This window comes from Bartonella sp. AC62GZZY, assembly GCF_042196525.1.
Classification (GTDB): Bacteria; Pseudomonadota; Alphaproteobacteria; order Rhizobiales; family Rhizobiaceae; genus Bartonella.
On sequence record NZ_JBHIQN010000012.1, the window covers coordinates 1 to 42,050 of the forward strand.

The 42,050-nt window shown below is 40.3% G+C and carries 36 protein-coding genes, 1 tRNA gene and 4 pseudogenes; 6 read left to right on the plus strand and 35 right to left on the minus strand.

Going from position 1 to position 42,050, the window contains the following annotated elements; translation table 11 throughout:
* Positions 1-74: 74 nt before the first annotated feature.
* From ACFIML_RS07195 to ACFIML_RS07235, 9 genes and pseudogenes are all read right to left on the minus strand, one after another.
* Positions 75-2,411: a phage tail tape measure protein gene (locus tag ACFIML_RS07195; RefSeq protein ID WP_375687761.1), complete on the minus strand. Its 2,337-nt coding sequence runs from the start codon at positions 2,409-2,411 to the stop codon at positions 75-77.
* Positions 2,412-2,542: 131 nt separating this feature from the next.
* Positions 2,543-2,956: a hypothetical protein gene (locus ACFIML_RS07200; RefSeq protein ID WP_375687763.1), complete on the minus strand. Its 414-nt coding sequence runs from the start codon at positions 2,954-2,956 to the stop codon at positions 2,543-2,545.
* Between the two features lie 9 nt (positions 2,957-2,965).
* Positions 2,966-3,259 (minus strand): annotated as a pseudogene (locus ACFIML_RS07205) (phage tail protein); the annotation flags it as partial.
* A 201-nt stretch (positions 3,260-3,460) separates the two neighbouring features.
* Positions 3,461-3,706, minus strand: coding sequence for a DUF4170 domain-containing protein (locus tag ACFIML_RS07210; RefSeq protein WP_375614747.1), 246 nt, complete (start codon positions 3,704-3,706; stop codon positions 3,461-3,463).
* Positions 3,707-3,751: 45 nt separating this feature from the next.
* Positions 3,752-4,555: a 3'(2'),5'-bisphosphate nucleotidase CysQ gene (locus tag ACFIML_RS07215; protein ID WP_375607339.1), complete on the minus strand. Its 804-nt coding sequence runs from the start codon at positions 4,553-4,555 to the stop codon at positions 3,752-3,754.
* Entirely contained in the window at positions 4,542-5,873 is a 1,332-nt protein-coding gene (locus ACFIML_RS07220) for a TldD/PmbA family protein (protein WP_375607338.1), read from the minus strand. The genes ACFIML_RS07215 and ACFIML_RS07220 overlap by 14 nt, the downstream gene beginning before the upstream one ends.
* Positions 5,874-6,985: 1,112 nt before the next feature.
* A complete protein-coding gene (locus tag ACFIML_RS07225; protein ID WP_375607337.1) occupies positions 6,986-7,435 on the minus strand; it encodes a hypothetical protein in 450 nt (149 codons plus the stop codon).
* A gap of 544 nt (positions 7,436-7,979) precedes the next feature.
* On the minus strand, positions 7,980-8,546 hold the full coding sequence (gene rsmD / locus ACFIML_RS07230; RefSeq protein WP_375607336.1) for a 16S rRNA (guanine(966)-N(2))-methyltransferase RsmD: 567 nt from the start codon (positions 8,544-8,546) through the stop codon (positions 7,980-7,982).
* Positions 8,527-9,927, minus strand: coding sequence for a pseudouridine synthase (locus ACFIML_RS07235; protein ID WP_375687765.1), 1,401 nt, complete (start codon positions 9,925-9,927; stop codon positions 8,527-8,529). The genes rsmD and ACFIML_RS07235 overlap by 20 nt, the downstream gene beginning before the upstream one ends.
* A 269-nt stretch (positions 9,928-10,196) precedes the next feature.
* Here ACFIML_RS07235 and ACFIML_RS07240 point away from each other — a divergent pair, with 269 nt between their 5' ends.
* Positions 10,197-10,643, plus strand: coding sequence for a nucleoside deaminase (locus ACFIML_RS07240; RefSeq protein ID WP_375607334.1), 447 nt, complete (start codon positions 10,197-10,199; stop codon positions 10,641-10,643).
* Positions 10,644-11,309: 666 nt separating this feature from the next.
* On the opposite strand, the gene ACFIML_RS07245 is transcribed toward ACFIML_RS07240, so the two are convergent.
* The 3 genes from ACFIML_RS07245 to ACFIML_RS07255 all read right to left on the minus strand — a co-directional run bounded on the left by ACFIML_RS07245 (position 11,310) and on the right by ACFIML_RS07255 (position 17,021).
* Entirely contained in the window at positions 11,310-11,795 is a 486-nt protein-coding gene (locus ACFIML_RS07245) for a hypothetical protein (RefSeq protein WP_375608058.1), read from the minus strand.
* Between the two features lie 178 nt (positions 11,796-11,973).
* A complete protein-coding gene (gene ileS / locus ACFIML_RS07250) occupies positions 11,974-14,889 on the minus strand; it encodes an isoleucine--tRNA ligase (RefSeq protein ID WP_375615341.1) in 2,916 nt (971 codons plus the stop codon).
* A 248-nt stretch (positions 14,890-15,137) separates the two neighbouring features.
* Positions 15,138-17,021, minus strand: a complete 1,884-nt coding sequence (locus tag ACFIML_RS07255) for an outer membrane beta-barrel protein (protein ID WP_375687767.1) — start codon at positions 17,019-17,021, stop codon at positions 15,138-15,140.
* A gap of 488 nt (positions 17,022-17,509) precedes the next feature.
* Between ACFIML_RS07255 and ACFIML_RS07260 the strand changes: the two genes are divergently transcribed.
* The 3 genes and pseudogenes from ACFIML_RS07260 to ACFIML_RS07270 all read left to right on the plus strand — a co-directional run bounded on the left by ACFIML_RS07260 (position 17,510) and on the right by ACFIML_RS07270 (position 19,695).
* Positions 17,510-17,788 carry a hypothetical protein gene (locus ACFIML_RS07260; RefSeq protein ID WP_375687769.1) on the plus strand — a complete coding sequence of 93 codons (279 nt, stop codon included), beginning with the start codon at positions 17,510-17,512 and terminating at the stop codon, positions 17,786-17,788.
* 49 nt (positions 17,789-17,837) lie between these two features.
* Positions 17,838-18,660: pseudogene (locus ACFIML_RS07265) on the plus strand (tyrosine-type recombinase/integrase); the annotation flags it as partial.
* 945 nt (positions 18,661-19,605) lie between these two features.
* Positions 19,606-19,695: transfer RNA gene (locus ACFIML_RS07270), tRNA-Ser, on the plus strand.
* Between the two features lie 115 nt (positions 19,696-19,810).
* On the opposite strand, the pseudogene ACFIML_RS07275 reads toward ACFIML_RS07270, so the two are convergent.
* The 22 genes and pseudogenes from ACFIML_RS07275 to ACFIML_RS07380 form a co-directional block, all read right to left on the minus strand.
* A pseudogene (locus ACFIML_RS07275) lies at positions 19,811-20,164 on the minus strand (helix-turn-helix domain-containing protein); the annotation flags it as partial.
* Positions 20,165-20,228: 64 nt separating this feature from the next.
* Positions 20,229-21,014: a DNA adenine methylase gene (locus tag ACFIML_RS07280; RefSeq protein WP_375615397.1), complete on the minus strand. Its 786-nt coding sequence runs from the start codon at positions 21,012-21,014 to the stop codon at positions 20,229-20,231.
* 73 nt (positions 21,015-21,087) lie between these two features.
* Positions 21,088-21,306, minus strand: coding sequence for a hypothetical protein (locus ACFIML_RS07285; protein WP_375607328.1), 219 nt, complete (start codon positions 21,304-21,306; stop codon positions 21,088-21,090).
* Positions 21,287-21,505: a hypothetical protein gene (locus ACFIML_RS07290; protein WP_375607327.1), complete on the minus strand. Its 219-nt coding sequence runs from the start codon at positions 21,503-21,505 to the stop codon at positions 21,287-21,289. Before ACFIML_RS07290 ends, ACFIML_RS07285 begins: the two co-directional genes overlap by 20 nt.
* On the minus strand, positions 21,438-21,665 hold the full coding sequence (locus tag ACFIML_RS07295) for a hypothetical protein (RefSeq protein ID WP_375607326.1): 228 nt from the start codon (positions 21,663-21,665) through the stop codon (positions 21,438-21,440). The genes ACFIML_RS07290 and ACFIML_RS07295 overlap by 68 nt, the downstream gene beginning before the upstream one ends.
* On the minus strand, positions 21,662-22,327 hold the full coding sequence (locus ACFIML_RS07300; RefSeq protein ID WP_375607325.1) for a lysozyme: 666 nt from the start codon (positions 22,325-22,327) through the stop codon (positions 21,662-21,664). Before ACFIML_RS07300 ends, ACFIML_RS07295 begins: the two co-directional genes overlap by 4 nt.
* Before the next feature lie 13 nt (positions 22,328-22,340).
* Entirely contained in the window at positions 22,341-24,050 is a 1,710-nt protein-coding gene (locus ACFIML_RS07305; protein WP_375607324.1) for an alanine-zipper protein, read from the minus strand.
* Between the two features lie 13 nt (positions 24,051-24,063).
* Positions 24,064-24,318: a hypothetical protein gene (locus tag ACFIML_RS07310; protein WP_375607323.1), complete on the minus strand. Its 255-nt coding sequence runs from the start codon at positions 24,316-24,318 to the stop codon at positions 24,064-24,066.
* Positions 24,319-24,327: 9 nt separating this feature from the next.
* Entirely contained in the window at positions 24,328-25,308 is a 981-nt protein-coding gene (locus ACFIML_RS07315) for a tail fiber protein (RefSeq protein WP_375607322.1), read from the minus strand.
* Positions 25,301-26,293 (minus strand): transglycosylase SLT domain-containing protein, encoded by a 993-nt coding sequence (locus tag ACFIML_RS07320; RefSeq protein WP_375607321.1) that lies wholly within the window; start codon positions 26,291-26,293, stop codon positions 25,301-25,303. Before ACFIML_RS07320 ends, ACFIML_RS07315 begins: the two co-directional genes overlap by 8 nt.
* The gene (locus ACFIML_RS07325) at positions 26,293-28,539 is read right to left on the minus strand and encodes a hypothetical protein (protein WP_375607320.1); all 2,247 of its coding nucleotides are present in this window, start codon (positions 28,537-28,539) and stop codon (positions 26,293-26,295) included. The genes ACFIML_RS07320 and ACFIML_RS07325 overlap by 1 nt, the downstream gene beginning before the upstream one ends.
* Complete coding sequence (locus ACFIML_RS07330; protein WP_375615399.1) at positions 28,532-30,295, minus strand: hypothetical protein; 1,764 nt, start codon at positions 30,293-30,295, stop codon at positions 28,532-28,534. Before ACFIML_RS07330 ends, ACFIML_RS07325 begins: the two co-directional genes overlap by 8 nt.
* The gene (locus tag ACFIML_RS07335) at positions 30,295-31,350 is read right to left on the minus strand and encodes a tail fiber domain-containing protein (protein ID WP_375614738.1); all 1,056 of its coding nucleotides are present in this window, start codon (positions 31,348-31,350) and stop codon (positions 30,295-30,297) included. The genes ACFIML_RS07330 and ACFIML_RS07335 overlap by 1 nt, the downstream gene beginning before the upstream one ends.
* A gap of 1 nt (position 31,351) precedes the next feature.
* Entirely contained in the window at positions 31,352-31,735 is a 384-nt protein-coding gene (locus tag ACFIML_RS07340; protein WP_375614751.1) for a hypothetical protein, read from the minus strand.
* Positions 31,736-31,776: 41 nt separating this feature from the next.
* Positions 31,777-33,234, minus strand: coding sequence for a hypothetical protein (locus tag ACFIML_RS07345; RefSeq protein WP_375607318.1), 1,458 nt, complete (start codon positions 33,232-33,234; stop codon positions 31,777-31,779).
* Complete coding sequence (locus ACFIML_RS07350; RefSeq protein ID WP_375614737.1) at positions 33,234-33,932, minus strand: hypothetical protein; 699 nt, start codon at positions 33,930-33,932, stop codon at positions 33,234-33,236. The genes ACFIML_RS07345 and ACFIML_RS07350 overlap by 1 nt, the downstream gene beginning before the upstream one ends.
* Positions 33,933-34,004: 72 nt before the next feature.
* Positions 34,005-34,490, minus strand: coding sequence for a hypothetical protein (locus ACFIML_RS07355; protein ID WP_375615400.1), 486 nt, complete (start codon positions 34,488-34,490; stop codon positions 34,005-34,007).
* A 19-nt stretch (positions 34,491-34,509) separates the two neighbouring features.
* The gene (locus tag ACFIML_RS07360) at positions 34,510-35,655 is read right to left on the minus strand and encodes a N4-gp56 family major capsid protein (protein WP_375607315.1); all 1,146 of its coding nucleotides are present in this window, start codon (positions 35,653-35,655) and stop codon (positions 34,510-34,512) included.
* 97 nt (positions 35,656-35,752) lie between these two features.
* Positions 35,753-36,664, minus strand: coding sequence for a hypothetical protein (locus tag ACFIML_RS07365; RefSeq protein WP_375687774.1), 912 nt, complete (start codon positions 36,662-36,664; stop codon positions 35,753-35,755).
* Between the two features lie 11 nt (positions 36,665-36,675).
* Positions 36,676-38,730 (minus strand): portal protein, encoded by a 2,055-nt coding sequence (locus ACFIML_RS07370; protein ID WP_375687776.1) that lies wholly within the window; start codon positions 38,728-38,730, stop codon positions 36,676-36,678.
* Positions 38,715-40,040, minus strand: a complete 1,326-nt coding sequence (locus ACFIML_RS07375) for a PBSX family phage terminase large subunit (protein ID WP_375614732.1) — start codon at positions 40,038-40,040, stop codon at positions 38,715-38,717. Before ACFIML_RS07375 ends, ACFIML_RS07370 begins: the two co-directional genes overlap by 16 nt.
* Positions 40,021-40,335, minus strand: coding sequence for a hypothetical protein (locus ACFIML_RS07380; RefSeq protein ID WP_375607311.1), 315 nt, complete (start codon positions 40,333-40,335; stop codon positions 40,021-40,023). Before ACFIML_RS07380 ends, ACFIML_RS07375 begins: the two co-directional genes overlap by 20 nt.
* A gap of 297 nt (positions 40,336-40,632) precedes the next feature.
* Between ACFIML_RS07380 and ACFIML_RS07385 the strand changes: the two genes are divergently transcribed.
* Positions 40,633-41,091, plus strand: a complete 459-nt coding sequence (locus tag ACFIML_RS07385; protein ID WP_375614126.1) for a hypothetical protein — start codon at positions 40,633-40,635, stop codon at positions 41,089-41,091.
* Between the two features lie 59 nt (positions 41,092-41,150).
* The gene (locus ACFIML_RS07390) at positions 41,151-41,855 is read left to right on the plus strand and encodes a hypothetical protein (protein WP_375614127.1); all 705 of its coding nucleotides are present in this window, start codon (positions 41,151-41,153) and stop codon (positions 41,853-41,855) included.
* Positions 41,856-41,862: 7 nt separating this feature from the next.
* Here the strand turns inward: ACFIML_RS07390 and ACFIML_RS07395 are convergent.
* Positions 41,863-42,050 (minus strand): annotated as a pseudogene (locus ACFIML_RS07395) (hypothetical protein); the annotation flags it as partial.

Sequence of the window (42,050 nt, forward strand, 5' to 3'; positions counted from 1 at the left end):
AGTCCACATAAAAAAGATGTGGTCCTAACATCAGCAAAGGATCTCTCATAGACGCCCTCCCCTTGATTGTATCATTACTCTGTCCCGCCATGCAGCGCATTAGCGCGTGCCCGTTGCAAAGCATGGGCAACCGCACGACCAGTGGCCATGGGATCACGCACGCCATTGACGTGCACCGTGACATTTTGATTGTGTGTGATGGGGGAACGGTCTTTGTCTCTTTGCTCTCTCACAGATGAATTTACAGGAGAAGCTCCCGCAAATTGCACGATGGGTTGGATGGCTGTTTTACCCCCCAAAAAACTTGGCAAAAACTCTCTTACATCAATGGAACCAATCCACCCCTTCATGCGGCTAGGCAAAGATTTACAAAAATCCATCAATTGTGAGATAGATGACATAAAGCCATCGACAATCGAATTAGCCAGATCTTCGCCCGCTTGTTCCATACCAGCCTTGGCACTCTCCGAGAGCTTTTCCTGTGTAAAAAAACTCTTCAACCATTGCCAAAAGTTGGAAAAGCTTCGTTTAACGCCCTCCCACAAATTGCCAAACCACTCGACAACAGAGGAAAGTCCTTGTTTAAACTTTTGCCAATGGGAAGAGAAGTCGAAAGCAGCAGCAATGATGTTTTTCCATTTGGTTATGGTGGTAGTATCGGCACCAAAAAAGCGCATAACGGCTTCAAAGGCACGCCCCCAAGCCCGAGATACCCCCTGTGCAAAGCCTTTGACAAATGAAGAAAAACGATCCCAATATTTCCACAAAGCAAAACCAGCAGCAAGGATGACCGCCACAACAGCAGCAATGACCGCCCCGATCGGAGTAAAAATACCCCCCACAACAGAGGAAAGACTTGCCCCAACCACTTCGATCACTGTCCCCATCCAACCAAAAGAGGCAGCAAATGCACTTCCTGAGACAGCAATCCCCCGTAAAGCCCCCACAAGTAAAGTCATTGGGCGAAGAAGACGCAGTGCACTCCCACCAAGCCCTGCTGCCATTAAACCCAATGAGCGCCCTGCAGCCAATAGCCCTCGCCAGCTTGCAGAAAGACCACGACTAACAGCCCCCATCTTGATAAAAGAGCCTATCAATTGAAGAAGCCCAAGGCGTGTCCCGGCCATAGTAAAGCGCAACACACGCAGAGCAATATTAAAAGCCATAAGGGCAGCAATGGTTTTGATAATGGCGCTTGTTAAAGCAGGATGGGCATTCGCCCATGCCATCAAACCATTGACAAATCCCCCAACACTTTCCATCAAACTGTTGAGAGGAGGCAGAAGCACTTCACCAATGCTAATCCCCAAAGCCACAATGCGGTTTTGTAAGAGTTCAAATTGTCGCATAGCACCGGTTGCTTGTTTGTCGGCTTCTTGTTCTACCGAGCCTTTAAAGACTTGTGGATCTTTCACATAATCTAAAGCTTGCCCTAACAATTCAGGGTTACCCACCAATTTGGCAAAATCGCCGGTAAAATCGCGCCCCGCAATGGCAATCAGCGAACGCATCCCTTGTTCGGATTTGCCCAACACATTAAAAAAGCGCACCAAGGTACCGGTGGCATCTTTGTCGAGATCTTGCATGAACTTTTCGCGGGAAAGCCCAATATTAGCAAAAGCATCTTCAATATGTTTGCCCCCAGCTTGAATACGCGCACTCATCGCATTAAAACCACGCGCGGCACTCTCAGGAACAATCCCAGCAGAAATCATCGCTGTACCAAATGCCGCGGTTTCGCGGGCTGTCAACTTAAACATGGTTGCTGCACCGGTGGCACGATTGGTAAAATCAGACACCTCACTGGCCTTTGCCGCCATGTGGTTAGAGAGATGATTGATGGCATCGCCTAGATCTTCAATGCCTGCTTGATTAAGCTTAAAGACATTGCGCAACTTGGCAAAGCGCTCCCCAATCTGATCCCCCGTCATATCAAAAGCAACAGCCGCTTTGGCTGCATAAATGCTAAAAGCTTCTAAATCTTGTTCACCAATCCCTGCTTGGCTAGCACTGGTCATCAATTCTAAGACTTCACGAGCCGCTAACGGAATCTTGGTGGAAGTTTCAAGCGCAAAACGGCGCAATTCCTTTAAGCGATCAAGGGGGGCATCGAGAACCTTTTCTAATCCCTTCATCGATTGGTCAAATTGCATGGCTTTATAGAGCGGTGCAATTAAGGTTGCGGTTTGCGCAATGGCACCCACCATACGCCCGCGTGCATGATTGAAAGCATTTTCAGCATTCTTTGTCGCATCCTCAAGATGCTCAGGGTCAAACCAATTTTTAAAGTGTTGCCTTGTCTTGTTTTGGAAATGCGCAACATCTGAACTAAAGGCTGCAAGATCTCGCTTAGCAGAAGCGATCCCCTCTTGCAGATGATTGACAAAACGCACAACAAGAGAAACATCCATGATCGCATCTTATCCTAACTTATGGCTTTCATATTCTTGAGCTTTCAGGCGCGCGAGTTCTTCTCGATAAGCAATCACATCCAGCCAATCCATCTGGTTAATTTCTGAAGGCGCCCAGTGATAATAAAGGGCTAGCTCTGCTCCAAATTGTCTGGCAGAGAGGATTGGCGTTGCGGAAAAAAAGCAAAAAAAGCCTTCAATATTGCGACAATATCTATCACATCAACTCGATCAATCAATTCAATAGATTCATGTGACATATCAGCCAAAAGTGCTGTGATGCCTTCTGTTGCCTCACTTGTGAACAAAACTTGAGAAAGCTTCGTGATAAGCACATCATTGCCCAATGTTGTTTTTTGCTCTCCAAACTCAGGAAGCAGCAGCTCTGTCAATTGTGGTCCAATGAGCACCGCTAATTGCTTAGCATGCTTAAAAGTGGGGCGATAAAAGGTCAGTTTCTTGCAGAGAGATTCTTTGCCTCCTTTATCCTGATAAGGAAGCGGAACCTGCAACTCTACATCAATGCTGGTTTGTAAACTTGTCATGATCAATTCCTATAAATTAAGAATAGAGCGGCGACGAGAACCGATCTCTTGCCCATTGCGCACAAGCCAACCGCCCCGTTTAAAGGAAAAGCGATGCAAAACAGAACCATCCCAAAATTCCGTATAGTCCCAAATATTTTTGATCTCGCAATCATAGCCTGTCGCTTTTCCAGCCGTTAAGCCTTCGCTATCCACTTTGACCAACCGCCCTGTCACATCAATGGAATGTTCATGCTCACGCCCATCTTCTTCAGAGATCACATGTTTTTTGCCTGTGAATTTATGATGAAGACCAGGGGGACCACTTATTTGCCTTGCACGGACAACATTATGAAATGAGCTGAGAGCTTTGAAAGATATTTCCTTAAGAAAACATATAGGTTTTAAACAACATGAATATTCTTTGCTACGGCATCTTTTTTTACCCGAATAACAATGCCATGGAAGGGACGATCACAAAAGTATGAAGCAATCTACAGGCTATAATGACCAAATATTTAAGCTTTATTCTGCATTGCTTGATTCAGCATCAAGAAACTGATGCAAATCTACAATGTAATAACGTTGCAATGCATTATCTACACTGCTTTGTGCCTTTGCCTGCCATGCTTCTTGAGCGGATTGATAATCTGAAAAAATACCAACCACATCTAAATCATCAGGATTCTTAAATTGATTACTGTTAAGACTTTTTAATTCCCCACCAAATACAAGATGTAAATATTGTTTTTTTTCCTTTGTTTCAGTCATATGTGCCTCCATATCATTCAAATGATTTTAGCGCTTTTTATGTGATTAAACTAACTTTGCTTGACGAACAACATCTATCATATCCTGACAGCAATTATTTTTACCAGCAATTAAAAGCCCATATTGGTAAGGTTCAATTCCATAAGATAGTAAAGGAGTATCAAGTGATAAAAAACACCCTCCACACTCCTGCAAAATAAGATCAGCAGCGGCAATATCCCATTCATGACAATTTGGACGAACTAATACGATATCAATTTCATCTTGAGCAACAAGAACAATACGATAAGCAAGAGAAGGAAGATAATGGTAAAGACTGACTTGATTGAGAAAATCATCTGGTAATTTTTGTGCGAGCGATTTATCAAGTGAAATTTTATATTTTCGATGAACCTCAAAGGCTAAACGAGGAAGTTTTATTCCATTTAATGTTGCTCCTTCACCCGTTACAGCTGCATAAACATCCCCTTGAGCCGGACATTGTAAAACGCCCACAATAGGACGCCCATTCTCAATAATAGCAACAGAAATACACCAATAAGTACTGCCAGAAAGAAAACCACGTGTCCCATCAATAGGATCAACGACAAAGGAGCGCTTATAATCTTGTTGTTCTCGATTATCTTTTGTTTCTTCTGAAATCCATCCATAATTTGGACGTGCTCCAAGAAGCTTCTCTTTCAAGAAATGATCGACAGCAAAATCTGCCTCACTGACCGGGGAATTACCTTCTTTAATCCAGACATCCAACGTGCATCCAAAATACCGCATTGCTAAATCTCCTGCCTCTCGACAAACGTCACGCAAAAGATTTAAATCAGAAGAATGATGCATGTTATTTTCCTGCAAGTGTCATCCCCTCAATTAACAATGTTGGAGCTGCTGTACCATAACGCCGATCAATATCATTGGCAGGTGTTAAATGTGCTAACATATGAAGCAAATCAGAGCCTAGGGTTACTTCACTCACCGGATAAGCAATTTCACCATTTTCAATCCAAAAACCGGAAGCCCCACGACTATACTGACCAGTAATAAAATCAATGCCATGACCGAATAATTCGGTCACATAAAATCCATTTCGCAAATCTTTTATCATATCGCAAGGCGATACTAAACCCGGTTCAATAGCAAAATTTGTACTGGTCGGCTGCACTAATGATGCCGAACGCATACCGTGTCCATTTGTTTTAAGTCCCAATTCACGCGCTGTAGATGATGAAAGAAGCCAATTTTTTAAAATACCATTTTCAATAATATTGAGTGTTTTCCCCTCTACCCCTTCTCCATCAAAAGGATGAGAAGCATTTCCACGTAATCGCAAAGGTTGATCGGTTACATTAACATTAGGCTTCATCACTTCCTTGCCTAGGAAATTCTGTAAAAGACTCGTTTTTCGAGCCACAGAGGCTCCATTGACCATAGATGCGATATGCCCTGCAATTCCACGAGCTGTACGCGGATTAAAAATAACATCAACGCCCCCAGTCGCCGCACGAACTGCACCCAAACGTCGAACTGCACCAAGCCCTGCATTCTTTCCCACAGTTTCTGCTGCCTCTAAATCAGAAAAATGTAAGGCTGTTGTATAATCATAATCCCGCTCCATCTGTGTTCCTTCACCTGCAAGAGCACTACAAGAACGTGAAAAACAACTGGAACGATAGGCTCCACAAAAACCATCACTGGTCACAAGAATAAGTCCACTACGGCCATAAGCTGTTGCAGCGCCACCAGAATTGCTTACACCTTTAACATCAAGAGCTGCTGCCTCCGTTTTTAAAGCATCTTCTGTTAAAAAATGACTGCTGGGTATAAAATCATCAAAAAGATCAAGATCTTTAGGGTTCTTAACCAAACACTCTTTATCTGCCAAACCTTCAAATAAACTATCGGGAGAAGCTTTAGCCATTGCAATAGCACGTTCCGCAAGTTCTTGCGGATAAGATCCTAAATTAGCAGAAACACTTGCTACTTTTTTTCCAACAAAAACCCTTAGAGTAAAATCATTGCTCTCTGCAGATTCTGTCGATTCGACTTTCCCAAAACGAACAGATACACTGGTGGAATGTGCATGAACAATAACAGCATCAGCAGCGTCGGCCCCAGAACGCCTTGCTGCTTCAACCAATGAAACAGCTTTCTCAATCTGGTTCTTGTCAGTCATTATAGACTCCCTAAAATATTTTATTATTTACATTGATAAGCATTCTGACAAAAGATTATGCACATTTCATGCATTCTTTTTCTTTTAATGCATTAAATCATTTCCTTTTTCGCTTCTTTATGAAAAGATGCAATATGTCGTAAAATCTCTTTAGTTGCAAGATTGCTCATTGGACCTTATCATTTTAGAAGCCAAATCTCCACTGACAATCAAATCAACAGAACATTGACAATTAACAAAAGTCTTAGCAATAACACTTGAATTTAAGCCAAAATCCTCAAAAATTCGAAAAGCATAAAATGATCTAAATCACAGGTCTTCCTTCCTCTGGGTAGTAAAAAACCTACCTCATCTCTTTCCTATAGCATTCTTTAATTTCCAAGCAAGAATCAAGAAAATGCCTTATATTTGTATACACTCCTTTTCTTCTATAAACTCTCTCATAATGAGACGGCACTCTTGTAAATGAAACAAAACTTAAACAGAGTAAAAAATATTTCCTTCCATTATGGTTTCAACAAAATGAGCAGTCATAAACTTCTTTACCCTAATGGGCGTAATATCATAAAGAACTCATTTTTTATATTTAAAAGTAATCAAAGAAATTATATTGTAATCTTTCAATAAAATTAATATTTTGATTTATACTTATAATTTATTGTTTTGTAATTTGTATAAAAAAGCCTAATAGCATAAAATTCTCTTTGTTTCGAACCTATTCATGTTGAGTCAATCACAACTATTTGCGAGCATATCATGAATAAGGGGCATATGAATGAAAACTATTTAAGAAGAAAACAAAATGCCTCTTATGAAGGTTTTAAATGCAAAAGCTATCGCAACGTTAGAAACCAGCAAATATCATGACGATATTGGCCTACATCATAAGAGAAACAATGAGCTTCTGAAACTTTCTCATTTTCAATGAATTTCATAAGATTTTTAGCGCAAAATTAATCCCGTAAGATGATTTGAATCGATTTCAACAGCTAACTAAAAAATGCTCCGTAGCTCATTGGTTTGCCGTATACTCATAACTGATTCCGTTCTAATAATAAGTTACAATTTCTGCACCTTTTTTAAGGTGTTAACTTCTTTATAAACGCACACCCTTACAAGATGGTTTTGTTTTCAGTAAGAGCACGCCTGCTCATTTCAATCATTGCATCGCGAAGATGTAACTTAATTTTTGATCCAATAATCATTCCAAATAAAGGAGCAAGTAAGCCAGAAATAATTACAGTATGACGAATTTTGTTATTTGAAGAACCCGATTTTGTTGAACAAATATATTCATGATTAAAACTCATACGTGTAAAAGGAAGTTTAGCATAATCAGAAAAGCAAATATTTTTTATAACTTTATCAAGTGTAAAAGTTACTGTAGGTCCTTTTTTAGGTTTCATGCGTCCTATAGTGCCTTCTTTGAAAGGACCAGAAAGTTCTACCCACTCAAGTTCACTATCCCAGCAAGGCCATGATGCCACATCTTCCCATATAGCCCAAATTTTCTCAGCACTTGCTTCTGTACTAATTTCTTCACTATATATCCATTTAAACATGATAATCTCCCCTTTTTTATAAATTACTTATCTTTAGTGATAAAAAATAATATAAAAAAGTATCCTTAAAGCTGCACAACGATAAGATACTTAATACTCTCAGATCTACTTAATATGTAATGATTAAATCAACAAGCGATACTACTAAACTAAACACACAAATATTCAGGATAAATGAACAATATTTTCAATACTAAACAAAATATCTTTTTTAAGTTTAGACAATAACAAAAAATAAAAGTTACGCATCATTAAAATATAAATGCAGACTGCATAGCTTAAAGCTTTCAACTGCTGATGAAATGTAATGATTAAGGTATAGCAGAAAGAAATTAGACAAAAAAGATCATAACTATTATCGAGGATATATATATCCTATTGGAGAAAAAACATCCTTCTGTAGTAAAGCTAATAAAACTTCATCAATTCCTTTAACATTAGAATCTTTTATTTACTTTCTGCTTGACCTTTTAAAAACCATATAAAATGAAGAAAACTGTGAAAAAACATTTTTTTATCTTATCGGATAAAAACAAGAACTTTCTCAAGATGTAAGCAATCGTAATTTATAAAGACGTATTGCTGTCTCACCATAAAAACGCTCATCGTCTAGATAAAAAATATCTGGTAAATGAATAATCGTATCTTTCTTTTCTTCGAGCACGAAAAGTGTATCAGCTTTTGCCCAACCTCCTCGCAAAGCTTCTACAAAAGCACGTTCACCTAAACAACGGCTATAGGGAGGATCAGCGCAAATAACATCAAATGGAAGCATTGTTCCAATATTGCCAAGTTTGGTTGCATCACGACGCAAAATCCGTCCAATCCCTTGCAATTCAAAAGCTTCGATATTTTTTTGAAGTACTCCACGCCCCTCAACTGAATTTTCAACAAAAACAGCAGCCTTTGCTCCACGTGAAAGTGCTTCAATGCCTAAAGCCCCCGTACCAGCAAAAAGATCAAGAATGCGTTTATTGGTCCAAAATTGTTCTTCACGGCTAGAAAGAATATTAAAAAGGCTTTCACGTGTACGATCACTCGTTGGGCGAATCGACTGATTAACAGGCGAAAATAAAACACGACCAGCAAATTTACCGCCTATAATCCGCACGTGGACCTCCAAATCGCTTCGAAGTTTTTGCACCATCACTCTGTGATTTAGATTTTTTCATAGAACCACCAAATGTTTTTACTTTTTTCTTTCTCTCAAAAGAACGCTCATCATGACCACCTTTTATCATTTTCTCTTTATCCTTTAAAAAGCGATCTTTCTTACCAAAGGGATGCGTCTCGTCATAAGATATTTTGCCACGTTTTTGAACAAAACTTTCCCTCTTCTCTTTGTGTGACGAACTTTCTTTTAGTTTTTCCTTGCCTCGATGAAAGGACTTTCTACCATCCAAATCGCTCTTATAACCATGCGATTTCTCCTCACTATAGGAAGGCTTTCTACGTGCACTTTGCGGACGTGCACCAGGAGCCATCCAAACATTAGCACGGCGAGAACGCGGTAGAAAACGCTCTACTTTTCCTTCTTCACTTTTCTCCTTTTTTACATTTTCATGAGATTTTGTACTTAATCGTGCGCGACTATGTTCAACAAAACCATCTCTTGAGCGACGTCGTATCACCCTTTCACTTGAGAAAACCCAACCATCATTTGCAACAGAAAGATCTTTCTGGCTTTTCTTTTCTGCAACAACTGCAGAATTTGAAAATGGCTTAAGAATAGGAGCATCAAAATCTGCATTGGCTTGCATAATCAAACGCTCTCCCAACTGATCTCGTAACATCCGCCCTTTTAACTCTTGCACAGCTCCTTCTTCTAAATCAGAGAGATGAAATGGACCATAAGATACACGTATTAATCGATTAACTGATAATCCCAATGCCCCTAAAACATTCTTTATTTCACGATTTTTTCCTTCTCGCAAAGCAACAGAAAGCCATATATTCGACCCTTGTTCGCGTTCAATTGAAGCTTCAATTGAACCATAAAAAATACCATTAATCGCAATACCATTTTTAAGGTTATCCAGCGCACTCTGTTTTACTCTTCCATGAGCACGGACGCGATATTTGCGGACCCACCCCGTTACAGGAAGTTCTAATACACGCGCTAAGCCACCATCATTGGTTAAAAGCAAAAGCCCTTCCGTGTTAATGTCAAGCCTTCCTACAGAAAGAACACGCGGCATTCCTTTTGGTAAATTACTAAATACTGTAGGTCTTCCTTCAGGATCACGGTTCGTGGTGACAAGACCTGCTGGCTTATGGTAAAGCCATAAACGCGTTCGTTCTATAGGAGGTAAAGGTTTGCCATCAACTTTAATAACATCAGAGCGGCTAACATTAAAAGCTGGCGTTTTCACGACTTTACCATTCACAGAAATACGACCTGAAACAATCATCATTTCTGCATCTCGACGCGAAGCAACACCAGCACGCGCTAATCTTTTAGCAATTCGTTCACTCTCATTATTTTCATTCATTTGCGTTTCAAACCAATCTTTGCAAGTATGTTCAGAAAATTATTCACATGCACCATACCGCTTATCCTGAAAAATGAAGTAGCATAATCATTTATCATTTTCTATCCTTTAACGACAATAATGTATCTGTTGACTTGCAAGTTTGTTTTAAACTCTTAAAAAAATAGAGGTATTCTTTTCATTATAAAAGCGTAATAAATTATTCATTCCATAGCATTCCTTATCGAGATAACCTTTAGATTTTCTATACCTTCAGTAGGAAGAATATTATGACTTTGACGCCCATGGAAATAGCCCTTTTAGAAGCGCAAGAAGCTGCAAAAAAAGATGAAGTTCCCGTAGGTGCTATCATTACACGTGGAAAAGCTATCATTGCACGCGCTGGTAACTTTATAAAATCTGCATATGACCCTACAGGACACGCAGAAATACGCGCAATCCGTATGGCTTGCAAAACATTGCAAAGCGAAAGGCTTCCTGATTGCGATCTTTATGTAACACTTGAACCTTGTGCTATGTGTGCTGCTGCCATTTCATTTGCACGCATACGACGTCTCTATTACGCAATAAATGATCCCAAAGGAGGTGCTATAGAAAATGGTCCACGTTTTTATCAGCAACCAACCTGTCATCACAAACCTGAGATTTATTCTGGTTTTAAAGAAAAAGAAGCAGCTCAATTACTTAAAGATTTTTTTGTACAAAAGCGATACTAAAAACAATTCTTCTTCCATAACTTTTACTCTTTAGAAACTATCCTATTTCTTAAAAAAGATTATTCATCCTTCTGATATAGCGAAAGCTATTTTGAAATATTTTTTCTCTCACACTCTTTTAATATTGAATATTATTTCTATAATACAACATATTGATTTATAAAAATAATTCATTGCTTTTTATATAAAATATTTTTATATAAACTATAAAGCTCAAAATATCGTGGAATATTCTCATTTCAAATGACGTTGAATCAATAAAATCTCTTTCTTGGCACTCATAAGTGAGGTTACTGTCTAGATAAAAAACGATTTAGAAAAGACTAAAAATGTCTTTTATGAAAGCTCTCAAATGCAAAAATTGTCACAACATTGGAGTCTGGAAAATAAAATGATGGTATAAGTTCTCTCCTTCATAAGAATAAAGCTGCTAATTTTCAATGGCTTTCACGTTATACTATCCACACAAACAACGTTGTGAAATGGACTTAAAAGATATTTCTGTTAAAAAAGTGACGCCGAACCACTCTCTCGATGCTATAGCCATATTGCTATTTCATGGAAATAACAACCAGCTTGCAGCAGCATTATAACGCTGCATGAACGAGAACTTGGTGTCATAAGTAATGAGAAGAATACTTCGCATACTTTTATTTTGTCTTTTTCTTATCGACCAATAGGTGCAATTTTTGCCGGTTGGCGATAACTTAAAGGTGGTTCAGTGAGATAGCGACGGTATTTTGAACTTCCAACTTGTGCTCTCTGACGACGTAAATATTCTTGTCGTTGCTTCGCACTCAACTGTGAAGGATTTTCTGAACCAGCGCCATTAACTAATGATCGCTTGTGAGGAAAAGGAGTACTTTCCCGATGCTGCTTCGATGCTGCTATTTTATTGACAGATTTATCTTGTTGTGGCACCGGTAAAAACCTGCGTGAACTAGGACTTGGTATTATAAGCTTTGGATGGGGTTTCATAACAATCTGGCTGCTGTTATTTGTTGGTGTTAATGAAGTGATATTAGCAACATCTTCAAAAAACTGTATCGAAACTGGTTTATTGGTACCATAGGTAGGCGCATTACATCCCGTTAAAACAAAGCATATACCTAAAATTCCTATTGGAAATATTTTTACTTCACATTTTCTCACTGCTTATCCCATTTCCTAAGTATATGGCTGATTAATATTCCCGTTATTTATGAGAGAACGGTCCATATACAAATTTCCCCCCCCTGCAGATAAAACAACGGAATTTTTTCGTACCACAAAAAACTATATTCATCAATACGAGAAATATACTTGCATTTCTTTCCTTTGATCTAAAACTTTAAATCTTGCCAAGAATCCGCAATTCCCGCAAAGCAGCTGCATCACGAGCAGATACATCCGGATAAGCTGGATCACTTCCAACATCTTGTGTATAACGCCATGATCGAGCACATTTTTTTCCCAACGCTTTCTTTGGATATACACTAACACCTTCAACATCATCCAAAGTAAACGCATCGGAAGGCATTGTATCCTGCGTAATTGTGAGTGCGCTGGTAATACAGATCTCCGCCATATCCACATTTTCTAATGCCTCTCGTAAAACCAGATTGGAAATAAAAACAATAGGCGCAGCTTCCAAAGAGGATCCAATACGCTTATTAGCACGTTCAAGTTCTAAAGCACCTGTCACAACTTTACGGACCTGCCGAATTTTTTTCCAACGCTCAGCCAAAGATTGGTTTTGCCATTCTTCTGGTACAGAGCGAAATTGTTCCAAATGCACTGATTGGCTTTCTGGGTAACGCTCTAACCAAGCTTCCTCCATAGTAAAAGGCAACATTGGAGCAAGCCATGTTACCATACGCTCAAAAACCTCACGGACAACCTGCAAGGAGGCCTTGCGTTTTTTTGATGAAGGCGCATCACAATAAAGAGAATCCTTTCGGATATCAAAATAAAATGCCGATAACTCAATGATTGAAAAATCCAATAATGCACGCATAATCTTTTTAAAATCAAATTCATCGTAAGCGCGATTAATCAACTGATCAAGTTCAAAAAGCCTATGCAATATAAATTTTTCAAGATCCGGCAGTGCACCATAAGATATTTCTTCTCCATCATCATGTGCTAAAGTTCCAAGCATCCAACGAATTGCATTGCGTAGTTTACGATATGAATCCACATTTGTCTGAAGAATTTTCTTGCCTAAACGCTGATCTTCCCAATAATCTGTTGTCATCACCCAAAGACGAAAAATATCAGCTCCAGATGTTTTAATGATCTCTTGCGGAACAACCGTATTGCCTAAAGATTTAGACATTTTCTTACCATTCTCATCCAAAGTAAAACCGTGTGTGATCACTGCCTTATAAGGAGAGCAAGCACGCGTACCACAGCTTTCCAAAAGAGAAGATTGGAACCATCCACGATGTTGATCAGAGCCTTCAAAATAAACATCTGCAGGCCATTTTAAATCAGCCCGATCTTCTAATACAAAGCTATGGCTTGCTCCAGAATCAAACCAAACATCCAAAATATCATGAACCTGCATCCAAGGCTCATGCGCACGGTCACCTAAAAAACGTTCACGTGCTCCTTCAGCAAACCATGCATCTGCCCCTTCTACTTCAAAAGCCCGTAAAATACGTTCGTTCACGCTTTCATCTTTCAAAACAACACCATCCTCATTCGCAAAAATACAAATAGGAACTCCCCAAGAACGCTGACGAGAAAGAACCCAATCAGGACGATCTTCTATCATAGAGGCTAGGCGGTTTTGCCCAGAAGGTGGTATAAAACGCGTTTTTGAAACAGCATCCAAAGCCCGACTGCGTAAAGTTGAACCATCCCCAAGATCTTTATCCATTGAAATAAACCATTGCGGCGTATTACGAAAAATAACGGGTTTTTTCGAACGCCAACTATGGGGATAGGAATGTTTCAAACGACCGCGTGCAAATAATCGATCTGCTTTAATTAAAGCGTTAATGACCCCTTTATTGGCATCACCCATTTTCCCATTATCATCAATAACACGTGCTGCTCCCCCTTCACGATCCGGTCCCAAACCCGGAACATCTTTCGTATAGAAACCCGCATCATCGACAGGAAATGGTATAGATGAATCAATCCCTGCTTGCTCCAATAGAGGCTTATAAGCATTCCAAATTTCAAAGTCCTCACGCCCATGACTTGGTGCTGTATGGACAAAACCTGTACCAGCATTCTCTGTCACATGCGACCCCTCAAGCAATACTATCTTATAATTATACCCTCCCGCCAAACCTTTGAGTGGATGAGAAAGAGCAAGAGCTTTCAATTCATCAGCAGAAATAACACGCAAACGCTTCAAAACAAGTTTGGCTTTTTCTGCACAACTCATCGCTAGAGCATCTGCAAAGAGAAGCTTTTCTCCCACTTGAGGACCAAAATCATTTTCAGCACTTTCAACTTCGTAAATACCATAAGAAATCTGCGAAGAATAACTCACTGCACGATTGCTTGGGATTGTCCACGGTGTTGTTGTCCAAATGACGACATAAGCACCATATAAATCATCAGAATTTGCTTCAAAAACAGGAAACTTAACCCAAATCACCTCTGATTCATGATCATGATATTCAATCTCAGCCTCTGCCAAAGCCGTACGCTCCACAACAGACCACATCACTGGCTTGGAACCACGATAAATCTGATCTGACATAGCAAATTTTATCAATTCACTAGCAATGCGTGCTTCTGCATGAAAAGCCATTGTAGTGTAAGGCGTGTTAAAATCTCCCACAACACCAAGGCGTTTAAATTCTTCGCTTTGAACGGTTACCCAATGTTGTGCAAATTCACGGCATTCTTGACGAAACTCATTCAGAGGTACCTCGTCCTTATTTTTTCCCTGTGCTCGATATTTTTCTTCAATTTTCCATTCAATTGGAAGCCCATGGCAATCCCAACCAGGAACATAATTTGCATTAAAACCGCGCATTTGGAATGAACGAACAACCACATCCTTTAGAACTTTGTTTAAAGCATGCCCGATATGAATATGACCATTTGCATAAGGTGGACCATCATGAAGAATATAAAATGGACGATCTTTTGCTTGTTGGCGCAATTGCGCATAAAGCCCTATATTTTCCCAATGCGCCATCAATTCAAGCTCTTTTTGTGGAAGACCTGCACGCATGGGAAAATTTGTCTGTGGGAGATAAAGAGTTTTTGAATAATCTATTGTTTCATTTTTCACAGTCATTGTGAAATATTCCTGTCCACTTTTACGAGTTTACTTTTGCATAACTTCCCTGAACCCTGCAACTCTGGTTTTTATCTATAGGGAAAGCCGAGCTTATCATTCGTATTAAGCAGCGATCAGGAAAATATATCATCACACTCTATGGGCTTTATCATGAAATTCACAAGAAAAGAAACCAAAAAGTGATCTTTAAAAAAATAAAGGCTCCACTAACAGTGGAGCCTCTTAGAAATTTACTCTTTAAAAAATTAGAATTTATAAGCTACACCAACACGGAAATCATTGGTTTTGTAGTTAACTTCAAGTTTTTCCTTTGCAAATTTCTTTTTACCAAAATCAGAGTAACGATATTCTGCACGTACAATCACATTATCCAGAAGCGAGAAATCAACACCACCACCAAGTGTGTAACCAATCATGGTTTTTGTTTCATCAGCTAAGTTCTTAGAAGAAACGACTCTTCCATCCTCATCCTTAACGGATATTGATACAGTGTCTTGGAATTGCCCATAAGCAATACCACCAGCGAGATAAGGCATAAAGCGATCAGCAGCAAAACCAATACGGACCCGTGTAGCACCACCCCAATTTTGCTTGAAAGTATGATTTAAAGTTTCAGCTTCATCCTCTTGACCAAGACCAAGTTCAGAAGCCATCTTTTTTATTTGTTCTATACCATATACACTGGAATTGTTCTTATCCACCGCTTGTGTACTTTGTGCACCGTGTCCAGCCATATTCTGTCCACCATGAGAACGAGAAGCATGTGGATTAGCACCAGAGCCATGCCCACCTGCATGAGATGCACCATGCGAATTAGCATTTCCGCTACCATGGGCGCCATGATGACCTCCCTGTTGAGCTCCGCTTGTTCCATTGGAAGCTTTTGCTGTTTCAGAAGATGATCCTGATCTCGCGAGGACAAGTGATGAACTCGGTACTGTTTTTTCTGCTGCTGATGATTGTGATACAGATTGTACCGGTGTAGGTGCTTTTACTGCTGGCTGACTTGCTTCTGTTCCTGTTGATGATCTAGAAGATAGTGGTATTTTTTCAACCATTTTCGCAGACCTTCCTCCACTTGACTCTACTGCTGTTGATCCTGTTACTGTGCTGGAAGATGTCGGGTCAGATGCTGCTAATGATTCTGATCCATTTACTACCGTGCTCGCCAATGCCAATCCTTTATCTGACTTTAAAGACGATTGTGACTGCACTGATCTTGTCCCTGTGCTGGGAACTGTTACTTTAGATGCAGAAGTTAATTGTGCCGTGCCGTTTAACTCTGTTACTACCGTTGACGTCCCTCCTGTTTGTAACTTTGCCGATTGGCCGGAGGAAGTTTGCTGCGCCACTGATCCTGCAGGTTTTGACGGGCTTGATGGTAGTGCTGATACGCTTGGCGTTCTTACTTCTGTTTTAGGATTAACATCGCCACCACCACTAGTTCTTACTAATGACTCTGATCGCTGTGTTCCTGCTTGCAATTGTTGCGTTGGATTTTCTGAGGCAGGTTTTGTCGAAGCAGGTTTTGTCGAAGCAGGTTTTGATGAGCCGACTTGTGACGTTACTTGCTCCGTTTGTGTTGTTGCTGCTGATGTTAGTGTAGTTCCTGCATCTACTACTTTTGATGCAGATCGTCCTGAAGCAGCTGTTTGTATTGATGTTACTTCTTGTGTGCTTGGAAGTATTGGTGTTCCTGCGGATCTGCGGGATCTTACGACTGCATTTTCTACTGTAGTGTTATCAGCCACTCCTATAGTAATGGTCTTTGTGTGTTTTTTTCCAGATATCATTAAATCCGTATCGATGCCAAAAATAAAGTTATCACCGAGATCAATATTAGAACCTGCATAAAAACCACCTACAAAACCTGAAAGTTTAGGAGAGAACTCTTTATCTAGTGGTAAACTCTTTTCTTGACCAACAAGAGCCATATCAGCTTTGCTCGAAAAACCACCAGCTTGGACACCTAAATAAAGACCTGTCCATGAAAAAGTAGGCGCAACAATGGCAGAAGAAGAAGCAGTCGATGATGCTGGTTGATGAGGAATCATAACATCAGCAGCTAGTGCTGTAGACGCTGAAATTAAAGAAAAAATAGACGCTGTTATTAAACGTTTTGTATTCATAAAATCTCTCCAAATATCCAAAATGAAATGTATATAGAGCATCTTTTTTGAAATATCTGTAGCAAAAATGACACACTCACAAAAAAATAAAGAATTTTTGAAGATTATCAAAATACAACTCTCAAGAATAATTCTTGTGCAATAAACAAATTATATCAAATTTTTTTAAACAAAAAGCGCGTTGCAATCACCTGTTTTGAAGCCAATGTATGCATGTGTCATAGAGGACAACTAGCATTAGCTCCCACTCAATTGCCTAATTGGAAATATGAAATTAAGCACATCTAAAAAATAAATTTGCATATTTTTAAAAAATGGGAGTGCCCATATGTCATCCAGCACACCCCTACTCATTCCTAACAACTTTTAAGTAATGCATGATTCAGGCTACGGGTGGATTGTGCCAAATCAAGGAAATAAATCATGGGGAAAAAACTGATGAAACAATAGAGTTTGATGGATAAATTACGCTTTACCGTATCCATGAATTGAGAGACTTTAGAGATAAAAAGGCAGGTAATCTTGACAGCTTTATAGAGGATGAAGACAGTTTAAGTCATGAAAACGATTGTTGGATTTATAATGATGCCAAGGCGTATTCCTTTACCAATATTTACGATAGCGCTAAGGTTTTTGATAACGCACAAGTTGCTTATAATGCACAGATTTTTGAAAACGAAAAAATTTATGATAATTCAGAAGCTTGTAACAAAACTATGACCGCCCAGAACGGCGTCCCTTTAACAAAAGACGACATTCCTTTCTAACACCAAAAAACTAACCTTTTAACACCAGCGTGATTCACGCCATGGTAAAATTATATGGTATGTGCGTATTGGTCGTGGTCAACGCATTAGAGTACGTGGAACCTATGGAACGCAAGAGTTTGTTGACAACTACCAAAGTGCGCTTGCTAAATTACAAGGGCTTATACTTCCAAAATCCAAAACCGGTAAACTTATTGAAAGGTTATTTGCATGGCTACTTAAACAGTATTTTAACAGTATCAATTGGCATAGCTTCTCTAAAGTCATAAAAAGAACTCATCCTGATGAAGGTGTGGATTCTATAGGTCTCATTTCATAGCAAGCAATCGAAAAGAAACATATTATAGCCGGTGTTGAACATCGCAAATAAACACTTGGAATGGCTAGAGACTTTCTGAAAGGTCTAAACGGACTTTTTAAATGGGCCATTGAACAGGGTCTTTTTGAAAATAATCCAGCTTTAAGAATCAAAAGACCTCCTCTCAAAAACGAAGACGGATTTCCAGTCAAAATAGAAAAAAGTAAATTCCAAACAGATGTTTTTCTGCCAATTTTGTCTGAAATAGCCCAAACCCTTTAAATTGGTCCTATTGGAGAAGAAACATTCATTTGTGGTCAAGTTAATCAAAAACTCTCGAAAGAAAGCTTTGGCGATACATTTAGATAGACTTGTAATACTGTAGGCATTAAAAAATCAGCGCGCATGGTTTAAGAAAATTAGCAGCAACACGCGCTGCTAATTTCGGTGCAACAGTCTCGCAACTCAAAGCAGTTTTTGGCTAGACAGACGACACTATGGCATCTCTTTACACAAAGAGCGCAGACCGTAAAAACTTGCTCTTGAAGCCATAAAAAAGCTTCAAAAAGATGAGGAAAAGAGGACTATAAAACTCAATAGAATCAGGAACAACCTATTCTCTTATATTAGACATAAATATTTTATTTTACACATATTTGTGAATGAAACGGCTTTTAAAACCTTTTCTGTTAAAGTTTATGCTTTTTTCCTCTGCATAATTTAGCGTTTTTAAGTTCTATTCTTGAAAAACTATGCAATACTTTAACAAACTATTTATTGATCTAAGCGTTCAATAATCTTTTCTTCCATTCAAATTACCTTTTTGCTTATCCTAAAGAAAAAAGCATTATAAATATACCTAATTTTCAGTCATATCTGGAAAAGGTTTCAAACTGTCGATGCAAATCTTACACAACATTTTATTCAAATAGTGTAAATCAGCCCTTTCCTCCAAGATACCCTTTAGACGCATTAAATATCTGAATATTTTTATTTAAAAAATAAAAATCTTTTAAAGAGCTTTCTTATTGAATTGTACTTATTTAAACTCAATAAAAATTTTCCTTGAATATATATCCCATTCTTACAAATTTATCTCTCATAAACTGTCAAAGCAATAACATTTTCTTTTCGCAGATATGACCGATCTAAATAGAATAAATATCTGTAAAGGTAAAATAATTTAAAAATACACGACCGAAATTTAATATAATTTATCAAACATTTTCAACTGAACTTTTCTTATTATTACGAAAACGACCATTAGAACTTAAAAAATATTGCTTTGTGAAAAATTTTCAAACAGGAAAAAGAAATGATAAATATCATAATTACCTTTCATTTTTTCAGAAAAAACTATCATATTTAAAAATGAAACTCTTAGATAACACACTAAAAGAATTAACTTATGAAGAATTATTTTAATTGAAACTTAAATAGTTTTACAAAGAACGCTTTAAAATGCGTATTAAAATGATTGACCTTTTGCAAGAAATTTGTCAAAAAGCATATCTAGTTTGGAGGGGTGGCCGAGCGGTTTAAGGCACCGGTCTTGAAAACCGGCGTGCAGGAGACTGTACCGTGGGTTCGAATCCCACCCCCTCCGCCACAGCACTTTTATGGCGCTATAACTTTTTGATTTTATATGACTTTTTTAAAGGTTCGGGATAAATAAATAAAGGTTCGGGAATAGAATTTTTACACTTTCCTTTACAAAATGCATTCTTTTTGCCAGCTTTCTCTAATAATTTTTTTAATAGTTCTAAATCTTCTTGTGAAATAATGTTTATCAGTCTAGAAAACATACCAACAGTTTCACATCTGAAAGTATCAGAAGGCTTTATAATAAAACTTTTGCGACAAGAATCCGACTCTCTTCTCAAAATTTCTGCTACCTCTTGATCTAAAGCATAGAGTTCAATTATCTTTTCCTCCAATCCTACAGGAACAGATTTTTTGCCAATTTCTACAGATGATAAAAATGCTACAGATATATCTAATTTTTTAGCCATATCTAAAAGGCGTTCTGAATGATCAATGCGAAGTTTACGTAAAATTTTGCCAAAGGATGTAAGCATCTAGAAAGTCCTATTAGAGAAGAAATATTTCTTCTGATTCTAACAAATCTTTTTATGATTTTCTTCAATTATTACGAATCAAGAGTTCTTTTCGGGGTGGTTTTTTAGTAAATCCTGATGTCCAAAGAGTCTCAACTTCTAAAAAGTCAAAATCCCTAAAGATCTCTCGAACCGCATCACAATCATTCAGACTCAAGACAAATTTGCCTTGAATACTTTTGAGAACTTTTGCCATACTTACAAAATCATCTTCAACAAAATTCCCAGAGCTATAGCACTTCTTCTTTACAAGATAAGGAGGGTCTAGGTAAAATAAACTGTCGGGTGCATCAAATAGCTCGATAACCCGCTCCCACGACAAATTTAAAATCGTCGTATCAAGAAGCTTCTGTCTAACACGTTTCATCCTCGCTAAAAGCTTTTCGGGATTAAACTCTGCCAGTCTTTTTCTTCCAAAGCTAAAAGAGACATACTCTTTTTTCCCATACATCACACAACGCTGGAGAAATAAAAACCGTGCGGCTCTTTCAACTTTGGAGAGCTCTTCTGGGTCAATCGCAGCAAGATCAAAAAACAACTGTCTTGAACAAACAAACCACTCCAATCGTTTGGCTAAATCATCAAAATAGTTTTGAACGCATTGAAACAGATTCGTGATCTCTCCATTCAAATCATTAATCACAGAATATTTTGCTGGTCTTTTATTTAGAAAAATAACACCAGAGCCTAAAAATGGTTCAACATAGGTTTCATGGTCAATATTATTTAAAATCGGTATAATTTTCTTACGCAGATAGTGTTTACCACCCATCCACGCAAACAGCGTTTGTGTAAAACTTTCCTCTTTCATAAGCGAAGTTCATTCCCTCAAGCTTTTGCAAGCCTAATCATTTTTTCATATTTTAAGGATAAATTTAGTGAGACTAATTCTTTGAAAACCACTGCTTTAAATGTGCAATGACATTATCTAACGCATCCATGAGGCGTGCAAAATCAAGGATAAGCAAAAAAAGAAAAAATGCTATCCACTTCATCAAGCGAGACATCATTTTCACGCTTTGATAAGTGATGATCATTTCTTGAAGCATTTCTTTTTCCGATTCTGTAAGCTCTGTATGTTTTTCAGCTTTTTTTCTTACCATGTTGCCACCCACACAAGCGTTCTCCTTGCTTATTATGTTTTAAGATCTCTCTTGCTAAGCTCGAACTGATGGTGTCGACATCTTGCTGGCTTAAATAAATAGGTAACCAACCAACACAAGAAGAGATATATTTATTTGTCGTGCAACCAACGAGAGAGAGCAGCACGCACATCAGTATCACTTTTTTTGTTAATTTCATTTTCTACCTCAAGACGGGTTGTTGCTGCTTTTAAGGTTTTTTCTGTTTGCTTTTGCTGTTCAGCCTTTTTTCCAAGAGTGAAAGCTTTGGCTAAAACTATAAAAAAAGCGGCTAAAGCCGCACCTGTTACCATCAAGTTTCTTTTCATCCATAAGATCATAGGCGGTGCTCCTGAAAGCGTTTAGCAACAAAGAAAATGCCAGTACATGCGGCTAAAACCATAATGGCGGCTAAAGCCCATTGGATTGGTCCATTGCCCGCTAAAAACCCACCAAGACCTGAGAAAGAACCAATAATCGGTGCCAATGCTTCTGCTTTGAGAAACCCTGTTGGTTGTTTCGTTTCTACTGTTTGATAATTAGAAGAAACATAAGCCCCTTTCGCCCATAGCCCTGCCTCAGCTACACGCCGGTGTACGAGACCTTGTAAACGTTTGCCTCCCGCTTTGGTCCATTTCTGCAATTCGGTTGGTACCGCTTCATAATCCCCCCGATTAAGCCTTTTAAGCAATGTAGAGTTTTGGAAAGCTGCAATACCCACATTATAACAAAAGGAAACAAGAGCGCCGAACTGCTCGTCGCTTAAATTCACACAAACTGCTTTTTCTACCGCCCTCTCATATTGCCGCAAATCTGCTAAAAGCATGTTTTCAGCTTTTTTTTCTGTAATCACCATACCTTCAACAACTGTTGGTTGACCGGCTTTTTTCGTATGACCATAACCAATCGTCCATATGCCAGAAGCATCTTGATAAGCCTGCAAGCGCAAACCTTCCCACTTTTTTAAACAGTATAAACAGTCTTTACTTATTTTCCGTACCATTGTTCAATTCACCTTATAAATATACTTTTATGAGTACTGCTCCGTCACCACCGTCGCCGCCAATTTTGTCGCCTCCGGATTTCCCATCGAAATATCCCCCGCCGCCGCCGCCAGCTCCATTGCCGCCACGACCACCTCTACCACCTTTGTAACTCTCACCACCCTGCCCCATGATAGAACCCTTACATTTACCGCCACCGCCGCCGCCGCCGCCAAGAAAAGAACTTCCACCAGTACCAGCTCTCTTGCCGTCTATTCCACTCCCTCCACCATTACCACCAGAAAAAATAAAGCTTTCACCACTGCTGCCGTCCCTGTTTCCTCCTCCATCGCCACCTTTCCCTCCAAAGTTAACAAAAATCATGGAGACGGAATATCCTCCTTCTGCAGTAACAAGCCCTTTGATAATTGTTTTACCACCATTGCATAAAATGTTACTGTCATTGCCTTTACCACCACGACCAATGTAAGCTGTTTTTAATTTATCTAAATCAGAACCTTTCATTTTAACATGCACGCATTGACCGCCGCCTCCGCCGCCATCTTTAACACCACCACCTCCACCGCCCCAAGCCCATACTTCGATATCGGTGTCAGCAGTAATACCATCAGGCAATAGAATATCTCCGCTTTCTGTCATCAGAATTTCAACAGGTTTTCTAACCCCGCCATCATTGTTGCCGCCACTACCGCCGCTGCTATTGCTACTATTTGCTTTGATTGAAGCCATCAGTTTGGCTGGTGAAATAAGTGCATCCACTGTTTTTGTGCCATCAATCCAGTCTTGTTTGGCAAGAGGTTGAATGAGATCAACTTTTTTCTGTACACTATGTGCTGTATCTTGCGCTTTATCGGCTGCTGTTTGCGCAATATTTGCCTCAGCTTTTGCACTGTCTCCCGTTTTTTGTGCTGTCTCAGCCGTTTTTTTTGCATCTACTGCATAAGCTTTTGCATCATTTGCTGTTCTTAATGCACTATCTGCAACGTTCTTCGCTTCACTTGCAACATGAATCCCTTGTTGTGCAACATCTTCAACTTTATCAATTTTTGCAATCTGTGCACGTTCTGGAGGAGTTAAGATAAGATGCTTTTTCCCTTCCTTCATATTCTCCATATCAAAGGCATCTTTTTCTATTTTATCTGGATCATAGACTGATTTTGACATACCAAAAGACTTTGAGCCTACAAAATAACGAATGGTATTTTTGAGATCTACCGGAGATATGGGATAATAAACACCTTCATCCCCCATACGCCATTTTTCCATTGTTGGCTGCGTAGCACTCAACCATCGTAACTTTGATCTTTCCTCTGTGGTTAAGATCTTTTTTGTAGGACCCTCGTGCATATTTTCCATAGAAAATGCATTTGCCCCCACATTGTCGGGATCATATGTAGCAGCCTTCATATCGCCAATCCCTAAAGGCGATATTTTTACCCAACCAGCGCCTGATAAAATCGCATTCTCATGCGCTTCACCACTTGCTTCAATATCGTGAATTGTGACCTTATTTTTGTAAGCAAGGGCTCCAATATCTCTCTTTGCAACAGCATCATCAGCCTTTTTTCCTTGAGCAGCAGTTGCAAAATATTCTACCTCATAAGCTGCTGCACTCCCCACTGAAACTGGTGCAAGAGCCTTACTATTTAAAACACCTTCTTTGACTTCTTTCTTTGTTGCTGGTTCAAGCTTAAATATATGTGTGTGATAGGGTAATGGCATCGCGTTTCATTCCTTAATCAGTTCGTTGTCTTGTTGTGTGAAGAGAGGACTGCAATTCATCAATAAGTTGTTGCATGGTCTCGAGACGTTTATCTGTCGCTTCTTTATATTCTGCCAAAGCGCTTAAAAGATCATGCTGTATGTCGCTTTTGACAAGATCAAGCACCTTATTTAATGGTGCATGGACCATTCTATTGCTTGCATAAAAAAGGACGCGGATTTGCTCCGCGTCCGCAATATCATCAATAGCAGACGGATTATTGATCATTTGAAAAACTCACGATTTTATGGCATAAACAACCGGTACATTAACAGGGCGTGTTTCTGCCTCGCCCGTTGAAGAAAGTGTTATCTTGTGCGTATGCACTCCAGCAGGTTGTGTTGTTCCTCCAAGAACGGCATAGTGATAAGAGGGGTTTCTTCTACCAATATCATTGGCACTCCATCCCACTCCATTATACTGAAACTCGTGTGTATGCTGCCCCGCCGATTCAACACTACAAGCATGTGTGTGCGATTTAAGGCAATCTTGCTGTATATCAGCAAATTTTCTACTTCTGTCTAAACCGCGACCATTATCAAAGCCGCGCAAAAACATTCCTCTAAAGTCTGGAACTTTAAAGGTTGTATCGCTGTTTTTTCCCCATTTATCCCCTATCGCCTTGAATAATTGCGGATAATCCTTGCGTTCATAAGTAGCGCCATCACATAAAAGCCAACCGTTTGGCACTTCTTGCATAGCAAAGGTCGCAATAAAACCGCAAGGAAAGGTTTCGACCTTTGGTAGTGGAATGGGGGTAGGGTTTAAAAGATACCAGCCATCAAGACCTTTTGTTGATACGCCATCATTATAGACTATTTCATAAATACCGCCCGTTTGTAACTCACCACCTATCAATGGTACTATCCCCGTGCTGGTGGCTTTATAGAGTGGCTTTGCTCCTATATTATTCATGTTTATTGTTGTCGTACCAATATTTATACCACGCGCCTTAAAGCGGATAATGATATCGTTTTTATATTTCGCTATCGGCGACACCGTCGTCAACGTGATTGATGTTGTTTGTTCCTTTCCATTCACAATAAACTTTGAGTCAAGAGAACCACCATTATCGGCAAGATATTCACGTATACGCTGCATCATGACCCGCGCACTATCATTAACAGAACTAGGTGGCTGCCCTTCTGCCCAATTAATGATACTATCGGAATTGGCATTTTGATCAGCTGTGAGTGACCAGTCATAAATATCAGACATGATAAGCCCCCGTTCTTCTTAATAGCTCTTCGCGCAATTGCTCTTCTTTTTGCCGCCCATAGGAACCAACAGATTGCCGCCTAGAGGGATCAATGAGAGGTGTTAAATCTGTCGGTCCCCCAGTCGATTGTGAGAAACCCGCCATGACTGGTTGCTGTAACATTTGTTGCTGTACCATCTGTGCCTGCTGTTTTTGTCGTTCTCCATTCTCTCTCATTAAATGAAGCAAACCGGAAAAGCCCTTTTTAAGAGCACCTGCATCAATACCTTGTGCTTGTAATGGTGTAGTTTCCATAACCTGTCCTGTTAAATTGTCTCTGCTTTCAGGTGCCATCATTCTGTTTGGGAATGGCGTGTCATATGCCATCAATTGGTTGCCCCCTTGATCACCTTGCCCCACTTGATTACCTTGAATTGTCTTTTGAAGCCTCTCAAACCCACGCAAAGGCCCCATCTCGTTTGGTGCTGCTTGTCCATTGCTTTGGTTTTGCTGTATCGTTCTCTTCAAAGCATCTCCCGTTTTATTATAAAGCCCATAAATATGATTCATAAAATCCCCTGCTGTAGCTTCCATATTGCCACCGTTGAGTGTGACTGCCTGTCGACCTAAAAGCTGGCTTGCTGGAATATGTGGATTTTTGATAAGCTTTACTGCTCCTGCTGGTCCTTGTTGGTGTGCGAGGTAAAGCTCTGCCTCTGATGGCTCTCTGCCTAATGCTGTGACTAAATAACGCGTATTATCCTTCGTTAACCGTGCCATAGCATCGGTTGCTTGAAAGGGATCAAACTTGTCATTCAGTTGATAGTGTTTTGCTGTTGAATCTAAAAATTGATACAGCCCCCCTGCACTGCTGTTCTTATTTCTTGCATTTGGATTACCATTACTTTCTATCATAGCAACACGTTCAAGAAAGCTTTCTGGTAAACCATATTTTTGTGCTGCCTGTGAGATAGCACGCTTCACATTAGGATGAAAATTGATCATTAGTTTATAACCGTTCTATCAACGCTGCTATTCAAAATAATGCCAACAAAATTAATGAATTTCGTATAATTTTCTCGTGTTATTAAGCGTTTCTTTTCTGCTTCATGAAACGTCTTAATTAATTCAACAGCTTTTTCTCTTGCTAACCCAAAATCTCCTTTTTCCCGCGCTGTTATAAGCGCTGCAATATCTCTCTCAGTATCTTTATGGACGCTTGAGAATTTGCGTCCAAATTCTCTTGCGAAATTTTTTACAACTGCCTTGATGAAAGCAATCTTTCCTATACCCATAGTCTGTTGTTCCCCCCTCTCTTCCACTTCACCTATATGGTTTGGCAAGCGTGCAAAAAGCTTTGTTCTTTCCACTTCTGGTCGCAACACTTTCATAAGTTGCTTAGCTTTATCTTCACCAAAAATACGCTGTAATTTTTCTTGACCATTTTTTGTGTCAAACAAACTCAAAAGATTGTGGTCAAAATTCTGTGCATTGCCTGCCGCATGTTCTACTTGCGACCGTATACCTTTTTGAAACGCATCTTTTTCCATCAACCCAAAATCCGAAAGTTGACTGTTGATTGTGTCGAGATTAACGCTCTTCTTCAGCGCTTGCTCTCCCTGCTCGAGGGCATCACCAATAGTACGCTCGTCATAATAAATTTTCCGTGCTTTAGCATAATCTGGAGAGGACATATCCAAAACGTCCAGAATGCGTTGTTTGAACAGAGTCAAATCTCGCGCATATCCTTGTTTTCCTTTGATGCGCGCAGAATTAATTTGATCATCCAAAACCTCTTTCATCTTATGTAAAATTCGCATATTCAGCTTTGGATATCCATTGCTCCCTATAACTGTTGCATCCGCTTCATTTGGCATTTGCGCAATTGCTTTTTTATAGGCTTTTTGGAAGGCAGGAGTTTCTTGCAACCGCGATAAATCTTCACGAACAGCATTAGAAATGGGAGAAGCTTTCGCCCTCTCATAAAATGGTTCAGCCTTTTTCTGTGCTTGTTTGATAATCTCTTGCTTTAAATTAAGCGTATCTACTTTTGGACCCATCACATCTGTCAACGCATTCTTTACCCGCAATGCACTCGCATCTTGCCTTTCATTCAAACGATTACTTATAAGCGAATATGTATCAGAATCTTTTTTTGCTGCCTTAAAAGCTCTTGTAGCAAGCTCATCATGAAGATCAATAATCATTGAATCAGGACCTCGCTGTTTTAATGCCCTTTCAAGTTTATCAACACCTTCATCCCCTAAAGTTTGGCTTACATCCCTAAGCGCTCTATCGCTTATCTGAAATGCTTCTTTTTCTACACCTTGTGTTATTGGTTCAGTTTTACCAAACAATTTCTCAGCTGTTTTTTTGACAACAGCAGATGTGTTCTTAACACCAGAAGCCGTTACTTTGAATGGTTTTGTAACAAAAGGTGTAACCTTTAAAGCAGAATGTGCCACAAATGGTGTTGCAACGCCTAGCCCTGCACCAAACCCAGCAGACACTAGAGTATCTGCAAGCCCTTCCCCTTCACCACTGCCTGCTATTCCACCATAAATGGCTCCAGTTTTTGCTGCACGCCCTAAGCTAAATTTTGCCGCCTCTTTACTTGCTACTGCTTTCATTGCTGCTTCACCTGCAGCTTTTGCTGCTGCCCGTTCCGCACCCTCTGCTAAAGCAGATTGCACCGCCCTTTCTCCTGCTGCTAAAGCTTTACTGGTTATTTGTGCTCCTGCAACACCAGCTCTACCTCCCAGCACAACATCAGCCCCAATTGCCGCACGAGCAGCAGCAGTAGCCCCTGCCGCGGGTGGAAAGAGGGCAGAAGCAATTACGGGTGCCGCAGCACCCGTTAAATTCCCCGCAAGAGATGCATAAAAATGATCTCGGTTCGCCGCTCTTTGATAATCACGCCATCGCTTTGTCACTTCATTATACTTTTTGACTGCCTCTTTATCTCCCATCCAATAAGCAATAGGACCCGCTTCTGATATTCCGGCTATTTCATCATCATAGCCCATAGTTAACCCGTGAAGAGCTCCCCATCCAAAAGCACCCGCAACACTTGGATGTGGACCATCTTCTTCTGTTTCCTCTGTTGCACCATTATTTCCTGTAACAGAACCACTTAGCCTTTCCTTATTCTTCGCGAAAAGCTCTTGAAGCTGTTCTGGTGTATAGTCACTTATATGCCCAATGACTCTTGTGTTTTTACGATTAATAAGAGGGGGGATTACTTCAGCCATTGGTTTGTTTCTCCTTAATGCGTCCATCTCTATCAACGAACAACATGCCTTCCGGCAATGCTTCTATCTGTTTTTCTAGTGGATCATTTGACTGTGCATGATTTCCCTTATAAGCATCTTGCCCATAGGCGGCTCGAACGAGCTCGTTTGTTGCTTCTGCACCACCAAAAAGAATTGCGCGCGTTGCTGCATTGGATTTATTGAAAGTGTCAATAACTGTTTTTAAAGATTTCTTCATTTGCTCTGCAGAAAGATCTTGATACAGTGCTGCTACAGAGTTTTGCAATGCTTGCAATTCCATATTAGACAAATTCCCAAAACCAGATGCGCCATTTGGTGAAAATGCTTTTGCTTTTCTCAAGGCATCAAGCCCGATACTTGCCTTCAATGAATCGAGCATATGCCCAAAATCTTTTGCCTTAGAATTAGGAAGGAACGACCCTATAGAACCCGTGAAACCAACAACATGCGGGTGTTCCTCAATAGTTTTTAGCAATTCTTTAGATGCTGAGAGTATACGATTTGACCTGTCTGCTGTTTCCAGAATTCGCATTTGCATTTGTTGGTTTTTACGCTCCTCCTCCTTCTGTTCTTGAATTAATTTATGTTCTGAACCACTGCCTGCAATTGGCACCGCACGTATGCCACCAAGTGCATTTTCATCCTTAACATACATATAACCTGATTCAGGCTTTGACAGCATGCCATCAGTATTTCCCCCTAATCCAGAAGCAGTGGAACGTTGTCCCCCTTGGACTGGGATAATTTTCCCTGTGCTTGTTGAGACTTGGAAAGTCATATCCTCAGGCAATCCTTGCTCTGCCTTTTCTTCTGATGTCAATGTTCTATAGCCTTCTTGAGGGCTTAACGTGTTGCCTATAACTTTCATGGCAAGATCTGGATATTGCATGATTGCTTGTGCGTCTTTATCATCGTATCCTTTAGAGCGTAAAAACTCAAAAATTGGTCTATTTTGAGCACGTACATTATTGCCCTGCCGCATAACAAGCGCCGCATTTGAAAAGCTTTCTTGCGGTGTTTTTCCTGATGCTAACCCCGCAAAAAAATCCATGAGATGCTCGGAAAATTCTGATTTTCTAAAACGCTCCCATAAGCTGCTTGGATTTGCATCTTTATGAATAAAGTTCCCAACGGCGTTTACATAATCGGTTGCCTGTTCTGGCATATCATTTGCTTTTAAATGCTCCTCTTCTGGTAAGTGTGCATTCAAATGTTTTTCTTCTCCTATAGGTGCATCAAAAAGCTTTTCCTCATCATTTCCAGAATCGTTTTTCAAAGAGTTTGCCGCTATAGATTTCTCATTAAGTTGAGCAATATAATCCATCACATCTTTTTGCTGTCGCCCAGCTTCATCCCCACTATACTGATCAATGTTCCCAACAAGTGGAGATTGAGGAATCATTGATGCAACACCTCCCTGCTCTGAGAAGTCATGCTTTTGTTGCTCTGGCGCCTCTTGTATCTTAACAGTATCCTTTGAAGCATCCGGTAATGGAGGCATTTGGCGCTTTAAATCATCTGTAGACATAATCAATTCTGCGGGCGTTTTTTTCCCAGCTTGTTCTGTCCCTGTTTGAGAACCACGAATAAGCTCTGTAGGACTCAATTTTTGTGGAGTATCAGCCCCATTGCTCGCATCAAAAGGGTCTGTGCTAAAAGCAGCAAGTTCCAACGCTTTACGCTTTCTATAAGCTTTTTCACGCTCTAATGCATTTAATTCTTCTCGCCAAAACATCACTGCACCCTTTCCATTTCAAATCCAAGCTTGCTATAATCCACATGCAAAAAGCCTGTCGTCTTATGCAAAAAAACAGCTTTAGGATTTGTCTTCAAAACATCCTGCGCCATCACCCCGCGATAGCGCTCTGGATAACCTTTGTAGTTGTATTCATAGAGTGTATAGCCATTTCTCTGCCCAGCCTCTCTGATGTTTTCTTTTGCTCTGATGTCACTAAGCCCAGCAAAAGTACCAAGGATAGTTCCAACATTTCCAACAATCTCCCATGGATTAGGTTTTGGCTGTGGAGTCAATGTCGTCATTTGTCCTGTTCGCGTTCCGTAATTTCCAGCAACAGCCCCACCAGCTGCAAGCAACTTACTTAACTGGTCCCAATCAAGATTGTTCTGCTGCTCCCATTTTTGCCGCTCTTCATCCAATTGCCGTTGATGATTGGCATCAAGCACACTCCCTCCCGCCAATGCATTGAGATTTGCCTGTCCTTGACCTTGAAAGAAGTTATTAGCGCCCGCCAACTGATTTTGATTGGCTTGATCAATCATTCCATTAGCTTGCATCATATTGTTGACATCTTGGTTATATTGCTGTGAGAGAGCTTGTGTTGCTATGCCGCCTAATTCATCAGCCAAAACGCCCGTATGTGCACCAGAACCATAACGCCCCGCGCCTGCTAGCGAACTGTTAATAGAGCTTGTTGCTTTATTTAATGCGTTTTGAAGTGCTTCATTAAAGTAAGGGTTATTGCCTATTTGTTGCCCTGAAGCCATATTCTTTAAGTTTTGGCTTGTTGAATTTTCCCCTGTGGCTAATCCATTTAAAGTGTTATTATCATAGTTATGCGTATTATTGCTAAGCCCTTTAATCGCATTCTTTGTTTGATCACTTAAACCCGCAACACGCTGCCCGTCATAAACGGCTTTTCCGCTGCCTTGGTTATAAAAAGTCATGGCATCTTGAGCTGCGTGTTCAAAAATACCTTTTGCCCATGCAGGGGGTTCATTTGTTTGCGTCGTGTTTTGGGTATTCTGGATTGGTTTAGAACTTTTTCCCATATTAAAGCTGCTTTCTATATTCTAAAAGATTAACGAGATATCCATGCGATTTAAGAGATTTTTCCCACCCTCGCCTGCCTATGATGACAAGCTCTTTTGCCCCTTTTTTCTTGTAATAGGCTTCAATCTGAGTGATAAGCTTTGTTAAGGGCGCTCCTCCCTTTCCACCAAGCGTGACAACAACCGCCCTTAATGCTCCAGTGACGAGTTCTTGTAACTGTGTTGTGACATGCGCCATAAAGTTTTCATGCGCATCAACGATAATCCAAAGAACTTTTTCTCCCTTCAAAATATCGTTTAAAATGGTCTCTGTATTATAATCATCAGGGAATTTTTGATTAAAATAAGCTATCGATTTTATGACATTGTCAAAATAGGGCGCCATTTGTTCAGCGCTCCATTTTTCTGTATTATAGATCTTAAAACTCATCTTATGCCCGCGGGTTTCAGCGTTACATCAAAGCCTGTTATATGCGTCCATGGCGTACCTTCTGGTATTCTCAGACGCAAAGCGTGATAACGCGCCCGTGAGCGGATATTATACATCCCAATATTATAGCCGGCATAACGCTCTTTAGCCCAATTTAATTGGTTCTTGTTATCAATGATAAAAGCCGCTCCAACACTTAAAAAACCATTTGTGGTATCCGCTTGAACAAAAGCCTCACTCATCAGGTTGATTTGCCTGCCCGTATCCCCCACAATTTGTGAAGCAATAACTGCTTCCATCGGAGGACCTGCAAAAAAACCAAATGTGTTGTCTGGCGTAAAGGCTCCCAAAACAGGCGCACCATTTTGCCACATTTTACTATCAAGAGAAGCTGGTAAATCTTTCAAGCTCTCTTGTACTTCGTCTAAGCCTTCTAATGTATAACCAGCAGCAAAGAGGGGAAATAAGAGAAGGTTCTGCCCCTTAATGACACTCCATATTTGCAAGAGCCAATCATAAACATAAATATGCATACCTTCAGTGTTATCATTGATAGAAAAATAAACACGAGAATAGACCGGATCAATACATGCCCTCATCTCATCAATGGCAAAGTTATTGTAAAGTGTGAAGATGGTTTTATCGACTTTGCCAAAACCAATAGGGAGCATTTCACCAGCACTGTTGATTTGATAAAAACCATCATCAGAGACAAAAAAAGTACAGTCTCCACGGCTTGCAATTGCTGTGCTGCTTTTAGCTCCTATTTTGTCTTTTATTTTTGCAAAACTGAATATAATTTTAGAGCCTGGTACAAAGGTTGCGTGATAAATGGCGGAGCGCATGAAAATAAGCGGATTTGTTGATTCCGTAGATCCTTGAACATATTCTCCATCGGGAAAATCTTGATAATCGCAATTTTTCTCCCCAACCGTCCAATGTGTCGCATCATTCAAACCTGACCACTGAACACGGTTTGGCTTATCTGTTAATTGCATCAAGCAAACAAAATCACCCCACACACGTACAAGTCCAGCACGCGGAGGATTACCGCTCAGATCACAAAACCTTTCATCCGTTTTTAACGAAAGCATTTGTGGTGGATCATTGCTATTAACAGCAATGATATGATCACCAAAGGAGGCAAAAGACCAAAGTGCAGTTTCATTGGCGTGATATTGTGTGTAAGGTTTGCTAATGTCTTTCCAGCCGCGCGTGCTGTTGTCATATTCATAAAGTTTTGTTGGTGCCCCCACAATGATGCGAACACCACCCAATGAGCGCACCGCATAGACCCCCAAAACCACATCCGGAAAAGGATCTGAGACCGGCGCCACAATAGGAAACGGAATATACGAATTTGGTGCAGGTAAAACGTTCACAATCTCACTAGAATAACCACTATTAATAAATGCAACATCTGGTCTATACTCAGCAATAGGAATAAAGGTCATCAGAAATCCGTGTGTTGAATTTTTAACAAATTCTTGCGCCGTGATGTTTCAATTTGTAGCGCATCGAGTTGCTCTTGAAACATGGCAAAAGCTGCCGCTGCCATCTGTGGTTCTTTAATAATATTGGTATAAATTTCATACTTTGCACGCGTTTTGATCAGTTCATAGGCTTCTAAAAACCATATGGACGCTTCTTGTGCACTCTCAATATCTTTTATTCTTATAGGGTCAAGAATAAGCCTGATAGAATAAACTCGCTCTGGTGTTGGATACAATACAAGCTTTTGTTCAAAATAAGCATAGCGTGTCGGCATGCCATGGCTACAATCATCCTCAAGATTCTCAATAAAAAGCGGATCTGTATGCAAAAGCTTTGATTTGCTGTGATTATCTTCATAAATGTAAGCATCAACAATGCGAACAGCCCCTGTCATTGAAGGATGTGTCTCTGCACCATAACGGCTTTTTCCCTTTATAGTGGTAAAAACAACTTCGCGGCTTTCATTGAAATAAAAAGGCAATCGTTCACAAAAGCGAATAGCCGAAAATATCGCCCTTTGCACTTGATCAACATACTCATCTGTTTGATCATCTATTTCATCCTGAATATCGTTTAACATCTGGATAAAATTTTTATCCCAAGGAGCAATGGTCTGTTTGTCTCCAATCGGACCACCTGTCTGTACTATTATTGTCATATTACCCTCTTCCAAATGTCTTGCGGCATCTTGTATGGGAGGGGGACGCAAGCAACAAACGCCCCCTTGCCTTTAACGATTTGTATAAAACTCAACAATCACCTCAACATCACCTTTGGTGCTTTTCTTGTCTCGTGTCATGTAAATCGCACTTTCAGCTTCTAATGGAACATCTCGTTCCTTCATAGGGAGGTACAGATTGCTATTGGAATATTGCGTAAGCCCTATATTTCCATAATCATTACCATGAGGCTCTTTTCCAAATGTAGCTTTTACATCTTCAAAATCCTCCATGGGATAAGCTGTAATACTTTTTATAAAAGCCCCTCGGGGTAGAACGCCAATTTTCGTTATCAACCCTTGGTCCGTACATTTAACACGCGCCCGTAAATAACTAACCTGCTGCGTAGAGTTGTTGCGTCCCTGCAAAACAGGTGGCAATCCCTCATCTGTCATCTCAACAATTTCAATAGGTTCAACAATTTCAATAGGTTCAACGGTTTCAATAGGTTCAACAGTTTCATCAGGTTCCTGTGTAATTAGCGATTTTTCTGCCATAATTGTCATCCTTTAATAATTAGCTTGCTTCAGCAAAAGAAGGGATGACAATGGTACCAAAATCCTGTCCCCCTTGATCAGAATGAGGCAAGGTGTAGCGTGATTTTTTCATGCCGATAATGGTCTTTGCCGCCAAACCAAATTCACGTTGATAATCAAACAATTCTTCAACAAGTTTATAACGTGTACCACCCTTTTTATCATCACCTCCTGTTGCACCATTGCCAATGCGTCCATAAGCCATGATGATACTTTGCGCACCAAGCAAAATAGCACGACGAACAGAGGGAACAGGCTCTTGTGTCTTTGAATTAACACCATTGGGGACATGTTCAGCTTCACGCAAAATAACACCATTATACATCCCTAAAGAACCATTAAAAATTGGGTTCTTAGCTCCAGAGCCATCATAAGCTGCCTTGGTAATGTCTAACCATTGACCACTCTTTGTATTGGTACGCAATTGAGTTACCTGTATTGGGTGGAGATACATCACATATGCCGATTTCCCATCAACACGAACCGGACGCAAACGTGGATTAGCAAGTTTAGCGCGTTCAACAGCCCGATCTATAAGATCTAATGTAAAAACATCATCTTTTGTAAGCTCTTCATCAGTCTTTTTCTTATTCGGACGAATAACACGCAATTTGCTTGGCTCTGATGGCGCGTTAAAACCATAATGCACCGGTTTAAGCGTTATGCTGCGCCCTTCAAAATGCATCCATGGTGCTGTATAGCCTGCAGCCTGAATGAAAAACATCATACTTAAACGGTCTGCATACCAATCAACCAACCCATCTTTTGCTTCCTTACGCAAATTAAAGGGAACACGTTGTTGATCAATAGAGCCTTCATATTTGATGCGCACAGCATGAGTAAGCTCGTTGATGCGCACCTTTTCATTCATAAATTGGAGGGCTTCTTCATTGCCTTCCAGCGTTTGTCCCTCGCTAACGCCATCCCCCATAAGTTGGACTCTTAATCCGCTCGTCACAGAGTCACCAGCGGATTTTCCTAGCACATCCAACACTTGGATAATGCTGTTTTTGCTCTCCCCCATCAGCGGTGTAATAGGCAACGCTTTTGAGGTCTCTGTGTTTAGCATCTTAGCCCAAACGCCAACGGCTAATGGGTCATTGAGCTTTACTTCTGTTACTGCCATTTCAATCAATGCCTTTCTTGGTTTTTAAAACTCGCCTTGCGGCTATCCCAAACGATAAAAATCACTTGGTTCTCTCTGTTGCGTCACCACGCACATCTCACGCTCTGCTCATAATTTGTTCAAATTTTTTGGGATTTTTCTCAACCCATACAGCAAATTCTGCTTCCGGCATGGAAAAAAGCGTTCTCACATCCATACCGCCTGTTGGAACTTGTCCGCCGCGCGCTGTAAGTGTCCGCGCTGCTTGAGAGCGCTCTTGAAGGGCTCCCACTTCGTCCTTAACGGGCGCTCCACTATAGCCAAAAGCTTTCGCTTTTTGCACCAGCACCTCTATTGGGTTTATACCGGCTTTTTGGCATTGTTGGCATATCTGACGCAATTCAACACCAATTTGCTGTTGCCGAGCCATGGGGTCTTTCCATTGTGGATAAAGATCTGCCTGCGCTTGTAGGACACTGTCTGCTCTTTCATAGAGATAATCGGTGATACTGTCTAAATCCGGATATTTATCTTGTACCTGCGCTTTGGCTTCCTCGAAATAATCCCCTAATTTTTGGCGTTCATATTCCTCTTGACTCATGCGCTCTTGGCTCTCTCTCATATGAGAAAACTCATCAAGCAATTTCTGTTGTTCTTGTACCTTATGACTAAGCCATGCAACATGTGCTTTTGGGTTGTCTTCTAGGGAGGGAACATTTTCCTCACGGCGGCGCGTGACTTCTTCCTGCATTGCGGCATATTTTTGCGCAAGTTCAATAGCCAATTCACGCGCTTCAATGGCGCTTTGTTCTGCCTTTTGGCGTGCTTGCCGCTCTTGCTCTAGTTTATCAGATTCTATTACATCAGAATTTGGCTGCTCCTGAAGCGGTTCTACAGCTGGCTGTTCAGAACTTTCCTCTGCATCAAAAACTTCCTCAACTTGTTCAGGCTCGACCAACTCAACAGCATTATCACTGGCAAAATGTTCATCATAGATTGCTTGTTCTTCAGGCGTAAACTCTTCTTCCATATTCTGTCCCTTCAATGTGTTATTATATTTTTTGTCAAAACTCGATAGTGTTCCAACTGTGCCTGTAAAGCTTTGCGTTCTAAATCACGCTGTGCTATCTCATTTTTTGCCTGTTGAAGTTCGAGCTGCATACGCGCTTGTTCTTGTTTCAAGAAAAGTTCGATATTTTTCTGCTGCAATGCCGTTTGTTTCTGCTGCGCATCAAGTTGATAGAGTGTGCTCTTTGCTTGCGCTTCCTGCTGTAAAATAGCAATCTTTGCTTGTTGCTCTGGAGTTAATTGTGCCCCTTGGCTTTGTTGTATCATCTGCTGTTGCTGTTGTTCTTGTTGTGCTTGCTGTGCCTTTGCGGTTAAACTTGCTACCAATGTTGCTGGCAGTGGGGAAAGCTTTAAAAGATCTGGAATCATCTCCGGTGTTAAGAAGCCACCAAGCAACGGCAACATCTGCGTAATTGCCGCAAAAGTTTTTTCTTTTTCATTGGGGCTTGTCGGTGAATCATCAACAATAATGTCGTACTCAAGCGTTGTGACAGCTTCACGCGTCAACGGCACATATTGGGCATTCTCTTGTCCAGAAATACGTACCAAACGCCCATCAGAGAGATAATTTTGAATAAGATAGAGAATAATCTTTCCCTGCCTACACCGATAAAGCTTGAGATTGTCAAACAACCCCGCAAGCAAATTAAGCGTTGATTGCCGGCGTGTGTTTTCCAGCACATTGGCTTGGTTGACCTCCCGTGTTCCGATAAACTCAGCTGATAACCCTGTTACATGCGTTATCGCTTCACGCGATTCATTAAACAGCTGAAAAAATCCATTGGGAAATTGTGCACTTGGCTTTGGTTGAATTTTCCCTCCTATAAGCGCGCCATTTTTAACCCAAGTAATCGTATCCGTTCGCGCCCAGCTTTCCATAGCTTGGCGATCATCATCGAAAGCGTCTCGTTCTGCCATCAAGCCGCCCTTAGACTGGCTATTAAGGATATACATCACTTGGCTAAAATATTTATTCGACCATTTTTGTGGATCTTTTGCGGGGCGAACAATCCCGTAAAACTGGTTTTTAAGCTTATCCAGCGTGCCCGTGATACACTCCCACCCAAATTGCCCATCAGGTGCTAATGGCTTATCGGGCTTTGCTAAAAGACGTCGTCCTAGAAAAGCGCGCCTCACCACTTTTTTATTAAAACACACCCCTTGTAGTTGTGGCATCACCCTTTGAAGCTGTTCAAACTCCTGTTTGCTATAGTTGCGCATCTGGCCGGTTTGAAGATCAGGCGCCTTGTAAGTGATCTCATATTCAAACCAACGGCATTCAACCAGCGTAACATAGCGTTTCCTAGAACACGGCTCTGATAGAGAAGTCGCATTGGAGTCATCTTGATACGCATCAAGTGACACATGAGAATCCTCAGAAGCGGTTGTACTATCGATAGCCCAATCGGCGTTAAGATCTTCAACAGCAACATCAGGAAAAAGACTTTTAGCATCCTCAACAGATTTACGATCAACATACCACATACGCTGTGCGTCAATGAGATTTGGTCTTACAGCATTGGCATCCCAAACCATTTTTAAGGGATCTAAACGTTGAACAGCAGGTATCCCTTCGGGATCTGTATCATAATCAAGCCGCGTATCTGTCCAGCCCATACCGCAAATGACCATATCCTGAAAAGCATCGGAATCGGCATATTCCGCCTCCGCCTCATCACGAAACCATTCTGCTGCTCCAGTAAGCAATTCATTGGGTATTGCTGCTCCCATTTGCCGTGGTTGAAACTGTACTTCGCGCTTATTATTACGCTCCGCTCCAACAATAGCATTCACAAGGGGCGCAATGCGGTTAAAAGTCATGACAGGACGGCGTTGCTCTTTTAAAACCGCAAGATCTTCCTCTGCCCATTGACGACCATTATAAAAATCAAAATCTTCACGCGCCTGTTCACGCCATTTATTGACATGTTCAATATCTTCTGCGTACCAAGACTTTAAACGCTTATAGATTTCATATTCATCGAGGATTGTCGTTTTTTGAAAGTCTTGATCTAGAATGCCATCCATGATGCCGCTTCTCTTTCCATCGTGCAATAACGCTCTTGCTTGGGTTTGACACTGGGTGCTTCATAGACAACGCACATTAAACCAAAGGCATCCGCCCCATGGCTCGACCAATCATGCTCTGCACCCAAACCAATGCCGCGCTTCTCATCCCATTTCTCGTGATACCAATTCAGTGCTTTGCGCCCTGCTACCGTCATCTCTTCATTAAACCAAACAGACGGCAAAATACGCCGCACCGCCTCTATTCGCATCTTAACCGCCCCCGCCCCTTGATTAGGGATTACTTGCGTTTCAAAACCCGCATCATTTAAAGCACTCTCAAAACTCACATTGTGCACACGATCTCTCGTCGCACCATCATGGGGTAACACCATCAATGCCTTCTCATAACCATTTTGACGTAACCAACCGATATGTTCCGATAATGGCTGTCCCTGTGCTTCGTAATAATTAAGCACTCTGATTTCTCGCCCCACAAACTGTGCTATCCATATCGCTGTTGCATCTGCCTTGGCGCCCGTACCCCCAATGTCCCAAAAAGCCCGTATCTGCATTAAAGGGTCACGCGCAACACGCCCTATCCGCCCCTCTTGCTCGGCTGCCAACATTTCCCTCTGATAATAAGCACCTTGAACCGCTTTCAGATAATCCCCTTCCCAGATATGCTTATAGGTCTCTGGACGGTTTCTCAGATCATCCAATCGTGCTTCATTCAAGATCTTGGGAAACTTCGGATTGTCTGACCAATTGATCTCTACACGCTTGATTGCCTCATTGTCTGAAAAGCGAAACCGCTTCTCAACGGGTGCATTCTCTCGCAACGGGTTCCATGTGACCCATAACTCTGCTCGCCACCCCTCTCCCTCTTCTCGCAAAGTCGGTATAAGCGTCTGCCAAGCCGTCTCTGTAACCGGCTCTGCTTCATCAACCCAACAAAGCAAAATACGCCCCATGGATTTGATACTGGCAATATTACGGTCTAGTCCAGAAAACTGAAAGGCTATACGACCATCTATCGATTTAATCGACGACTCCCCAACCTTGTAATAGTCCTTTAAAAAGTCGTGCGCTTCAATGGCGCGCTTAATCTCCTCCAATGAACTCTCTGCTAGCGAATTCTGAAACTGACGTGCACAAAGTATAGTGCCTGATATCCCTCCCATACCAAATTGATAGCCTTTTAAAGCAGCCATCAAGGCAAATGATCTTGTCTTTCCAGACCCTCTTCCTCCCCAAGCAGCACGCACCAAAGCCTTACCTGTAAAAATCGGTATAAGCTTTGGAACAATATTAATCTGTCGTGTCGTCATTGACCAAAGGCGCGATTTCTACACGCGTTATCATCTTAATGGCGCCCCCATCTTCCCCTGTCACTTGAAGAGGCAAAATCTTTCCCAACAATGACAGATAAGCAGCGGGGCATTTGATTGCCTGTTTTTCTAGATAAGAGATCAAACCATCATCACCATATTTCTTACCAGCGCGCTCAGCTGCCTTAAGCACTGCTTCTTTCAAAATACGTGTCGTTTTATTTGGCACACCTTTTACTCGCCCTTGACCTGCCTTTGGGGGCGTTTTTTTTGCAAGTTTTTCAGTGGTTTTCATGTGTGTTTCTTTTTGTAAACAAGACAATAAAAAAACCCCGCAAAAGCAGGGCTCTGAACAATCATATAAACTTATAAGAAAGGTTATACCTTTACCGTAATTCTAGACACAACTCGACTAGTACAGCAACGCCATAAAACACTATTTTTCATATCCTGTCAACAAAAAAATCACGATATTGTATATTTTTTATTTTTTTACCTAAATCTAGTGTCTTTAACAACCAACCACTCACAATTGTATCATCTAAACGAATCAATTATATGACTAGAAACTAATAAAAAGCGGGGGAGAACAATGCGTGATATTGTCATAGTAATAGTGGGTATACTCATCCTATGGGCTATAGTCTCTGACATGCGGGAAGAAGCAGAGAATGGTCGGAATACAGAATTTCAAGGTACTCTTTTATTAGTCATAGTACTTGGGGTGCTTTGGTATCTTGAATTTTCAAGAAACTCTTTATTAGTAGTAGCAATTTTGTTGTTTGCTTGGAGAAATTACCTAGGAATAATAGCAAATTTTGAACATGATCGCTTAGTCGAATACTCTCAAATGGCGTTTGATTATGAGAATGAAAAAATTAATAAAGCGATTATACAACGAAACGAAGCAGTTAAGGAAAACAGTAGGATGGTCGATAGACACTACAAAGCGATTAAGGAACAAGAGAAAATAATTGAGGAATTATACGAAAAGCTTTGGCAACAACAGAAACAGATAATGATAATGGAAAAACAGAATGAATCTGGTTGAGAAAAAAATCAATTAAAAATTCAATACTATGATTAATGATTAATAAAAAGGGGGAGAAAATGTGGTTTATTATAGGAATTGTAATCCTTATCTTAATAATCCCAATATTAATTGATATTATTATATTAGTAATTTACGGCATTGGATTATTTCTAGGGGGCATACTTGAAACTCTAAAAGAGTTCCTAAATTTAGTAGGAAAAATACTATTAACAATAATACTGCCAACGTTAGAAACTATCGATTATGCTTTTACAAAGGATAAAAGCAAATGGAACGAAATAATTGAAAAACGAGAAAGATTTAGAGAACATAAAGCGATTAAGAAAAAAAACGGAGAAAAAACAATAAATTATTACTTTCGTTTTGCTAAACGTGGCTTATTTCTACTCTTGCGCCTAGTGGGGCTCTCCTATTTCACAGCAGTGGTTACCTTTATAATTATGTTTTCTACAGGGTACATCATTGCTACGTTTTTCCCCCGCTCTTTTGCCCCTTATTTGTTAGGGACAATTATTTTAATGCTTACTCTTCCCCTTACAGTCTGTATGGCACCAATCCAATATAGAATACAATCGCTACCAGTTTCATTTTTACTACAAATGTTAATTCTTTTTATTGAGTTTCACGAAAACCTCTCTATGGGTATTGTATTCTATATCGCATTCTTTGAGCTATTCGTATATATATTATTTAGCTTTTCTCACGCAGTATTTATAGCCGAACTATCAGAAGAGCAATCAACTGCCTTTGAAACATTATAATAAACATTTACCATTTAGTTTTTCTGTCAAAATATTTATGAAGCGCGTTAAGAGCGACCCGCAATGAATTCACAAGATGTGGTAATGTTTGGTCTTCGACAACAATATATTGTATTGCTGCATAAAGATTATACTGTCTATAGAGATGTTGTGTTTCTTTTATCGCCTCTTGCATATTAGAAAACTGTCCTGTTG

What these genes read in the sequence shown, in the direction of transcription:
- ACFIML_RS07195 (WP_375687761.1), bottom strand. Translation starts at nt 2,411, where the DNA reads ATGGATGTTTCTCTTGTTGTGCGTTTTGTCAATCATCTGCAAGAGGGG.
- ACFIML_RS07200 (WP_375687763.1), bottom strand. Translation starts at nt 2,956, where the DNA reads ATGACAAGTTTACAAACCAGCATTGATGTAGAGTTGCAGGTTCCGCTT.
- ACFIML_RS07210 (WP_375614747.1), bottom strand. Translation starts at nt 3,706, where the DNA reads ATGACTGAAACAAAGGAAAAAAAACAATATTTACATCTTGTATTTGGT.
- ACFIML_RS07220 (WP_375607338.1), bottom strand. Translation starts at nt 5,873, where the DNA reads ATGACTGACAAGAACCAGATTGAGAAAGCTGTTTCATTGGTTGAAGCA.
- ACFIML_RS07225 (WP_375607337.1), bottom strand. Translation starts at nt 7,435, where the DNA reads ATGTTTAAATGGATATATAGTGAAGAAATTAGTACAGAAGCAAGTGCT.
- ACFIML_RS07235 (WP_375687765.1), bottom strand. Translation starts at nt 9,927, where the DNA reads ATGAATGAAAATAATGAGAGTGAACGAATTGCTAAAAGATTAGCGCGT.
- ACFIML_RS07240 (WP_375607334.1), top strand. Translation starts at nt 10,197, where the DNA reads ATGACTTTGACGCCCATGGAAATAGCCCTTTTAGAAGCGCAAGAAGCT.
- ileS (WP_375615341.1), bottom strand. Translation starts at nt 14,889, where the DNA reads ATGACTGTGAAAAATGAAACAATAGATTATTCAAAAACTCTTTATCTC.
- ACFIML_RS07255 (WP_375687767.1), bottom strand. Translation starts at nt 17,021, where the DNA reads ATGAATACAAAACGTTTAATAACAGCGTCTATTTTTTCTTTAATTTCA.
- ACFIML_RS07280 (WP_375615397.1), bottom strand. Translation starts at nt 21,014, where the DNA reads ATGAAAGAGGAAAGTTTTACACAAACGCTGTTTGCGTGGATGGGTGGT.
- ACFIML_RS07285 (WP_375607328.1), bottom strand. Translation starts at nt 21,306, where the DNA reads ATGGTAAGAAAAAAAGCTGAAAAACATACAGAGCTTACAGAATCGGAA.
- ACFIML_RS07290 (WP_375607327.1), bottom strand. Translation starts at nt 21,505, where the DNA reads ATGAAATTAACAAAAAAAGTGATACTGATGTGCGTGCTGCTCTCTCTC.
- ACFIML_RS07295 (WP_375607326.1), bottom strand. Translation starts at nt 21,665, where the DNA reads ATGATCTTATGGATGAAAAGAAACTTGATGGTAACAGGTGCGGCTTTA.
- ACFIML_RS07300 (WP_375607325.1), bottom strand. Translation starts at nt 22,327, where the DNA reads ATGGTACGGAAAATAAGTAAAGACTGTTTATACTGTTTAAAAAAGTGG.
- ACFIML_RS07305 (WP_375607324.1), bottom strand. Translation starts at nt 24,050, where the DNA reads ATGCCATTACCCTATCACACACATATATTTAAGCTTGAACCAGCAACA.
- ACFIML_RS07310 (WP_375607323.1), bottom strand. Translation starts at nt 24,318, where the DNA reads ATGATCAATAATCCGTCTGCTATTGATGATATTGCGGACGCGGAGCAA.
- ACFIML_RS07315 (WP_375607322.1), bottom strand. Translation starts at nt 25,308, where the DNA reads ATGTCTGATATTTATGACTGGTCACTCACAGCTGATCAAAATGCCAAT.
- ACFIML_RS07320 (WP_375607321.1), bottom strand. Translation starts at nt 26,293, where the DNA reads ATGATCAATTTTCATCCTAATGTGAAGCGTGCTATCTCACAGGCAGCA.
- ACFIML_RS07325 (WP_375607320.1), bottom strand. Translation starts at nt 28,539, where the DNA reads ATGGCTGAAGTAATCCCCCCTCTTATTAATCGTAAAAACACAAGAGTC.
- ACFIML_RS07330 (WP_375615399.1), bottom strand. Translation starts at nt 30,295, where the DNA reads ATGTTTTGGCGAGAAGAATTAAATGCATTAGAGCGTGAAAAAGCTTAT.
- ACFIML_RS07335 (WP_375614738.1), bottom strand. Translation starts at nt 31,350, where the DNA reads ATGGGAAAAAGTTCTAAACCAATCCAGAATACCCAAAACACGACGCAA.
- ACFIML_RS07340 (WP_375614751.1), bottom strand. Translation starts at nt 31,735, where the DNA reads ATGGCGCCCTATTTTGACAATGTCATAAAATCGATAGCTTATTTTAAT.
- ACFIML_RS07345 (WP_375607318.1), bottom strand. Translation starts at nt 33,234, where the DNA reads ATGACCTTTATTCCTATTGCTGAGTATAGACCAGATGTTGCATTTATT.
- ACFIML_RS07350 (WP_375614737.1), bottom strand. Translation starts at nt 33,932, where the DNA reads ATGACAATAATAGTACAGACAGGTGGTCCGATTGGAGACAAACAGACC.
- ACFIML_RS07355 (WP_375615400.1), bottom strand. Translation starts at nt 34,490, where the DNA reads ATGGCAGAAAAATCGCTAATTACACAGGAACCTGATGAAACTGTTGAA.
- ACFIML_RS07360 (WP_375607315.1), bottom strand. Translation starts at nt 35,655, where the DNA reads ATGGCAGTAACAGAAGTAAAGCTCAATGACCCATTAGCCGTTGGCGTT.
- ACFIML_RS07365 (WP_375687774.1), bottom strand. Translation starts at nt 36,664, where the DNA reads ATGGAAGAAGAGTTTACGCCTGAAGAACAAGCAATCTATGATGAACAT.
- ACFIML_RS07370 (WP_375687776.1), bottom strand. Translation starts at nt 38,730, where the DNA reads ATGGATGGCATTCTAGATCAAGACTTTCAAAAAACGACAATCCTCGAT.
- ACFIML_RS07375 (WP_375614732.1), bottom strand. Translation starts at nt 40,040, where the DNA reads ATGACGACACGACAGATTAATATTGTTCCAAAGCTTATACCGATTTTT.
- ACFIML_RS07380 (WP_375607311.1), bottom strand. Translation starts at nt 40,335, where the DNA reads ATGAAAACCACTGAAAAACTTGCAAAAAAAACGCCCCCAAAGGCAGGT.
- ACFIML_RS07385 (WP_375614126.1), top strand. Translation starts at nt 40,633, where the DNA reads ATGCGTGATATTGTCATAGTAATAGTGGGTATACTCATCCTATGGGCT.
- ACFIML_RS07390 (WP_375614127.1), top strand. Translation starts at nt 41,151, where the DNA reads ATGTGGTTTATTATAGGAATTGTAATCCTTATCTTAATAATCCCAATA.